The sequence below is a fragment of the Prevotella pectinovora genome, assembly GCF_000834015.1.
GTDB lineage: Bacteria > Bacteroidota > Bacteroidia > Bacteroidales > Bacteroidaceae > Prevotella > Prevotella pectinovora.
Genome location: NZ_JXQI01000048.1, coordinates 1 through 57,671, shown reverse-complemented (window position 1 = coordinate 57,671; position 57,671 = coordinate 1). Strand labels below are relative to the sequence as shown.

Here is a 57,671-nt window from a genome sequence, read left to right as displayed (position 1 = left end):
TGCTTGTTTTTTAATTCGCAATAGCTCGCTATTACTCATTAAAAGCCAAACAAAATCCACTCTTCTAAAATAACAAAATCCAAGCAAGCCCTAATAACCGATTTGGGTTAAAGAGGATTCCAATTCTTAATCCTTGATTGCCTTGCAGATGAGATTCTGCTGACTTCATCCTGTCCTATATAGCCCATCAAGATTTTCCCTTTCTATTTTAAAACACCAATAAAAGAGAATAATAACAAGAAATGAATCCAAAGATCAGAGGTACGATTTGCGGCATCCTCGCCGCTGTCAGCTATGGCACTAACCCGCTTGGTGCCCTGAACCTTTATGCCGACGGTTTGAACACCAACTCGGTGATTTTCTATCGTTACGCCTTCGCCACACTGATTCTCGCAGTGATGATGGTGGCACAGCGCAAGTCGTTTGCCGTGACGCTACGTGAGATAAAGACGTTGGCAACGCTCGGCACACTGATGGTGGCATCGTCGCTGACATTGTTTTTCAGCTTCAATTTCATGGATGCCGGCATTGCCTCCACCATCCTGTTTGTATATCCCGTGATGGTGGCTGTGATAATGGCGGTGTTCTTCAAGGAGCGCGTCACGGCAGTCACCGTAGTCTCCATCGTCCTCGCCCTCAGCGGCATCAGTCTGCTATACAAGGGTGGCGACGGAGCCACACTGTCCACCATCGGCGTGTTCTTCGTCATCATATCGTCGCTCACCTATGCCGTGTATATCGTGGTGGTCAACAAGTCGTCGCTGCGCCTGTCGTCGGTCAAGCTCACGTTCTATGTGCTCTTCATCGGCACGTTCATCCTCATCGGCTATTCCTTCGTAAGTCCCGACGCCCGGCTGCAGCCGCTCACCTCCATGCACGAACTGGTGTATGCCTTGGTGCTCGCCGTATTCCCTACGGTGATATCACTGGTGCTCATGGTAGTAGCCGTACACGACATCGGCTCTACTCCTACTGCGGTGATGGGAGCCTTGGAACCTATCACGGCGGTATGCATCGGCATATTCGTCTTCGGCGAGTCTTTCAGCATGCGTCTCGGCATCGGCATCCTGCTTATTCTGACTGCCGTGATTCTCATCGTTACGGGCAAATCCCTGCCTACACAGCATATCACATACGTATTCTCGCGCATCGGCAATAAAGTGAAGAAGAAATGGAGATGGAAGAGCTGAACAGGAACCATCATGACCATAGAACCCATCCTGACCTTCCCAAAGGACAACCCATCCTGACCTTCCCAAAGGGAAGGAACCTATAGGCAAATGACGAGCTAAGAATAAAACAAGGAATAAAACCAAAAGCCGTGTTGACAATGCTACAGAGAGTGTAGTTGTCAACACGGCTTATTGTTTGTTCCCGAATGGTCTGATAACCGATTTCGGATTATCCCAAATCACGATGATTGGGTTATCCCCCACTGGCATCATGGAGTGTCCCGATGTGCCAGTTGAGGGATGATGGATTCAATATTACTTCTCAGGAATTTCCTCGAGAGTCTTCACGAGCAGATCCCAGAACATAGGAACTGTAGGAATCAGGCAACGCTCGTTCTGAGTATGTGGTGAACGGAGTGTCGGACCGAATGAGCAGATGTCAAGACCTGGATATTTGTTCAGGATCATGCTGCACTCCAGACCTGCATGTACCACCTGTACTGTAGGCTCCTTGTTGAAGAGTTTGCGGTAGATGCCACACATCTCCTTGATCAGCTCGCTGTCTGGGTTTGGATCCCAGCCGCCATACTCGCCGCTGAACACCACCTTCATGCCTGCCATGTTCAGGCAGCTCTCGATAGAAGCGCCGATCTCTGCCTTCACGCTATCGCTTGAGCTGCGTGCCAGGAACTTGAATGCCACGCTGCCACCCTCGATGTTGATGATAGCGAAGTTTGATGATGTCTCCACGATTCCAGGGATAGACGGGATGTAGCGCCATACGCCGTTGTGAACGGCATAGATAGCGTCAACGATGTTGTCCTGTATCTCCTGTGGCATCTGTGTTGCAGGCAGCTCCACATCCTCTACCACTACGTCGATACCGTCCTCTATACCCTTATATTCAGCGATGAAATCCTCCTTGAAGTCAGCGCAGAGAGCCATGAAGTCTTCCTTGTTCTCCTTAGGCATTGTGAGCACTGCCGTAGCCTCAAAAGGAATGGCGTTACGCATGTTTCCTCCGTGCCATGTAGCCAGACGGGCCTCGTCGTCGGTGATTGCCTCGCGAACGATACGCACGAGCATCTTGTTGGCGTTTCCTCTGCCCAGACCGATTTCCAGACCAGAGTGTCCACCCTTCAAGCCCTTCACGGTCACTGCAACGGCGATGTCGGTCTTGTCGGTCTCCACCTCTTTGTAGTCGAGAGTTGCTGTGATGTCCACACCACCGGCACTACCGATGATGAGCTCGCCCTCGTCCTCTGTGTCGAGGTTCAGGAGGATTGTTCCCTCGAGTTCGCCCTCTGGCAGGCCGGTAACACCAAACATGCCTGTCTCTTCATCAGCGGTGATGAGAGCCTCCAGCGGACCGTGCTTCAGCGTGTTGTCCTCCATGATTGCCATGATGGCAGCCACTCCCATACCGTTGTCGGCGCCGAGCGTAGTGCCCTTTGCTCTTACCCACTCACCGTCGATCCATGTCTCGATAGGATCGGTCTCGAAGTTGTGAGTGCTCTTGAGATCTTTCTGTGGCACCATGTCCATGTGGGCCTGCAGAATGGCTGTCTTGCGGTTTTCCATACCAGCGGATGCCGGTTTGCGCATCACGATGTTTCCGGCTGCATCCTGGAATGCCTCCACACCAACACGTTTTGCAAACTCAAGCAAGAACTTTTGCACTTTCTCCAAATGTCCTGATGGGCGTGGCACTTTTGTCAGCTCATCGAAGTTTCTCCAGATGCACTCTGGCTTCAGGTTTCTGATTTCACTCATAGTATTTAAAGTTTAGGCTCCTCCGGCATCGCATTCTTCGTGCGGAGAAGCGTGGTTGTAAAAAAAAAGTCGGTTTCGTTATCTCTGCGCCATACTGTCCGTTTCCTCCCTTTCCACTATTTCCGAGATGGCTTGCGGACGGGCTTTCAGCATTATCATAGCCCACACTCCGAGCAGCACCACGAGCATCGTCTGTATGGTGTGCACGATGAGCACAAACGAGAGTGCCTCGTCTGCCGTGATGGCATTGGGACCGAGGGCTGCCGAGCCATACAGCAGCAGCATCGTTTTCACGGCGAAATGCCATGGTCCGGCTCCGTTTGGCGTGGGCACTATCACCGCTATGCTTCCCACCACGAAGGTGGCGAGGGCACACGTCACTCCCATGCCCGAGGTGAAGCCGAAGCAGAAGAACGTGAGATAGTAGTGCAGGAAGTAGCTCACCCATATTCCGAGCGTGAGCAATATGAACAACGGTATGTTCTTCACGCTCTTCAGCGAGAGCATTCCCTGCCAGATGCCGCTGAGCGTTGCCTTCACCTTATTGTATATCGACAGGCGTTTGAGCAGGAAATGGAGCAACACCAGCACTGCCACGGCGCAAATCGCCGTCACCACATATCCTGTGGCAGAGAATTTTGCCAGTATGCCGTCGATGCTCGTTCCGGTGCTCAGAAAGAAGCTCTCGAAGATTGTCATCTGTGCCAGCAGCGTCACTCCCGTCACTATCATCACGAGCAGCGTGTCGATGGCTCGCTCCGTGACCACCGTCCCCAAGGCTTTCGGAAACGACACTCCGTCACATTTCTTCAACACTCCGCAGCGTGTAAACTCGCCCACCCGGGGTATCACGAGACTTGCGGCGTATGACAGGAAGATGGCGTTGACGCATGTGGAGAGGCGTGGCTTCTCGCCCACCGGCTCCAGGGTCTGCTTCCATCTTATGCCTCTGAAGAGCTGTGCCGTGATACCGAACGGCAGCGACAGCAGCATCCATGTCCAGTCCATGTCGTGTAGCATCACTTTCTCTATGCGTTTGAAGTCGAAGTCGCGATACATCCAATAAAGTATCACTCCTCCTAGCAACACGGGCAGCACGAATTTCAGAGCTACATTGCTTATCTTTGTTCTTTTCACTTATATTCTCTTTCCTTTGACATTGCAAAGATAAACTAAATCGTGAGCAATACAAAATAATTTATTTATTTTAAGTCCAAACCTGTCATAACACCGTCTATTACCGTTTTGGGTTGAATTACGAAGTTTCGCTCATCTTGTTCTTAAGAAACCGGTCAAACGTGATAATCAACACAGGGAATCTGCGTTACAGCATCTGTATCTCATACACCTTATCTAATTAATAGAATATCACCAACAGACCCTAAAAACTTACTATTTATCGACAAAACGGATAATATATATAACATTTTAGCATTTTTCTTGCAGTATATCCGAAATAATCATTACTTTTGCAATACGAAAACGCACACAATATGCGAAACTAATCACAATAAAAACGAAAAGATATGAGAAAGACTTTACTAACAATGGTTGCGATGATGGCAACAAGCAGTGCGATGATGGCACAGAATGGGATAACTGAAATTCCTGATCCAGAAGGTGTAGAGCTCATGGGCACAACATTGTCTCCAAACGGCAAATTCTTTGGCGGTGTGGGATATGGCGTCAACGAGGCATGGATATACGATATGGAAAGCAAGAAGTTTGTGGCTTTCCCTGCCGCTGACCCAGGAGCAGACGTACAGATCAAGTCTATGGCCGACAATGGCGTGGCTGTGGGATGGAACGGTCCTGCAGCAACATTCGATTTCGCCACAGAGCAGTGCACTCAGTTCGGCGAGAACGGACAGTATACTTTCTTGGGTATCAGTCCGAACGGAAAACTGATTGTTGGTGCTCACTACGACGGTGATGACTCCCAGGGAACACCTTGTATCTTCAACGAGGGCACTCCGGTAGACCTGCCGCAGCCTTCTGACAAGTTCCTCGGCGCTACCAGTTCCGGTGCTACTGCCCTTTCGGTTTCCAACGACTCCATAATATCCGGATATTGGGTTGATGATATGGCTACGCGTCCTGCCCTGCTGTGGGCTCCAAACCGCGACGGAAAGACATTTATGCCTTATCCTTTCTCCCGTCCGTATTTTGCAGCTACAATGGGATCTACATTGCCATTCACAATATTCAGCTGCGACCAGACTGTGATGAGTGCCAACGGAAAATACCTGGTGATAAACTACGAGCAGCTTACCGGTGAGTGGGAAGCCATCCAGAGCGTGGCACGCTACAACACGGAGAACGACTCTCTGGAATTATTCACTCCTAATGCCGAAGACGAGATGTTCGTAAATTCAGGAAGTCAGGTGTTTGGCAGCGCCGTTTCTGACGAAGGCACAATCATCGGATTCTATGGCGGACTCTTCGGACCGCGTCTGGGATTCATCTGGAAGAAGGGCGACGAAAGCATCAAGGCGCTCGCCTCTGAATTCCCTAAGGCTACTCTCCTTGCCGACTACGACAACGCTGCATTCAATGTTCCTGCTGCCATCTCTGCCGACGGTCGCTACATCGCCGGATTCGCATACAAAGAAGACCCTACTTCTGATGAGCTCGGCGGCGGATATGTGTCTTGGGTTCTCGACACTCAGTATGACGACACCGACGCCGTGGAGTCTGCACCATCTGCCGACGCTGCAAACAAGGTTGTGGCTCGTTTCACTGCCGACGGCAAGCAGGTTCAGAAGGACGCCAAAGTGCGTGGCTTCAATATGATGCTCATGAGAAACGGAAAGGCTATCAAGTCTTTCAACAGATAACGACAGCCGCCATATCGCGGAATGACTGATTTTCCCGGATATGGCAGCAGCCGAAAAACAATACGAGGGGCGGACTCACAGACGGGGTCCGCTCTTTTTTTTAATTGATTGTCTTGTGATTTCACACAAATTACGCTACCTTTGCCTTGAAGAAGAAAACAAACGAAAATACAAGACAATGAGAACATCGAGATTCCTACCCCTATTCATAATAGCAGCAGCGATATTCACCATCACGGCAGCATGCTCATCCGACAAGAAAAGCGACGACAAACCTGCTGTGGTGAAAGACGAGCGCATACCCGGCGACTCCACATTCTACGGACTTGCCTGCGAGGGATGCACCGACTCCGTAGTGGTAGTGCTGCCTACCGACGACAGCGACCCCATAACGTTCAGCATCATCGACGCCATGCAGTCCCGACAGGTGTTCGGCAGACCGAAGATCGGCGACCAGCTCGCCATCGTAATAAACAAGGAGGACAAGAGGAAGGCGGACATCGTGATAGACCTCGATGAGCTGAAGGGCACATGGGTGTATCAGGTAATGCCGAAACTGCGCAAGATGCCCCACATCGCCGGTATGCCGCAGCCAAAAGCCGGTCCGGAACGCGACTCCATGATACAGAAGCTGATGGTGCCGATAGAACAGGGATTCAAAATCAAGAAGCAGTTCACGATGGATCCCGTGGGACTGCGTTTCAAGCAGACGAGTCTGACGGGCGAGAGCCCCGTGGAATATCCACAGGCGGAATACTACAAGGAGTGGCACGTGCTCAACGGCAAGCTGGTGTTCACCGAGGGAACGATAGACACCGGCAACAAGAAGCGTCGCAAACTGAAACCTCAGAAAGACACCGTGGAGATTGTACTCATGATGAAAGACAGTCTGCAGCTGAAATTCAAAGACGGCATAAGGGCATACTACCGCAAGAAGTAACGGCAGACTGCCGCAAGCACACCGACAGGAGCACCATTAAGCCAGTTTCTTTCGCAGCCACATGCCGAAGAAGCGGTCATAAACAATGTATGCCTCCCCGTAGCGATATACAAACTCACGGCTGACCAATGTCTTGAGAGCAAGACTCACACTGCTTGCCGCCGGAAGACGGTATTTTGCCAAGAACTCCTGCGACATCACCGATGCCACCTTCCCCTCACAGGCTATGGCTGTCAGGAGAGCAGACTGGTTGTCGGTGAGCGACTCATAATAGTTTATGAAAGCCACTTCCTGCTCATCCACCAGTTCGTCTATTACCACCTTCACCTCTTCTCTCGTTATCGGTCTGCCGTTCTGATACAGACGGTTCAATATGTCCTGCACATACCATGTCTGACCGTCAACACAATCATACAGATACCCGAACACCTCATCATCGACAGACAACCCCTTCTTCGCCATCCACCGATTTGCAAAAGCCTGATATTCCTGCCTGTCGATAAGCGGCAGCGACACCATCTGCGAACTCTGATAAAACGGGCGCTTGGCTGACAGGAACATATCCGTCATCATATGCTGCTTGCTGCCGGCAAAGATGAAATACACATTCGGCAGAAACTGTATGTATGATCTCAATAGCGCCTCTGCCCTACCCTCCGGATATTCTGCTATCTGCTGAAACTCGTCTATGGCGATATAGATACGCTTTTCCGATAGTCGCAGATAATCAAAAATCTGTTTCAGCGACTCTTCCCTCTGGTTGGGCTGCACGGTAATGGAAAACGTAGGAATACCCGTCAGCTCATCAAACGACATTGTCGGCTTATAGCTGGCGAAAAATGCGTTTATCTTTCGCATTGCCGACTGTGAGAACGTGTCTACCTTTCCAATCACCGTCTTTCCCAAGAGCTGCACGAACTGCTCCATGCTCCGTGTGGCATTGATGTCCATATAAAAACATTTCACAGCGGAATCCGCATCCTGTATGTTCTCAAACACATGATGTATAAGTCCCGTCTTGCCGATACGCCGTGGCGACATCAACACTACGTTGCGCTCATTTTCCAGAGCTTCCACGATGGTCTTCGCTTCTTTCTTGCGGTCGCAGAAGTATTCCGCTCCCTTATATCCATATATCACGAAGGGGTTATTCAGTTGTTCCATAGCGCTTTACTGTCATTACATGTTTTATGTTACATATTTTATGTAATGCAAAGATACATCTTTCGTCAGACTGTTGCAAGTAAAAGCCAAACGATTTTTCTTCGAGATTAACCCCCAAACGGTCATTAGGCCGTTTAACCCAAAACGGTCATTAGGGCTTGCTTGTATTTTGATTTTTTAGAAGAGTGGTTTTTAACGGCCTGATGACCGTTTGGGGTTTAACCAAAAGACCACCGTCTCTTGTCACATCGCAAAGATATGCATACTCTCCGAATAATCACAATTTTGTCAAGATTATGGCTTCCAAATTCTTGAATTTGTACGCAATACTGCATAAACAGTGCGTTTTACGAGGGCATCGCATGTTCCCTGATTTTGCAATCATAATTTGCCTATTACAGTAACTTAACAACAAGACGGAGTAACCTGCATCTCCCCTACGGGGGAGAACGAGAGAGGGCTGAAGTGATTGGAAAAAGCGAGCACCATAGTGCTCAAAATCCTGCTAAATCCAAAACCATAATCCAAATATCACTGACGAAATATTTCAAAAAAAATGGATCCGTGAAGACCAATCCGTGTTCCTCGGTGATATCAGTGTTTCATTTTTTTGATTTGTGTCCACGCCGAAGGCTGGGGACACAACATCAACACGGAATGAGAATATCGGTGAGAATATAGTGTCCATCGCCACAGACTGATGGACACAGGGGCTAAAACGGATAATATAAAAACGCAATAAAATATAAAAGGATAAGAAGCTTATGGTTACATTCAAAATATTTGCGTAACTTTGCTAACAAAGAACAACTAAATGATAACGATATGGCATCAGCAACATTAAACTCCAAACCAGTACAGATGATTGTCACACTGGAAGACAATGCGCTCATAGCCGACATCAAGAAGGCTTTGAAACTATTACGAGGTGTAGCCTCCGTACGAATGGCCAACCTCAAAGATGACGAGACCATCACACCCGCCATGCACCGCTCTATAAACAAGGCGCGTCGCGAGTATGCCAATGGCGAGACCATTTCATGTAGTACACCAGAAGAAATGCAACGATATTTCGACAACCTATGATCTACACTATTGAGTATTCCAAAGAGGCTGACAAGACACTACGTAAGTGGAAAAAATGACCGCATTATATACGACATCTACGACGACCGCGTATCAGTACTGATAATCCAAGCAGAAGAACACTACAACGACAAATAATCATCACACTCCCTCATTACATCAACGAGTAATATTGTTTTCTCAAAATAAAGTATCATAGTATCATTCTGTCCTCCAATTACACCCCTAAGACCTTATATACTAACGATTTGACCAAATGATACTTTTCTGAATGTTTTACAGAAAAGTATCATCGAAGTATCACAGAAGTATCATAGAACATGGAAACAAGAGCATAAAAATGACGGCCACACAGCATCCTCACTGAAGCCTAAATCACGGGTAAGCCCTTTGCTTTTTAACCCAAAGCACAATCATCGGCAAAGACAACAAAAACGTCACGAAATGGGCAAGCAGCGTGCCCATGTGGGGCAAGCACGTTGCCCAACAGGGGCAAGCACCTTGCCCCATGTGGGCACGGGTGATGCACAAAAGATGCCCAAAAACACTTTAATACTCATCCTGACCTACCCAAAGGATAACCCATCCTAAACTCAAACCCATCCTAACCTTCCCAAAGGGAAGGAACATATTACTCCGGATATTGACACCTGCACCACATAACCTAAAACCCAGCACCACCTAATAACTTAAGCCCCCACCTAGCCTCCCCCGAAGGGGAGGGACAGTCACTATTGCTGCTGACAAACCGTTGATAATCAGATGACTACTGACGAAAATCATGTAGCCAAAGGTATCCGTCCCTCCCCTTCGGGGGAGGCTAGGTGGGGGCTGAGGTTAATATTCTGAGTAACTTGTTCCTTCCCTTGGGGAAGGTTAGGATGGGTTATTCTTTAAACCATCCAGACAATAACCAGATGGTTTTTGCGCGTACTAAAATGCGGAAGTATCTGTAATTCAGACACTTCCGCACTTACGACCAGATGGTTGACGATTTTATTCAAAAATTGTCTTTATCTTTGATTTAACCAAAATCGGTCATCAGACCGTTTGAGGTTTATAGCTGAGCCAGCTCTACTACCTTGTCTACAGCGGCAGAAAGACCATCGACGTTCTTTCCTCCGGCAGTGGCGAAGTGAGGCTGACCGCCACCGCCACCCTGAATCAGTTTGGCAGCCTCGCGGATAACCTTACCGGCATTGAAACCGCGGTCGCTGACGAGATCGTCGGTAGCCATAACGGTGAGCAACGGCTTGTTGTCATGCTTGCTACCGATAACACAGAGCATATTCTCCGGCTGTGCGGCACGGAGCTTGAAGGCGAGGTCTTTGGCAGCCTCTGGAGTCATCGGCAACACGCAGGTAACGACCTTCACGCCGCCAACCTCACGAGCCTGCTGCAAAAGACGCTCCTTGGCACGCTCCACTGCCTCAGCCTGGAACTTCTCTATGCTCTTCTTCATCGCCTCGTGCTCCTCGATGTATTTGCCTATTACGGTCTGCAAGTCCTTGGCATTATGGAAGAGAGCCTTGATAGCCTTCATGCTGTCCTCCAGGTCATACATCATCTGCTCGCAGGCAGCGCCTGTCTTAGCCTCGATACGACGGATGCCGGCGGCAACGCTGCTCTCGGAAACGATCTTCAGCATACCGATGCGACCGGTGCTGTGGGCGTGGATACCACCACAGAACTCAACACTCGGACCGAACTGCACCACGCGGACCCTGTCGCCGTATTTCTCACCGAACAATGCTATAGCTCCGAGCTGCTTAGCCTCCTCTATCGGCACGTTGCGATGATCCTGCAACGGGATGTCCTGACGGATCATATCGTTGACGATACGCTCAACCTGACGGATTTCCTCGTCGGTTACCTTCTGGAAATGAGCGAAGTCGAAACGCAATGTGTCTGGCGACACGAATGATCCCTTCTGCTCCACGTGGTCGCCGAGCACCTGCTTGAGGGCATAGTCGAGAAGGTGGGTAGCAGTATGGTTGGCTGCACTCGCCTCACGCTTGTCGGTATCCACACAAGCCATGAATTCTGCCTCTACGCTCTTTGGCAGAGCCTTCACGATATGCACAGACTGGTTGTTCTCACGTTTGGTGTCGGTGATGGTGATGGTCTCCTCCTCGTTTACGAGGACACCGGTGTCGCCCACCTGACCTCCCATCTCGCCATAGAAAGGAGTGTTGTCGAGAACGAGCTCAAAGTATGTGTTCTTCTTCTGCGTCACCTTGCGGTAGCGCAGTATGTGACATTCATATTCAGTATAGTCATAGCCCACGAACTGCTGCTCGCCCGGACGAACCTCAATCCAGTCGCCGTTTTCCACAGCTGCCGCATTGCGGGCACGCTCCTTCTGCTTCTGCATCTCTACGTCAAACTGCTTCTCGTCTACGGTGACGCCGCTCTCACGACAGATAAGCTCGGTGAGGTCGAGTGGGAATCCGTAGGTGTCGAATAGGCGGAACGCCTGTGTGCCGTCGAGCTCTGTCTTGCCGGCAGCCTTCACAGCCTCGATGGCGCTGCTGAGCATGCTGATACCGTTGGAGAGTGTGCGCAGGAACGACTCCTCCTCCTCTTTTATCACCTTGGTGATGAGTTCGCGCTGGGCAGAAAGCTCCGGGAATGCTCCGCCCATCTCCTGTACCAATACCGGCACGAGACGGAAGAGGAACGACTCCTTCTGACCCAGGAAGGTGTAGGCATAACGCACAGCACGACGAAGGATGCGGCGAATGACGTATCCAGCCTTGGCGTTGCTTGGCAGCTGACCGTCGGCAATGGAGAATGCCACGGCACGGAGGTGGTCGGCAACGACACGCATAGCCACGTCAACTTCCTCTGTCTCGCCGTATTTCAGACCAGAGAGAGTGCTGATTTCCTTTATGATAGGCTGGAAGATGTCGGTGTCGTAGTTAGAATGCTTGCCCTGCAGGGCGCGCACGAGTCGCTCGAAGCCCATACCGGTATCGATGACGTGCATTGGCAGTGGTTCGAGAGAACCGTCGGCCTTGCGGTTGAACTGCATGAACACGATGTTCCAGATCTCAATCACCTGTGGGTCGTCCTTGTTTACGAGTTCGCGTCCCGGTGTCTTTGCCTTCTCCTCCGGAGTGCGGGAGTCGAGATGAATCTCAGAGCATGGACCGCAAGGGCCTGTGTCGCCCATCTCCCAGAAGTTGTCGTGCTTGTTGCCATTGATGATATGGTCGGCAGGCACATGCTTGAGCCAGAAGCCGGCTGCCTCATCGTCGCGAGCGAGTCCCTCCTCGGGAGAGCCCTCGAATACTGTGACGTAGAGGTCGTTTGGATCGAGATGAATCACGTCGACGAGGTATTCCCATGCGTAGTCAATGGCGCCCTCCTTGAAGTAGTCGCCGAAGCTCCAGTTGCCGAGCATCTCAAACATGGTGTGGTGGTAGGTATCGTGGCCCACTTCCTCGAGGTCGTTGTGCTTACCGCTAACGCGCAGACACTTCTGTGTGTCGGCACGACGGCGTGGCTCCGGCTCGCGGGTGCCGAGGATAATGTCTTTCCACTGGTTCATACCTGCATTGGTGAACATCAGCGTAGGGTCGTCTTTGATTACCATTGGCGCTGACGGTACAATAACGTGTCCTTTCGACTCGAAGAATTTCTTGAATGAGTCGCGGATTTCATTTGCTGTCATCATCGTATTCTTGTTTCTTTAATAATATTTCTTTTTGACTCTGTTGCTAAGGGCACAGGAAAAGGGCAATGATATTGCCGGGTGTGCTTGCCCATGCCTCTTACCTATTGATATAATCGGCAAAATTAAAAAAAATATGATAAACAGCCAAATTATTTGTTATCCTTGTGTTTTTTAGCGTGTTATAAGCCACGGATGTTGACGAAACAGAAGAAAATTATTATCTTTGCCGAAGAAAGTATATAATATGGCACTTAACACGGAAAAGAAACTGAAACTGTATTACTCCATCAAGGAGGTGGCAGAGATGCTGGGCGTCTCTGAAAGCATGTTGCGCTTCTGGGAGAAGGAAATTCCGATGATAAAACCCAAGACCACGGGCAACAATATCCGACAGTATACGGAGCAGGACATCGAGAACATCAAGGTGGTGTACAACCTGGTGAAGGTGCGTGGCTTCAAGCTTGCCGCCGCCCGCAAGATGCTGAAGGAACAGAAGAATGCCGTAAGCTCCGACACCAAGGTGCTGGAGACGCTCATAAAGCTGCGCGACCAGCTGCAGGAGATGAAAAAGCAGTTCGACTACCTTACGTAATGACGGATTTAACCCAAAACGGGCATTAGGAATCAGCAGAATAAGTTACGGAATACTATTAAGGAAAAAAAGAAATAGAAAACAAGTAGGGACGATCGGGCTCGAACCGATGACCTCTGCAATGTGACTGCAGCGCTCTAAACCAACTGGGCTACGCCCCTGTGTTTCTATTACCGGCACAAAAGTACACTATTTATTCGAACCGACAAAATAATTTGCACTTTTTATACTTTCACGATATAATACTAAGATATACTTTTACGATGGAATATCAAAAATGCCAAGCCCACTGAAGGACTTGGCATATATTCTATCTGTCGGAAACGACAGATTTGGGTTCAATTGATTCGCTGATTACTTAACGAACTTCTTGCCGTTCTGGATAGCGATGCCCTTGAAGTTAGAGCTTACGCGCTGACCAGCGAGGTTGTAGATAGGAGCGTTAGCGTCTGCCTCTGGAGCAACAACGTTGCTGATGCCATTAACATCACCGTTAGTGTCGAAAGCAAGACCGCAAAGCATGATCTTAGAACCAGATACCCAGAAGAAGTATGTGTTGCCTGGCTCAACGTCGTAAGCGAGAGCTGCGTAAACGTCAGCGTCTGTAGCCTGCTCTGCGGCCAGACCACCGTCAGCAGTGATGTACTGTCCCCATACGTCTGTAGCGTAATCGCCCATAGCAGCGAAGTCGAGCTCCTCAGCCTCGATAACTGAGTTAGGAACCTTGGCTGTCCAGATCTTCTTTTTACAACCATACTTAGCTGCAACATAAACCTTACCAGCAACAGCTGGAGTGAACTCTATGTGAGCAGATGTAGAACCAGCCTTGTCCAAAGAAGCGTCAACACCATTAGTACCACCCTGGATGTAAGCATTAGAGAAAGTCTTGCCCTGTGACACGAAAGTCTCAGCTGTAGTAGGATCGCTCTTTACTGTCCAGTTTTGACCACCGTCGAGAAGAACAACCTTGGCGTTCTGAATCTCTGTAGCAACAACTGTAGGCTCACCTGCGTTAGCAACTACTTGATCAACAGTAGCTGTAGAAGGAACTGCATTCCACTGACCCTGTGCGTTAGCACATACTGCCATAAACATAGCAGCTACGAAAAGTAAACTCTTTTTCATAATTTGTTTTGTTTTTAAGTTATTAATAAAATTGATCGTTTGGTTCAAGTCCATCGCTGGATTTATGATATCCAGCAATGAACTCGGATTATTATCACATTGTCGTTATATATTCAGATCACCAGCCTTCACAGCCTTGATGGTGTAGCGCTTGGCAGAGCTTGTGGCATTGAACTTGAACTTTGAGCTGAGAGTGGTGTAGACTGTAAGGTCGTTACCATCTATCACTCCACCTGTATTTCTTGCTGCTGCAGCAGAACCGTTTCCGAATGTGTAACGGTTTTCACCAGCCTTGGCAACGTTGAACACAGCCTCCTGGTCCATTTTCAAAGTAGCGGAAGCTATCTTCACTGTGATTGCCTGAGTATTCTCAGCCTCAAACTTGCTGATTGTAACAACTACATCTGAAGCTTTCTCGTTTCCGTCTTCGTCAAACATAGAACCATTGAAAGTTCCACCTACGAGAACAGATGCATCGGTGTGTGTCACTGGGTCGTCATCATCGTCGCATGCAGCGAATGTGAGCGAGAAGAGAACACCAAGCATCAAAAACAATATACTTTTCAGTTTCATTTTCTTTTCTGTTTTAATTCGGTTAATAATGAAGCAGGATTATTCTGCATCGCTTTCCTCTGCTGTGCTATATGTACGGAAGCCAGGGTTCTGGTCGGCAGCAGTGATACCTGAGTTGATCTGTATCTCGTTCTCTGGAATTGGACGCAGCCATTTGATCTGACCGTCGTTACCTGTCATGTTGGCAACAGAAAGACCACAATAGGTAGTGTTGTAACGAACGAGCTGATGGGTGCGGCGCAGGTCCATCCAACGGTAATATTCACCGAGAGTCTCACGCATACGCTCGTCGAGGATGACATCCAGCTTGTTGATGGTCAATCCGTAGCTGTCGGTCTGTCCGAATGACACGTATCCACCGGCATCATTGTAGCCCCAGTCGTAGCGCTTGTAGTCGCTGAATGAGCCAAGATAAGAAGCGTGTGAACGAGTACGAACGGCGTTGAGATACTTCAGCGAATTAGCATCGTCACCCATCATAAGGTAAGCCTCTGCAGCAACGAGATAAATCTCGCTTGCATTCAGAACCACAACATCACGGTAGTCACCGCCCGACTGTTTGCAGTCGCTGGTAGTATTCTTGTCGTCGAACTTGCGTACTGGAGGCAGACATCCGATCTTCTGGATTGCAGAAGAGAATGGCTGTGTATAAGTGGCAGAGTTCTTTGCATCGTAAGAACCGTTTGCGGCATAAGCCTTGCAAGTGGAATTCTCAGCAACCTTGAACACCTTGGTAGTGCTCTTCATACCAGTGGTAACGAACTGAGAAGCGTGGGCTGTGCAATAAGCCTCAATCTCAGAATCCTCTGTATACCATGGGAAATACTTGAATGCGATAGAGAGCTTTGCCTTCTCGTCATCATTTGCATTGTAGAATGCCCAATAGCCCTGCTTGCTCCAGTTGCTTTCATTTCCGTCGTAACCATATACTGTAGTCATGAAAGTTCCTTCGAAGCGGTCGTCGCCCTTGTCGAAAGCGTAGTAAACACGCTCTGTAGGACAGAGGTCGCTCTTCACACCCTTCACACCAAGAGTGTTTGAACCCATATAGAGAGCAAAGTTGTGCTGCTGATCGTGACCACCCGTCACCTTGTCGGATGAAGTGGCACGGTCGTACTGGATTGCGAACAGAGTCTCGGCGTTGGTGCCCTTCTCATTGTTGTCGAAGTCCCATTTCTTGTCGAAAGACTGTGTCAAAGGAACTGCATCTGCAACCTCAGAAGCATATTTTGCAGCCTCAGCGAAATACTCGGTGCTGTTCACTGTGTATGTACCGTTCTTTGCATCATTGACAGTTGTCTGCAAGTCCCATCCTGCTGCGAGGTAAACCTTGGCAAGAAGAGCCTTGGCACCGATAACGCTGGCACGTCCTCTGGCATCCTTCTCAGAACTTACGCTCTCGAGATTGCCGTTTGCGATGATTTCCTTCAGGTCAGCAATGACGTTGGCATAAACCGTAGCGAGGTCTGTGCGAGGATAGTTTGTGCTTGCCGACTCAATATAGTCGGTGATGTATGGCACTGCACCGAACTGCTGTGTAAGGATGTAATAGCAATAGTCGCGCACGAAACGAGCCTGGTCGTTCAGCTTGTCGTCCTTGCAATACTTCAACACACAGTTGGCATAGTTGATGGCAGCGTATGTGTTTTTATAAAGATTTGTAACATCCTCGTTGTCTGAAGAATACTGATACGACTGCAATACAGGAGCCGATGCATTCTGTCCAACGGTGTAGAGGTCTGTACCCTGACAGAACACCTTAGGATCGCTGTATACATCACGCAGAGCATAATATGCATTGTTAAGCTGCTGGTTCCAACCTGAGATGTCAGAGAACTGGCTTTCAGGTGTTACAGTACTTTTATTGTCTGTATCCAAGAAATCAGAACAGCTGGACAAACCAGCCACCGTGGCCAATCCGAGGGCAGACATTATGATAAACTTTTTCATTTTGCTTCTTTGTTTAAAATGTTATTAGAACTTAATGCTTGCACCGATCTGATATGTCACTGTGCTTGGACCATCATTCTTCTTGGCTGCATCAGCCCACTCAGGATCGAATCCCTTGTACTTCGTGAATACGAATGGGTTTGTAATGTTAACATAAAGACGGAGATACTGGCAGCCCCATGAAGAGAGCAACTTCTTTGGGAATGTGTAGCCAAGAGTGATGTTCTTGACCTTCCAGTAAGAAATCTTGTCTACTGCGAGAGCATTGTAAACGTTCTTCTCATAAGATGCAGAACCGGCACCGTTGTTGGTGATAGAGCTGTTTGTGAATGGGAATGAACCATAGTGAGTGGTCTCCTGGTATACAGGGTTGATGTATGTACCATCAGCATTCACACCGTCGCAGTCGATAAGTGTTCCAGCAGGGATGTAGTAATCCATTGCAATCTTGTTCCATCCACGGTAAGCATAATCGTATGTGTCAGCCAATGTGTTTGAGTATACCGTGAAGTTCTGCTTTGTATAGATAGAGAATGAGAAATCCCAATCCTTATACTGCAAAGTAGAAGAGATGTTACCTGTCCAAGAAGGATCCTGGCAACCGAGAATCATCTTGTCGTCAGCGTTGATCACGCCATTGCCGTCGTTATCCTTGATGATAGGCATACCCTCTGACCAACCGTATACCTTGTGGTAGTAGTCGCAAGAGCGAACCTGGTCGCCAGGTGTGAAACCTGCATTAACAGCAGCATCGTTGTTAGGAACAGTGATGTTCTTGTCTGAAACGACGCCATCCCACTTGTACAGGTAGAGAGAGTTCATTGGAGAACCTACGAACAAAGAAGATGTGATTGGATTGTCAGAATCTATGATCTTGTTCTCGCCGTTGATCTTCTTCACCTTGTTGATGTTGCGAGCGAAGTTGAAGCTTGTGGTCCAGTACCAGTCTTTGGTCTGGATGTTCACTGTGTTCAGGGCGAACTCGATACCACGGTTCTGAACCTCACCAACGTTGTCCCAAAGTTTGCCACCACCAGAAACCAATGGAAGGTATCTCTCATAGAGCAGGTCTTTAGATGTCTTAGAATAGAGGTCGATAGATCCGTTGATTCTGTTGTTGAGGAATCCGTAGTCGATACCGAAGTTGGTTTCATAAGATTTCTCCCACTTCAAGTCAGCGTTGATGACACCGCTTGGGTAATAGCCGTTGGCAACGACTGAACCGAAAGCATAAATGTTTGGACCAGAAACGCCAACTGAGTTATAATGTCCGCACACGGTGTTGTTACCAGTCACACCATAGCTCAAACGAAGCTTCAAGTTGTCGATCCATGAGATGTTCTTCATGAAGTCTTCCTCAGAGATACGCCATGCAAGAGCTGCTGATGGGAACCATCCCCAGCGAGAGTCTTTCAGGAACTTTGAAGAACCGTCGGTACGTACTGTACCTGTGAACATATACTTGCCTTTGTAAGAATAGTTCAGACGCAAAGCGTAAGACATCATTGTCTCTTCCCAGTATGCTGTACCGGTGCCGATACCACTATCCTTCGGGTCCTTCTCAAAGATAGTACCTGTATACATATTGTACCACTTTGTACCTGTCATGATAGAAGTGGCATCAGCAGATGTTCTGCCGACCTGGCTGTACATTCTGTCGGAAGAAGTCATAGAGAACAATCCCATAGCACTCAGAGAGTGGTCGCCGAAGGTCTTGTTGAAGTCAATCTGGTTGTCCCAAGTCCAGTCCTTGCGGGTGTACTCCTCGTGAGAAGCAGTCTCAGTACGAGAACCGCTCGAAGCTGTATACTCACCAGTGCGTGAGTTCACGTAGTTTGGAGAGAATGTGGTCTTGAATGACAACCACTCAACCGGTTTCAACTGCACGTAAATGTTACCAAGCACACGGAAGGTGTTTGACTCCTTTGAGTCGTCACGCAGATAGATAAGAGGGTTAACGGTATCAGTGAACTGATTTGCCTTTGTTCCCATTGACTCAAAGTTACCCGGCTTCACGTTGAAGCTGCCGTCAGAAGCGTAAGGACGGGCGAACGGCACCTGACGGAACGCATCCTTTACGGCATCATCTGAAGCCAACTGGTTTTCTGTGTAAGCGAGGTTCAGGGTGAAACCTGCAGAGAGATATTTGTTGATCTTGCTGTCAACACTTCCCTTCATGTTGTAGCGGTTCTGGAGGTCGTTCTTGTATACTCCCTCCTCACGGTTGTAACCTACTCCAAAATGATAGTGTGTATTCTTTGAAGAACCGTTTACGGCGAGGAAATGGTTCTGCTTCTGACCGTCCTGTGTAACGAGGTCTGGCCAGTTGTAGCCTTCGCCGTTGTTCAGCATGTTTTTCAGTACAGAAGTTCCGTCCTCTGTATCGGCAAGCATACCCTGCAGGAAGTCCTGCTGGGTCATCTTCCATGTTGGCTGGGCAACGGTAGCGATACCGTTTGCCACCTGTCCTGAAGAGAGGAACTGAGAGAAACGCCACTTGTAGAACTGGTCGGCGTTCATATAGTCAGGCATACGGGCAATCTTTGAAACGCCATAGTATCCGTCGTATGAGATAGAAACTTTCTCCTCGCTCTTTCCGGCGAGAGAAGAACCGCTCTTTGTAGTTACGATAACGACACCGGCTGTGGCACGTGAACCGAAGATAGCTGTAGATGAAGCATCCTTCAAGATGTCCATACGCTCGATGTCCTGAGTGTTCAAGAAGCCGATGTCCTCGCAGATAACACCGTCGACAACATAGATAGGCTTTGAAGTACCCTGGATAGAAGACTTACCACGGATCTGAATGTTGAAGTCAGAACCTGCACGTCCGGTAGCCTGTGTAATCTGTGCGCCAGGAACAGAACCCTGCAATGCCTCCATTGCACTTGTAGTACCCTTGGCAGCAAGTTTTGCACCATCAGCAGAAGATACAGAACCAGTGAGGTCGCTCTTCTTCATCGTACCGTAACCTACAACGACAACCTCATCGAGCTGAGCATTGTCTTCCTGCAATACGATATTGATCGTTGAAGAGTTTCCGAGAGTAATGGTCTGCTCTTTGTAACCAATGTAGGAAATCTTTACTTTAGAAGAAGGAGATGCATTGGGGATAGAGAAATTACCATCGATGTCGGTGATGGAACCTGGTTTGCCATCGACAAACACAGTAACACCAATCAATGGCTCTCCACTTGCATCCTTCACTGTACCCGTGACCGTCTTCTGGGCAAATGCCGTAAGACAAACCATAGGCAATACTGAAGCCGTCAAGGCTCTTCTGAATTGTAAATGCATAAATGTTATTTTTTGATTTATTAGTTAGTAGCAATCTCCTTGTAGTGTACCAGTCTGTGTGCTTCCCGAGCACATTTCCTACACATATTATAATATGTGGGGCAGTAGTTGTTTCATCTTCTTTTCTGGCACCCCTGTGCCGTTTCCGTTATGGAACGGTATAGTTTGTTTCGGTGCAAATATATATAGTTTTCTTTAAAACGCAAAACTTTAGCAAAAGTTTTTTATTTTTAAGACTAAGATTTAACTTTAATCGGCCATCTGAAACTGGCTGGCAATAAAGAAAATTCTATTGCTGTCAGACTCAGATGGCCGATATCATCAGTTTAATGTATGACCGATACCATCAGTTAAATGGTATATGTGCAAAATTTCTTTTAATCAGACATTCGGTATCCAACCGCCATTCTGTCTGAAAACATTCTCAAGCGTCACCTTTGCCGCCTCTTTCCTGGTGAGCTGGCGTGTCCATGCCGCACGTTCTTTCGTGGCAGCTCCCTCGCCATGGTTGTCATACTCGCAGTAGCGTGCAGTCGTCTCGTTATGCGTATTGCTCCAGTTGTGCCATCCTACGGGCAGGATATGCTTGCCGAGCTGACAGTTCATGAACAGGGTGTGGGCGTAGGGACGCCACGGACGACCGAGATATACCTTGCTGACTCCCTCTGCTGCGACAATCTTGCAGCGGTTGAACACATAACCGTATTCCACGTTCTGCGGAGTGGAAGCGGCGGTGATGTAGGAGTCGGTACGGCTCAGGATGGTGCAGTTTTCAAACCATGCCGTTGACGGACCGAAGATGAAGTCTGTGGTTCCCTCGATGTGGCAGTCTTTGAAATAGAGGCGTGTGTTAATGCCTCCTGTATATACCGTGTCTTGGTTGCCGAGGATGCGGCAGTTCACAAACGTGAGGCGGTCGCCCTGAGTGTGGAGCGCCACTGCCTGGCCGAGTCGTGCTGCGTTGTTTTCTATCGTGATGTTGCGGAATGTTATGTCATTGCCGTCCACCCGCACGGTATAGGTGCGGAAGGTGCCCATCTTGCGGTCGGTGCCGGGAATGAACACATTGGCATGGTCGTCGTAGGTTATTATGGTATTGTCTCTGTCCTCGCCGCATATCTCTATATTGGTGAGCCATGACGGCACGATGAGTTTTTCCTTGTAGGTGCCTTTCTTCACGAATATCACCTTGTGGTATTCCATGAATGCCCTGCACACCTCAATGGCATCGTCGATATTGCGAAACTCTGCCGTTCCGTCGCGAGCCACGAAGAGTGTGTCGGGATTGTCGTATTTGTTTGCCGCATTGACAGCCAGCGTTCCCGCAAGAACGAGAACAAGGGATAGAAGTAATTTTCTCATTTTGATTGATTAGTTTTAAATTAGTAGTTTATCCAGAAAGTTATCCTGGAAACCATAAACGTCCATTATGCCGACGTTGGAATTATGGTTACCAGGATACTGATATAGTTCTATTATCCGAAAACCCGGGAGTTGGGTATATTGCATCAAACCGTCTGGTTCACTTCCTGCACACCATTGATGGTCTTCAGTCCGTTCATCACAGTCTCCACATCGCTGCGGTCGTGGATAAGCAGTTCGAAGACTCCGGCAAAGATGCCTTCATCGCACGAAATGGTGAGCTTGTGGATATTCACGTCGAACTGGTCTGAGATGACCTTCGTCACCTCGTTGAGCATACCGATACGGTCGATACCCTTCACCGATATGGTGGCATCGAAGAGCAACTGACGCTTCATGTCCCATTTGGCGTCGAGAATTCTGTTGCCATAGCTTGACTTGAGCTTAGAAGCCACCTTGCAGGAGCGTTTGTGTATCTCGATGTGGTTTTTGCCGTCGATGAATCCAAGCACGTCATCGCCCGGAATAGGATGACAGCATGGTTTGAAGATGTATGTATTGATATTGTTGTCGGTGATGTAAATCGGTTTCTTGCGGTTGAAATTCTCCGGCACGACTGCATAGCCCTTGGAAGTAGCACTCTGCTGTTTCTCTACATCGTCTTTTTTCTTGCCAAGGAACGGCACATACTTGCGCCATCCACGGGAAGTCTCACTCTTCTTGTTGTTCTTGCCCTGCAGTTCGTCGAGGTCCTGGTCGCCCAGAATGATGGTCTTGTCGCCCAATGCCTGGAGCAGCTGCTCGTGTTTCTCCACTTCATGCAGAGCGCAGAGTTTGTCCATCACGGCGAAGGTGAGTTCCATAGAATTGCGTTTGAGGAACTCGTCGAGTATCTCCTCGCCGCGCTTCTGCACTTCCCTACCCTCTCGGCGCAGGATTCCCTGAATCTTGGTCTTCGCCTTTGCCGTAGACACGAAGTTTATCCACGACGGCTGCACATGCTGAGAGTTTGAGGTGAGAATCTCCACCTGGTCGCCACTTTTGAGCTTATGGCTGAGAGGTACGAGCTTGTGGTTCACCTTGGCTCCGATACAATGGCTTCCGAGGAAGGTATGGATCTGGAAGGCGAAATCGAGGGCCGTACATCCAGCCGGCATGGTCTTGATTTCTCCCTTCGGAGTGAACACGAAGATTTCTGATGCGAAGAGGTTCAGTTTAATGGTGTCGAGGAAGTCCATGGCGTCCGGCTGTGGGTCGTCGAGGATTTCCTTGATGGTACGCAGCCAGTTGTTCAGCTCGCCCTCGTCTTCTGAGATTTCCTTGGCTCCATTGCCGTCAACTCCGTCTTTGTATTTCCAATGTGCGGCGAAGCCCTGCTCCGCCATCTCGTCCATGCGCTCCGAACGGATCTGCACTTCTATCCATTTTCCCATGTTGCTCATCAGAGTGACATGGATTGCCTGATAGCCGTTTGCCTTGGGGTGGTTAACCCAGTCGCGCAGACGGTCGGGATGTGATTTGTATATCTTGTTGAGTGCAACATAGATGCGGAAGCATTCGTCCACCTCCTCGTCCTTGTCTTTCGGCTTGAAAATAATTCTTACGGCAAGGATGTCGTAAATCTGGTCGAACGACACGTTTTTCTGCATCATCTTGTTCCAGATGGAGAACGGACTCTTCACTCGAGCCTTGATGGTATATTCGATGCCCATCTTGTCGAGTGTCTCACGGATAGGTTTCGTGAAATTGTCGAAGAGGGTGTCGCGTGATGCCTGAGTGCTGGCGAGCTTCTCTTCTATCTGCGCATATTTCTCCGGGTGTTCGAACTTGAAACTGAGGTTCTCCAGCTCTGTCTTGATATTGTTCAGTCCGAGACGGTTGGCGAGCGGCGCATATATATATAAGGTCTCGCCGGCAATCTTGTAGCGTTTGTTTGGCGGTTGTCCGTCGAGCGTACGCATGTTGTGCAGACGGTCGCAAATCTTGATGAGGATGACACGGATGTCATCGCTCATCATCAGAAGCAGTTTCTTGAAGTTCTCTGCCTGTGCCGATGCCTGAGAACCGAAGATTCCTCCTGAAATCTTGGTCAGTCCGTCTACTATCTGGGCGATTTTCGGACCGAACATGTTCTGGATGTCCTCCACCGTATAGTCGGTGTCTTCCACCACGTCGTGGAGCAGTGCCGCACTGATACTCGTTGACCCGAGTCCCATCTCCGAGCATGCTATCTGTGCCACCGCTATGGGGTGCATGATGTATGGCTCGCCGGAGAGTCGGCGCACTCCCTTGTGGGCCTGACGTGCGAAGTTGAAAGCCTTCGCTATGATATCCACTTTCTTTCTGTGGCGCGATGCGAGATAACTGTCGAGCAGATGCTTGAAGGCATCATCTACCATTTTAGCATCAGCAGCCTCTCGCTCCTGGTCTGTAAATTTCTGTTCACCCATGATAATACGATTTTAAGAGTTAACGGTTGTATGCTGTTATCACTTCACCTTTATCTTCTTGCCGGCACGTATGTTGCTGCCCTTTATACCGTTGAGCTTGCGCAGCTTGCCCACGGTGGTGTGGTTTCTCTCGGCTATCTCGGAGAGAGTGTCACCGTTTCTCACTGTCACGCTCTTGCCTCCACGGCCCTTCTTGCCTTTCTTGCCTTTAGACTTCTTAGATGAGCGACCGTATCCTTTCTTCGAAGAGGTACGCTTCGAAGATGTGTAGCGGGGCTGTGTCTGCTCGTCCACCTCAACGAGAGAACGGCGTGTGAAGAGCTGGTCAGCCTGGTAGTTGCTGATGGAGTCTTCATTGCTGATGAACGAATTGACCACCGAAATAGGCAGGCGCAGCACTGATGGCTTGGAGTTGCCGTTCACGATGTCGCGGCGATACTGCGGATTGAGCGCACGAAGTTCTTCGAGGTTCACTCCACACATGTCGGCAATCTGCTTCAGGTGTATGTCGCGAGTCACCACCACTGTATCGGTCTTTGCCGGCAATGTGGTGCGCATCGGACAAATGTTGTGTTCACAATAATAGTTCATCACATAGTTTGCTGCGATGAATGCAGGCACGTATCCCTTTGTCTCACGCGGCAGATATGGATAGATCTTCCAATAGTCGGCCTCTCCGCCTGCTCTTTGCATCGCCTTGCGCACATTCTGCGGTCCGCAGTTGTATGCAGCGATTACGAGACTCCAGTCGCCATAGATTTTATATAGGTCGCGCAGATAGCGTGCTGCAGCATAGGATGCCTTCACAGGGTCGCGACGCTCGTCAACGAGAGAGTTTATCTCCAGTCCATACTGCTTGCCGGTGGATGGCATGAACTGCCACAGTCCGGCAGCTCCCACTCTGGATGTAGCCTTAGGGTTGAGTGCCGATTCTATAACCGGCAGGTATTTCAATTCCAGTGGAATGTCGTATGCCGAGAGGGCATCCTCGAATATCGGCATATAGAAATTCGATGCTCCGAGCATATAGCTCACCGAACGGCGCAGACGACCGGTGTAGCGGTCGATGAATTTCTGCACGATGTCGTTGTATGGCATCTCCATGATATTCGGCAGACGCTTCAGACGGTCTACGTAGACCTCCGGCTCATAGGTACGGTTTTCGTCTCGGTAGTTGCAGTCGTCGTCCACCTTCAGGTATTTCTGTGAGTAATACTCCTGCAGGAGGTCGTCAAACTCAGTGCCCATAGACTCAGGCACGTCGATCACTTCTTCACGGCCATCCTTGTCTTTCACTGTTATCTCATTGTCATTTACATCTTGTGCGAACATCTGTAACCCACTGCCCAACAGCAGAGATGCCGCCAATACTATAACTTTGTTTTTAAATATCATTACTTAATCAAATTGTTTCTTTTTTAATTCAAATACTGCAAAGTCCTTGCTCATGCTGACTTGTCAGAAATTGAGCGAGCACTGCAGTCCGAGCGCCGATGACTTCAGTGGATTTGCCGAACGGCGGTCGTTCATCACCGAAGGCTCTATCTTCAGGCTCAGGTCCTTGGATATGTCAAACTGCGACAGCGACGCATCCACGTATGCGTCGATTACAGAGAGAGCGTAGACACCTATCATGCAGAAAATGCTCAGGTCGCGGTATTTGCGGTAGTAGTCCTTCCTGCGCTTGAAGAGATTCTGATATCGCTCTTTGTTTTCATCCGTTATCTGCATTCCGAGATGCAGGAACTGGTTGTAGCTCTGCGTATTGGGGTCGTCGTCCATGATGTCCATATATGCCTGCGAATAATCGCGGAACATCTGGTTGTTCCACCTCCATGCATAGATACAGCCAAGGAATCCACCGTATACGATAGGCAGTTTCCAGTATTTACGGTTATACACCTGTCCGGCTCCCGGCAGCACTATGGCGAGCCACATGGCACGCTTGGGATCCGGGCTCCATGTCGCCCAGTCGCGCTTTGCCTTTTTCTGCTTCACGCCTACAGAGTCCACCTTATTTAATATATATATGGAATCTGCATTCAACATAGATACTGTATCCACAGCCACGGCACCCCTCGCCGCACTCAGCAACGAGTCCGGCACAACCGTCGGCTGCGTTGCCGATGGTGTTTGCTGTTTCTCCGTCTCTGCGGCATTCACGGCAAGCATCGTCCATGCTGCCACGAGGCACATCATCATTCTATGAATGTTGCTCAACACTTCACGTTCCGCTTTTAGTCGTTCATTTTGTCGAGCGCCGCCATGATGCGCTCCAGTTCATCGGCATTGGCAAACGGGATGCTTATCTTTCCTTTTCCCTTTGGCGAACAGGTCATCTGCACCTTTGTGGAGAAGAACGAAGAGAGTCGTTCCTTCAGGGCGTTGAACTCCTCCGGGAGCTGTGTCTTCGAGGCTATCACCTTTTTGCCCACCGTCACGTCTTCGCCGCTGTTGAGCTGCTTGGCTATCTCCTCCACCTTTCTTACGGAGTATCCGTTTTTCTGTATTTCCTTGAACACCTTGATCTGAAGCGACGGTGAGTCGATAGAGAGAAGCGCACGCGCATGTCCCATGTCGATTTCCTTTTTCTGCAATGCCATCTGCACCTGTGCGGGCAACTTCAGCAGTCTGAGGTAGTTGGTTATCGCCGTGCGGCTCTTGCCCACTCGCTCCGACACCTTTTCCTGTGTCATTCCTGAGTTTGAGAGCAGGTGTTCGTATGCCAGAGCAATCTCAATGGCGTTGAGGTCCTCTCGCTGTATGTTCTCCACGAGCGCCATCTCCATGACGTTCTCGTCTTTTATCGTGCGTATATATGCCGGTATGGCTGTAAGCCCAGCTATCTGCGAGGCTCTCCAGCGGCGCTCTCCGGCAATGATCTGGTATCTGTCCTCAGCCACCTGTCTGAGTGTGATTGGCTGTATGATACCGATTTCGCGGATACTGTTGGCAAGTTCCTGAAGCGCTTCCTCGTCGAATTCCCGACGTGGCTGGTTAGGGTTTGCCTCAATCTGGTCTATTTCAATTTCGTTTATCGTAGAACTGCCCTGCGGACGCACGTCGTCGGTTGAAATCAGTGCGTCGAGTCCGCGTCCGAGTGCGCTGTATCTCTTGTGTACTCCCATTATCTCGTTGCTTATGTTTGCTTATTGTTTGCTTGTTTTCTCGTTCTTGTTGATGATTTCCTTTGCCAGCGCCAGGTGGTTCTTGCTTCCTGTGGAGTCGGCATCATACAGGATGACGGGCAGTCCGTGGCTTGGCGACTCGCTGAGCTTCACGTTTCTCTGGATTACGGTCTTGAACACCAGTTCCTGGAAATGGCGCTTCACCTCGTAGTATATCTGGTTGGCGAGGCGCAGTCTGCCGTCATACATCGTGAGCAGGAATCCTTCTATCTCAAGACGTGTGTTGAGTTTGCTCTTGATAATCTTGATGGTATTGAGCAGTTTGCTGATTCCCTCAAGGGCGAAATACTCACACTGCACGGGGATTATGACGGAGTCGGCTGCCGTGAGGGCATTGACGGTAATCAGTCCGAGCGAAGGTGAGCAGTCGATAAGGATATAGTCGTAATCATCACGTATAGGCTGCAGCATTCTCTTGATCACCTGTTCGCGGTGTTCGAGATTCAGCATCTCTATCTCTGCTCCCACAAGGTCGATATGGCTCGGAATGATGTCAAGTCCGTCGATGTCAGTGGTATAGACAGCTTCCTTCACGTCGGCATGGTCGATGATGCACTCATAGAGTGTGCAGTCCACGTCCTTGGAGTTGACCCCGAGTCCGCTGGAGGCATTAGCCTGCGGGTCGGCGTCGATGACGAGCACTTTCTTTTCAAGCGTGGCGAGCGAGGCGGCGAGGTTGATGGTAGTTGTAGTCTTTCCCACACCGCCTTTCTGGTTAGCCAAAGCAATAATCTTTCCCATTTTATCCTTTTCTAATTTGTTCGAGGCCATAGCAATTCAGCCAAACCTACTGATTTGGTATAGCCCAATTATTTTGCAAAGATACATAATTTGCGCCACAATCAGAGGTTTTAAACCTTTTTTCGTACTTTTTAATATGGGAAAGTGGTATTGCCGATATGGGAAAGTGGCCTTGGATGTAGTTTCCTGATTTTGGTTGAGTCTGCATTTGCACGGCATGCCTATATTATTTCATGCAAACAGAGTTTTCCCGACAAAAAATATCATAGTATCATTCTGAGGATACCCAAAAGATCTTTAGCATTGTTTTCTTGCATTTTTAGTCTAATAGCCACTTTTCGCTATCAATGCCCTCGGTCTCTGCCGAAGGGATAAGGCCTATACTTCCAAGTACTAAAACCTATGAACAGAGCCGCGGTGTGGAACATTCCCCGATTCATTGGTGAGTTTTTCAGATAATTGCTTGCATATCTCAAGTATTTTGACGAATTTTGTATAAAGGTTGTACATACGATGGTTTGAACTTAATGTTTTGGACACCACTAAGTTACTAAAAATCAGCGATATATACAGCCTTTTACTCATATTTATCAATTTAAATTAATTCCGCCAACGGGTAATAAACAGAAAATAATAACCGGATGTTGCACTTTTGACATTATAAATCACAAATAAGCGGCTCTTTTTACCACCTAAATTGACGAAGAACCTTTATGTGAACATGTTTAATTCAAAATCATACAGGATAAAATGAGATATTTACTAACATTGTGTTTTTTGCTGTGTTTTACGTTTTCACATAGTCAGGAATATACGAAGTCTTTTTCTGTTGAATTAGATTCCATTGATAATATTTTGGCAAGTTTACCGCCTTGTAAAGACACAACTATAATAGAATCGGCAATTCATCGATGCGACGAGTTGGACAGTCTGAATTTATCTCCAGACGATGAGTATACTGTGTTGCAAAAGAAAAGCCAATTGCTGGCAATGTTGGGTAAATATGTGGAAGGCTTTCTTACTCAAGAAAAAGGCATTCTTAGATTAGACACAACTGATATCAGATATCTGGAGTATTTTGCCGTAAAAAACAAATATTTAGGAAATAAGAAATTGTCAGATTCATATTATGATAAAGCCATTGATATGTGTGGCAAAATGACTGGAAAAAAATACAAGCTAAAAAAAGTTGAATGTTTAGTTGGTAAAAGAGACTTGACAGAAGCAAAAAACACGTTAAGGCGTTTAATAAAGATATATAATGACAGTGATTACAAAATGCTTTTAAAAGAGTTTGACAGTATATTGGAACAGGCTATTCCCATTGATTCATTTATGGAAAATGAATTTAAGAAATATTTTCACTTGGAACTTGGAGAGTAACTACTCATGCCCATAGGGGATGCTGAGTAGTTACTTCAATAGGGGTGCTGAGTATTATTTTCAAACTTGAGGCACAATGGTTTTATGTCCTTAAATGGGCACGCTGCTTGCCCAACTGGGGAACGCTGCTTTCTCATCATGGGCAAGCAGCTTGCCCCGGATGGGCAGAATTGGTTTCTGATACCTGCCCGATACATTCATATTTTCAGAGTTCAGCCAACGCATGCGATTCCTGCCATCTGACAATTCCTCTCATCTGCAAACCATCCAGATGGAATTCCTCTCATCAGCAAACCATCCAGACAATTGGCTGACAATCGCGAAATAGTCAACTGTCTGTTTGTCAGAATATTACGACAAAAAACCAGATGGTCTGACAGTTTTTTTGCAATTCTTGGTTTTACTGAGAATCAAGCGACATATACAACTTTTACTCATATCTATCAACATAGATCAATTCCGCCAACGGGTAACCTGAATATTTCATTATCAATGAAATCGTATTCTCCACTCGGTTTTGATAAAATCCTCACGCTCTGAAATGTGAATATATTCCCATTTCTCTCGCTCAATCGGATTTTTGCATTATCTTTGGATAAGATAAGCGGCACCTCGACAATAAAAATGAAAGTCTTTAGCCTTTCATTTTGTATTGCGCTCGGTTTGCATTATCTTTGCAGCAAATAAGTTGCAACTTAGTGTTTTTATGAAGAAAAAAAGACCATTAATCCTAATCTCCAACGACGACGGATTTGCCGCCAAAGGCATAAACAGCCTGCTGGAATACGTCAGGGGATTCGGCGACATCATAGCGTGCGCTCCGGAATCGGCACGATCGGGATTCTCATGCGCCTTCTCATCCGAAAAACCTCTCCGACTCAGACTCGTAAGGGAAGAACCGGGACTGCAGGTGTGGGCATGCAACGGAACACCGGTGGACTGCCTGAAAATCGCCATCGACCAGATATGCGACCGCATGCCGGACATCGTGATAAGTGGCATAAACCACGGCGACAACGCCTCGGTGAACAACCATTACAGCGGTACGATGGGTGTGGCAAGGGAAGGATGCATGAAGGGAATACCATCCGTGGCATTCTCTCTGTGCAACTATTCACCCGACGCTGACTTCAGCAATACCGCACGACTGATAAAGATCATCACAGGACGAGTGCTGGAGGACGGGCTGCCAAAGAACGTGTGTCTGAACGTGAACTTCCCCGACACTCCCGAGATAAAGGGAACGAAGGTGTGCCGCATGTGCAACGGCATCTGGGAGAAGGAACTGGTGAAGGAAAGACATCCCAGAGGATACGACTACTACTGGATGGTGGGACAGTTCCGCGACACGGAACCGGAAGCGACAGACACCGACGAATGGGCTCTCGCCCACGGATACGCTGCCATAACGCCAACAACGATAGACACTACGGCTTATTCTGCGATGCAGAAAATCAGCGACTGGGACCTGTAACGACAAGGAGGAACGAATGAAATACTATCTTATAGCTGGAGAGGCGAGCGGCGACCTGCATGCCTCAAGACTGATGAGGGCGATAAAGGAGAAAGACCCGCTGGCGGTGTTCAGATTCTTCGGAGGCGACCTCATGGCGGATGTAGGCGGAGCAAGGGTGAAACACTACAAGGAACTGGCATACATGGGATTCATACCCGTATTGCTACACCTGAAGACGATATTCAGGAACATGGCGCTCTGCAAGAGAGACATCGTGGAGTTCGACCCCGACGTGCTCATCCTCATCGACTATCCCGGCTTCAACCTGGGCATCGCCAAATATATTCATGCCAAGACGAGCATACCGGTATACTACTATATCTCACCCAAGATATGGGCATGGAAGGAATACAGAATAAAGAACATACGGCGCGATGTGGACGAGATGTTCTCTATCCTGCCATTCGAAGTGGATTTCTATGAGAGGAAACACAACTACCCTATCCACTACGTGGGCAACCCTACTGCCGATGAGGTGGCGGAATTCAAGGAGGAATACAAGGAGCCGTTTGCTGATTTCGCTATCAGAAACGAGCTGGACGGCAACAAACCGGTGATAGCCCTGCTCGCCGGAAGCAGAAAACAGGAAATCAAAGACAATCTGCCATACATGATAAGGGCGGCGAAGAAGGTGGCTGGAGACATATACCAGATAGTGATAGCCGGAGCACCAAGCATCTCGCCGGAATACTACGACACCTTCACGAAAGGCGACGACAGCGTGAAAATAGTGTTCGGACAGACTTACCAACTGCTGTCACACTCCCGTGTGGCAGCGGTGACAAGCGGTACGGCAACTCTCGAAACGGCACTTTTCGACGTGCCGCAGGTGGTATGCTACAAGACTCCCATCCCGAAAGTCATCGCCTTCCTCAAGAAGCATCTGCTCAAAGTGAAATATATTTCACTGGTAAACCTCATCGCCAACAAACCGGTGGTGAAGGAACTCGTGGCAGACTCCTTCAGCGAAGAAAACATCGCCAGCGAACTGCAGCAGCTCATCGCCGACGGCGAGCCAAGACAGGCAATGCTCAAGGGATATGCCGGCATCAGAGAATCGCTCGGAGAGAAAAAGGCGGCAGAGAACGCGGCAAACATAATATGGGACCTCGGCATGAGGGACTAGGCAATCAAAAGAAACATAAAGCATATATAATGGCTGACATTAAAATTTCAACAACTTTAGGCGACATCTTCGTGCGCCTCTACGACGAGACCCCAAAACATCGCGACAACTTCATAAAGCTCGCCAAGGAAGGATATTTCGACGGAACTCTGTTTCATCGAGTGATAAAGGATTTCATGATCCAAGGCGGCGACCCCGACAGCAAAGGTGCACCGGCAGGAAAGAATCTGGGAACCGGCGGACCGGACTATACCATACCGGCAGAGTTCGTGTATCCGCAGCTCTTCCATAAGCGTGGTGCGCTGAGCGCCGCCCGTCTCGGCGACGAGGTGAACCCGGAGCGCGAGAGCAGCGGAAGCCAGTTTTATATCGTCTGGGGAAAGACCTACAAGAAATCGGAACTGCAGCAGATGGAAAGACAGATGGAGATGCAGCAGGAACAGACGATATTCAACCAGCTCGCACGCGAGAACCGCGACAAGATAATGGAACTGCGACGCAACCGCGACCGCGCCGGACTGCAGGAACTGCAAGACGAGCTCGTGGCAGAGACCAAGGCGATAAGCCTGGAGAAGGGAAAGCCCACATTCACCGACGAGCAGCGTGAGGCATACACCACCATCGGCGGCACACCGTTCCTCGACAACCAATACACCGTTTTCGGCGAAGTGACCGAGGGACTCGACGTAGTGGAGAAGATACAGGCTTGTGAGACATCGCGTGCCGACCGCCCCGTGGAGGACATCAGCATGACGGTGGAAATCGTGGAGGAATAAAAGGAGATATCGTGAGATGACGGCAGAAGAGATAATAACGAAACTTGGACATAAGGGCGTAAAGGCTACTGCAAACAGAATACTGGTATATCGCATGCTGGAAGAGTCTGACCACCCCGTCAGCCTTGCCGACATGGAGCGGCTCAACCTGTCGATGGACAAGTCGAGCATCTTCCGTGTGCTCACACTGTTTCTGGAGCACGACGTCGTACACTCGTTCGAAGACGGACGCGGCATCCTCAACTACGAGTTATGCAGAAGTGACGGCAAATGCAGCCAAAGCGACAACCACGTGCATTTCTACTGCGAGTCGTGCCAGCGCTCGTTCTGTCTCGACGACATACACATCCACGACATCCCGCTGCCCGACGGATTCTACGCCCACTCCCTGTCATTCGTGGTCAAGGGAGAATGTGCCGAATGCAGACGCAAGAATCATAACCAATAGCCTACTGCCACACACTGACAGCAGAAGGGCATGAAGAATTGCCCACAGACTGCAGGAATATCATAAAGGAATATCATACAGCATTTTCAGCATGCGCCGGGATTCACAAAGTCTCGGCGCATGTCTTTTTTATACTCCATGTCGTCTTTGCAACCCGATTGCAACACAATTGCCATACCTTTGCAAACGAACAAAAGCGATACGGCTATCAGTCAAATACATTCTTTATCCGCATTGCTTAACCTTTGATTCCAAACGACGATTCCCGCATAATGGAAAGCTACAGACTAAGAAAATATTAAAACATATAGATATGGACAAGAAAAAACTCACAAGAATCATACTTACCGCGGTGTTGCTCGTCATTGCCGTGGCAATAGAAAAGACAATGGGGCTCGAGGTGTGGCAACTGCTGCTGGTTTATCTCGTGCCATTCCTTCTCATCGGCTACGACGTAATCGGTGAGGCTATAGAGGGAATCAGAGAGGGCGAGGTGTTCGACGAGGATTTTCTGATGTGTATAGCCACCATCGGAGCTATGCTCATAGGCTTTCTGCCGGGAGCAGAGACTGAATTCCCCGAAGCGGTGTTTGTGATGCTCTTCTTCCAGTTGGGCGAACTATTCGAGCACTACGCCGAGGACAACAGCCGCAAGTCTATCTCACACCTTATGGAGATACGCCCCGACACGGCAAACGTGGTGAGAAACGGCAAAACGCAGGTTGTAGATCCTGGAAAAGTGGCAGTGGGCGAGACAATCATAGTGCGCCCTGGCGAGAAGATCCCTCTCGACGGCAAGATAACCGAGGGCGAGACAAGCCTCAACACCATGGCTCTCACCGGCGAGAGCATGCCGAGGAGCGCTGGAGTGGGCGAAAGGATATGCTCAGGCTGCGTCAACCTGTCGGGCGTGATAAAGATGATAGTTGAGAAATCTTTCGGTGAATCCACGGTGAGCAAGATTCTCGATCTCGTGGAGAATGCCGGAGAGAACAAGTCGAAGAGCGAGACCTTCATCACCAAATTCGCCCACATATACACTCCGATAGTGGTATACGTGGCATTGGCACTGGCTTTCCTGCCACCGTTCTTATCCGACGACTATCTCTGCGCCCTGCCCGTATGGGTAAACCGTGCGCTGACTTTCCTCGTGGTTTCGTGTCCTTGTGCATTGGTAATCAGCGTTCCGCTCACGTTCTTCGCCGGCATCGGCGGAGCATCCCGACGGGGTATTCTCATCAAGGGCTCCAACTATATGGACACGCTGGCAAAGACCGGTGTGGTGGTGTTCGACAAGACCGGCACGCTGACGAAAGGCAAGTTCGAGGTGGAAGCCATACATCCAAATGATTTCGACGAACGGGAGCTACTGCATCTCGCTGCCCATGTGGAACGCTATTCCACACATCCGATAGCCGTTTCTCTGAAGACGGCGTTCGGCAACGAGGATGACGGTTGCCGCGTGGAGAATGTGGAGGAGATTGCCGGCAAGGGAGTGAAGGCCACAGTGAACGGCAGGACCGTGTATGTGGGCAACTCCAAGCTGATGGAAAGCATCGGTGCCAGGTGGCACCAGTGTCATAAGGTGGGCACCATCGTCCATGTTGCCGTAGACGGCACGTATGCCGGACATATCGTGGTGACCGACGTGATAAAGGATGATGCCAAGGAGGCGATAAGCCGCTTGAAGGAAACTGGTGTGGAAAAGACCGTGATGCTCACCGGCGACAGGCACGAGGTGGGCGAATATGTTGGCAAGGAACTTGGCATCGACGAATGCCACACCGAACTGATGCCTGCCGACAAGGTGGAGATGATGGAGAGCGTGATGAAAGGTAAGTCGGCTGACAAGAAGATAGTCTTCGTTGGCGACGGTATCAACGATGCTCCCGTATTGGCACGCGCCGATGTGGGCGTGGCGATGGGAGCTCTCGGCAGCGACGCGGCAATAGAGGCTGCCGACATAGTGATTATGGACGACAAGCCGTCGAAGATAGCCACGGCGATAAGAATAGCACGCCGTACGATAGCCATCGCCATGCAGAACGTGGTGTTTGCGATATTCATCAAACTGCTCGTACTCGTGCTTGCCGCTTTCGGACTGGCTACGATGTGGATGGCGGTGTTTGCTGATGTCGGCGTGACGGTAATTGCCGTGATAAATGCCATGAGGGCATTGAAGGTGAAGCAGATGTAAGATACAACTCCCCCAAACGTTCTAATGACAGTTGGGGGAGTTTTTGTTGTATGCCGATTCTTATTTCTTCACCGCCTTGGCATCCAAAGGATTGTCGGGCCAACAGTGTTTGGGATAGCGGCGCTTCAGTTCTTTTCTCACGTCAAAGTATGTCTCACGCCAGAAGTTGGCAATGTCTTGAGTGAGCTGCACCGGTTTGAATCCCGGCGAAAGCAGTTCCATGAGCAGCGGTTGTCTGCCGTCGTCCACTGTTGGTGTCTCCGTCATACCGAAACATTCCTGCAGTCTTACGCTCACCACCGGTGCTGCCGATCCCTGACGATAGTCGATGCGTATCCTGCTGCCCGTAGGCACGACGACGTATTCTGGAGCGAGCCGGTCTATCTCCTGCTGCTTGTCGTATGGTATCGTTGCCCAGATGATGTCTCTCAAGTCCAGCTTTTTCATCTCTGTCACAGATGTCATGACTCTGCTGCCTTCAACGAGATACATAGGCAGCCAACTGCCCGCCGTCTGCATCAGGTGTGGAGTTGAGATATCAGGCAGTTCCATGTCTGGATGCCAGGCGGCAACGGCAGCCACACGGTTCTGGAGTCTCGCCACATCATCGCTCCAGTCCAGCATGCTCAGTCCGTCTTTCCTCACGGCATCACACACAATCTCCACCACCCTGTCCTTGTCGGCATCGTGTATCGGTTTGCTGCCAACGATGAGTTTACCGATTCTCTGCTCCCTTCTCATCACCACCATGCCCTCTTTTGAGTTCCATGAAACATTGTCCAATGAAATTGTCTGCATCTGTTCCACATCAACCGGTGCGGCAAGATATATACGTCCGCCGTTGCTCTGTGAATAGAGAGACGCCACGGCAATCCATTTGCTTGCCGAGAGGGCATCGGTGACAGACAGCGAAGCATTGTCGCCACTGGCAAGCTTGTAGCCTCCCACATCGTCGGTTGCCATCGCCACACGTTCCGGATAGGCATAGGCAATCAGCAGCCCGGCATCGTCGGCATCGATGGCTGCATTGTCTTCGGTAGCTCCTGTCATGCGCTGGTATTCCCGTGATATCATCGCTATGCGCTGCCAGCGGCCTACGTTCCTCTTGCTTCTGCACGAGCGCAGCACTCCTATACGTATCGTAATGTCGGCAGACTCTTCGGCAGTCAGCGGGTCTTTCTCTTCGAGGATAGCGGCGATGTCGCATGCCAGACTTCTCATCTCCTTTGTACGGCATCCCAATATCATCCTTGCCACACGTGGATGACAGGGCATTGCAGCCATCTGTTTTCCAATGGCGGTTATCTTTCCGTCGGCATCCACGGCTCCGAGGGGTTTCAGAAGATGCTGCGCCTTGCCTACGCTGCCTGCTGACGGTGGAGTGATCCATGGCAGCGAAAGGATGTCTCTCTCGCCGAATGCCGCCACCTGCAGCAGCATCGGGGCGAGGTCGGCTTCTTCTATCTCCGGCCGGCGCTGGTCGGCAAGCTGGTTCTCCGTGGCTACGGTCCAGAGACGGTAGCAGGTTCCCGCCGCCACTCGTCCGGCACGTCCCGTTCGCTGCGTCATCATATCCTTGCTTATTGCAACGGTATCAAGATGACTGAGTCCGCTGCGGGCATTGAACACCGGACGGCGACACAGTCCGGCATCCACCACCACTCTCACTCCTTCTATAGTGATTGAGGTCTCTGCCACCGGCGTGGCAAGGACCACCTTTCGCTTTCCCCCGGCAGAGGGGGCTATCGCCCTGTGTTGCGCCTCTGGCGAGAGGTTGCCGTAGAGGGGCATCACGACAGTGGGCAGCAAAGAGTCGCCCAACAGGTCTGTCACTTTCTGTATCTCTGCCTGTCCTGGCAGAAACACCAGTATGTCGCCATCGCTCTCCCTATGCGCCCTGCTCACCATGCGTGCCACGGCAAGCGGAATGTCGGCGTTGCGACGGGAGGATGCCATAGCGATGGTGTCGTCGTCAGCATGGACCACCTCAACCGGGAACATCCTTCCCCGGCTCTCCACCAACGGGGCATGCAATGTATTGCAGAGCGACGTGGCATCAATCGTTGCCGACATCAAGACGAGGCGCAGGTCATCACGAAGGAGAGTCTGCGACTGTCTGACGAGGGCAAGGGCGAGGTCGGAATTGATGCTGCGCTCATGAAACTCGTCGAAGATTACTACAGACACCCCGTCGAGCGTAGGGTCATCCACGAGCATACGGAGGAACACCCCCTCAGTTACCACTTCTATGCGCGTTGCCTCAGAGACGCGGCTCTCGAAACGCACTCTATAGCCTACGGTCTTCCCCACGGGTTCTCCCAATATCTCCGCCATGCGTTCGGCAATCTGTCGCGCTGCCAGGCGTCTTGGCTCAAGCATCATTATCTTTCCGGCGGCAGTCCCAGCCATGATGGTAAGTGGCAGGAGTGTGGACTTTCCTGCTCCCGGCGGTGCCGTGACGACGAGAGAATTGTTCTCGTCGAGCGTTCTGTTCACACCTTTGGCAATGTCGGCAGCCGGCAACGTGGCACACCTGGATATTATGTCGTCTATAGTCATCAAGATCATCTTTTATTTTCTTCTGCATGCAAAAGTAATAGTAATGATTATTGTTTTCAAACTTTTATTGATAATTTTGCACCATCTATATTTATAATCTTTCATCCCCCAAAAACAATAGTCAATTCATGCCAAATAAACAAAAATCAAGAACAACGACAATGTTAGAAAAACTCTTCGGCTTCGATCCAGCGAAGCACAACATCAAGACGGAAGTAATGGCTGGTATCACCACCTTCCTCACGATGGCATACATCCTTGCCGTTAATCCAAGCATTTTTTCGGTCCTCGCCTCCAAGGGCATGGTCACCAATGCCGTGTTCACCTCAACGGCTCTTGCTGCCATAATCGGAACACTGATGATGGCGATATACGCCAAGAAGCCGTTCGGACTCGCTCCCGGCATGGGGCTCAACGCCTTCTTCGTGTTTACCGTGTGTCTCACCATGGGATACTCATGGCAGTTTGCGCTCACGGCGATACTCATCGAGGGACTGATATTCGTGATTCTCACAATGACACGCATACGAACCCTTATCGTTGACTCCATACCGGCTTCAATCAAGCGGGCGATAGGAGCCGGAATCGGCATCTATATAGCATTTATCGGACTGAAGAATGCGGGCATCATAGTGGAGAGCTCCGCCACTTTCGTCACCATCGGCGACCTGCCTCACGGTTCGGCATTGCTCGGGTCGATAGGCATAGTGCTCACGTCGGTGCTCATTGCCAGACGCGTGCCGGGAGCATTGCTCATCGGAATACTCGCCACATCGCTGATAGGAATCCCGATGGGAATAACGAAATTCCAGGGAATAATGGACACTCCGCCGTCTATAGCACCTATTTTCTGCCAGTTTGATTTCCACAACATTTTCACCGTCGACATGGCCATCGTGGTGTTCACGTTCCTGTTCATCGACATGTTCGACACCATGGGCACGCTTGTCGGCGTATGCACCAAGGCAGGCATGATGAGAAAAGACGGACGCATTCATGGTCTGAACAAAGCGTTCATGGCTGATGCCGTGGCGACGATGGCTGGAGCGTGTCTGGGAGCAAGCACCACAACGACTTATGTGGAGAGTGCCGCCGGTGTGGCACAGGGCGGAAGGACCGGACTAACGGCTTTTGCCACGGCTCTCTGCTTCGTCGTGGCTCTCTTCTTCGCTCCCATCTTCCTCGCCATTCCTGCTGCCGCCACCACTCCGGTTCTCGTCATCGTGGGACTCTTCATGCTGTCGCCGATAAAAGACATCGACCTGAACAACTACACCGAAGCCATCCCCGCATTCATCACCATCGTGATGATGCCGCTGTCATACAGCATCTCCGACGGCATTCTCTGCGGCATCATAGCATACGTTGCCATAAACATCCTGTGCTGCAACTGGAAGAAGCTCAACCCTACGCTCTATATCCTCGCTGCCTTGTTCGTGATGAAATACATTTTCATTTAACCCCAAACGGGTCAGACGGGCAATTAGGCTTTATATTATAAAGAATTGTGATTGTCTCTATAAATAAAGAACCAAGGAATGACAAAAGTAATTTGCACATTCGGAGTAATTTGCTTAACTTTGTATTGTCACTGATAAAATAATCCGCATTATGGTAGAAAGATACATCAATCCACATACAGACTTTGGATTCAAGAGATTGTTTGGATCAGAATTCAACAAAGAGTTGCTGATAAGTTTTCTCAACGCTTTGTTCCGTGGAGAACAGAACGTGAAGGATGTTACCTACTTGAACTCAGAACAGCTCGGCGACCGCATAGACGCCAGGCGTGCAGTATTCGATGTGTTTTGTGAGAATGACAAAGGCGAAAAATTCATCGTAGAGATGCAAAATGTATATCAGGAGTTCTTCAAAGACCGAACAATATATTATTCAACATTTCCAATACGAGAGCAAGCGCAACGTGGCGGAGATTGGGACTTTCATCTCAATTCCGTATATACGATAGGATTGCTGAACTTCAACTTTGCAGAGGGTTTGCAGAACGCAAAGAGGTGGCATCATGAAGTGAAATTAATGGAAACAGACACCAAAGAGGTCTTCTATGACAAACTAACGTATGTATATGTAGAGATTCCCAAATTCGACAAAACAGAAAATGAACTTGAAACGATGTATGACAAATGGATGTTTGTACTGAAAAACCTCTCATCTCTAATGAAACGTCCCGCCTCGTTACAAGAGCGTGTGTTCACACGTCTGTTTGAACAAGCTGAAATTTCCAAGTTCAACCCACAGGAACTGAAATCATACGAAGATAGTGTAAATGCTTATCGCGACATCGTAAACGCAATCAAAACTGCAGAAAAGAAAAAGTTTGCAGAAGGAAAAGCAGAAGGAAAAGCAGAAATTGCCCGTGCCATGCTTGCAAAAGGAATGGATATGGAAGTGATTTCTGAATTGACAGGAATTTCAATTGGCGAACTTAAGGACTTATAAATCCTCCTTCAAACAACCACAACCGCATGACACCAACCATTCCATTCATCAAGGAGAAATTCGACGAATACAACAGGATGATGTTCGACGGCAAACTGCCCGACATACCCATAAGGCTTAGCAACGCCAAAGGGTTTCTCGGCATGTGCTGCTTCAAGAAGAAACGCAACGGATTGATGGGCAAGGTGGTGAACTACGATTTCGTGCTGCGCATCAACACACGGTTTGACCTGCCGCAGGAAATAGTGGAGGATACTATCATACACGAGATGATACACTACTACATCGCCAGCAACCAACTGAAGGACACGAGTGCCCACGGACGACTGTTCCGCACGATGATGAACAGCATAAACGCCAGATTCGGCAGACATATAGCCATATCACACAAACCTACGGAAACGCAGAAACAGCAGGCAAGGGAAGGCAGACGGTCATGGCATGTGGTGGCTGTGGTGACCTTCACCGACGGACGCACAGGAGTGAAGGTGTTGCCAAGAATCGTGGAACGGATAACCTACTACTACAACAATGTGCTCTCGGCAAAGGATGTATCAGCAATACAGCTCTATATGAGCAATGACACATTCTTCAACCAGTTTCCCAACTCCTCTGCACTCAAGGTCTCGATATGCGAAGAAGAAACTCTTAAGAGTCATCTCGCCGATGCGGAACGCATGGAATGCGACGGCAAAAGAATAATCCGCAACAGATAAGAGCCTCAACGAAACGGCAATAATGACAACTTAGACAACGATAATGACTTGACAAGGCGGCAATGACGACATGACAAGGCAACAACCACAAAAAACTTCCATCATAATCAGGGCTGAACTCCATACCAGTGAAGTTCAGCCCTAATTATTCATACTAGAAGTTCAGCCCTGATTATTATCGATAAACCTTTGGATTATCTTTGTTTTGCAGATAATAAAATTCTACCATAGCATTCATGGAATGAAAATCTCGCATAGGAGATGCCAGGCCTGCATCATCTCACGACCTTCCTCATGGTCTTGCCGTCTCTCACAATATATATACCCTTCGGCAGGACGGAGGAGTCTATGCGCATGCCATTGAGGTCGTAAACCTCCTTGCCCTGTAGAGCAGCACCGGCAGAGACGTCGTTGATGGCAGACACCACCTTGTTCTCCTGAACCAAGACAATCTTCATCTCTCCCACTCCATCGGTGATGGTGATGGTGGCATCCCGTTTGTCAATGCCGACAGGCAATGCGGAATACTCTATCTGCAGGTCGTCGGCGGTATATTCTCCTGGCTCGCTGACCACCTTACACCACTGTTCGTCCGACGTTGCCGTCTTCCATCCGAGCTTCGAGAAGATGGTCTTTGTGGCTACTCCGGCTTCTTTGTCCACAAACACTGTGTCGTTGTCTACCGTCACTTCTCCCTTGTCGCTGACTTTCGCCGACACCATCACGGAGTGTTTCACCACCGGGAATACGGCGAGTGATGTCTGTCCGCCAGGGGCAGCCTGGAAATAGCCCGTCAGCGGGCGCCACTCTCCATTCTTCAGCATATAGGCGGTGTTGCCGTGGTCGCGCATCGGAGCCATTGCGAAGGCGCATTCCATAGCGTCGTTTTTCTCCGGAATGCCGTCGATGACAACGAAGAACTCATCGTTGATGACATAATCCTTGCTGAGCTGCACTTCCACCACTCCGTCTTTGGTAGTCAGCGCATAGTTCAGTTCTGTCATCGTCCACGTGTCGAGCAGGTCTATCTTCTGGTCGGGGAGTCCGTCTTTTGATGTATAGAGCGAGAACGACACATTTGCAATCTGGTCTGTCAGTTCCTCTGCCGAGGCTTTGGTGAAGTTGACATACATACCGGTGAGGAGCATCGGCGTGGACGGCTTCGAGAATTTCTCTGCCCATGCCGTGATGCCGAGTTTGTTGGCTCCCGGCAGGGTAAGGTTGCCATCGGTGAAATTGGTCTGATATCCGTCCTTGGGTTCGAAATTCGTGATGTAGCCGTCGAACTGCACCTGTACGCTGTCGTCCTGGAACGTGTAGCCGGTCTCGTTCTGGGCGATGTGTGTTACATACCATTTGTTCATCTTCTCATGACTGAAATCCACGTCCTTTGTAGTGAATATACCCTTTGGCGTAAATATAGGGTCGGTGTTGTTTTTCAGTTCATACTCTGAATATATCGCCCATGAATACTGGTCGGGAAATCCTGTAGAGCGGTCGGTGTAATGCACGGTGGCGAGCGGTGCCATCATACGCATCCTCGTGGTGAGATCGCGGAATTCTGCCGGCCATCCCACCTGTGCCGTCGGCTCCTGTCCTTCAACGCTTACGAAGGCTGTCTTGGTCACCTCGTCTTCTTCATCGCCGGCTTTCACTTTCAGCGTTACGTCGTAGTTGCCGGGCTTGGTGTAATATACGGTAGGGTTCTGGTCGGTCGAGGTCTCCGGCGTGCCGCCGGGGAATGTCCATTCCCACGACTCCGGGGTGCCGGCGGTGAGGTCGGCAAACTGTATCTCCTCGCCTGTCTTCACGGCAATCTGGTCGATGGTGGTCATACTGCTCACCGTGAGTCCGTCCACATAGAAGTCGCCGAGGTATCCGCCAACGTTGAAGCCATCGTCGGTTCCCGGACCGTAGGTGAGGCGCAGCTTCACCGTCTTGCCGGCAAATTCGGTGAGGTCAGCATCCACCTTTCGCCATGCGCTTCCCTTGTCGGCAACGCTCGTGCTCTTCCAGAGGTCTGTCTGAGTGGCGAAGCCGTCGGCTGAAGCACTGATTGTCAGAGTGGCGTATTCGTTCCACATAGTGTCGAAGTATACGTATCCATGAAATTGTGCATTGGCGGGCACGTCGATGTCTTTGCTCGTTATCGTGCCGATGGTGCGGCGCACGATATTATATGGTCCGTCGATATGCAGCGATGCTTTATCGTCGGGGTCGATGCCCGTGAATGCCTTGTCGCCGGAGGGCTGCTTCAGGGTAAAGGTCACGTTGTTGCCTTCGCCATTGTCCTGGGTCCAGTCGGCAAGCGTACCGTTGTCGAAGTTCTCTGCCCATACCGTTTCCTGCCCTGTCGCGGCGTTCTTCACACTGAAGTCTGCCTTCACTCCCTTGGCATCGGCACGACGGATGGTGCGGGGCATGCTCGACGGAAATGGCGCAGGACGGTATTCCAGGCGTAATGCCTTACTGTCTTTGGCCGGATTGGCGGTTTGTATTTTGCCTACTAAGACCTTGTTGTCGTCGGTGGCGTATGCTGTATAGAACATGCCTGCCGCGACGGCTAAAACGAACGATGTGGTAAGTAATCTGTTCATAACGTTTTCCCTTTTGTTTATACTTTTGTTTCGCATGTATCCCACATGCTGCCATATTAACGAATTGTCTGCAAATTTATGTGTTTTAATTAAAAACCGCAAGAATATAACGTATAAACAGCTATTTTTGACTACAAATAAGACAATCGAACCCCAATCGGTCATTAGACCGTTTTAATGCTGTGTTTTATAACTGCTTGCAGTCTTTTGTTTTTTATAAGGTGTCTTTTGCCTGTTTTTAATTCGCAATAGCCCACTATTACTCATTAAAATCCAAACGAAATCCACTCTTCTAAAAAACAAAATCCAAGCAAGCCCTAATGCCCGATTTGGGTTAACAGAGTTACCAGTTATTCTTCCGCTCTTTCTTTTTATTTGAATACTCCGTTTTATAGGTTCTAATTCCAATTAATATTAAAAATGTGCAAGTTTGCCACTTTTTGATATTAAAAATGTGTATTTTTGCCGAAAAATCATATTAATGAAGGAATTATGGCAGAAATACAAAGAGGTATATTAGATAAATTGAAGGCGTGGAAGGAGAATCCGCGTCGCAAACCCTTGGTGTTGCAGGGCGCACGCCAAGTAGGTAAGTCGTGGGCATTGAAGAAGTTTGGCAGGGAATCTTTTGAGGATATGGTATACATCAACTTCGATACGATGCCAGCCATGAAGGAGGATTTTAAACGTACCAAGGAACCCTTGAAACTCATTAAGTCGATGGAGCTGATGACGGGGAAGAAAATTTCTCCAACTTCCACTCTGATTGTTCTTGATGAGATTCAGGAATGCAATGAAGCTTTGAATAGCTTGAAATATTTCTGTGAGGATGCTCCTGAGTACGCTGTTGCGTGCGCAGGTTCACTCCTGGGTGTGGCTCTTAATCGTACAGGAGCGTCTTTCCCTGTGGGCAAGGTGGACTTCATGACGCTTTATCCCGTATCGTTTGCTGAATATCTGAGGGCAGCAGATGCTCAGCTCTATCATTCTTATCAGATGATAGATGAGGTGATGGCTGTGCCCGAGGTGTTGCACCAGCAGCTGATAGATGCTTACAAGTTGTATCTTGTGTTAGGAGGAATGCCCGAGGCGGTAAGTGTCTACATCGATACTCGTTCGTGGGCGGAAGTAAAGGTGGTTCAGGATGCTATCCTCCAGTCTTATTCCCTGGATTTTGCCAAGCACATCAGCAACAAGGATATCCCACGTGTGTTTCAGGTTTGGGGCAATTTGCAGAATCAGCTGGCTCGTGAGGACAAGAAGTTCCGTTATGCTGATATTCAGAAAGGGGCTAGGGCACGTGAGTATGAGGGAGCCATCGAATGGTTGTGCCTGGCTGGATTGGTGCATCGGGTTTCGGCGATAGGAACTCCTCGCCTGCCGCTCTCTGCCTATAAAAAAGACAATGCCTTTAAGCTTTATCTCAATGATGTGGGGTTATTGGGGCGCAAGTTTGATTTGGATGCTACTACGATATTGATGGGCGACAATCTCTTTACGGAGTTCAAGGGAGTGATGGCAGAAAACTATGTCCTTCAGGCTTTGGTTCGCCAGTATGGCAGTCAGCATTATTATTGGACTTCTGGCAATACGGCAGAAGTGGAGTTTCTTTTGCAGGATACAGGTAAAATCATTCCTATCGAGGTTAAGGCTGATAAGAATGTCACGGCGAAGAGCCTGGCGTATTATCGTAAGCAATATCTCCCTAAACTATCAATTCGCCTTTCTGCTCTTAACATGAGGAAGGACGATGATTTGCTTAATCTTCCATTATATCTGGTTGATAAATTGAAAATGTTTGTGGGGAATATTGAGCTTAATGAATAAATGGCAAGCCAAAAAGAGCTTTGGATTATAACGCTATTGCAAAAGCTTACTACGCTAACCCTTTAAAAAAAATGCCGTTAGCGTAGTAAACCTTTCATTTTTTCGCTTCTTCCTTGTGTCCTTCACATTTATCTTTTTCGCCTTTGTATTTAGAGCCTTATAACTAACCATAAAGCCTTGATTTTCAAAACTCTTTGATTTTTAACACTTTCCGAGTGCTTTTTGGCAGTTCCCTATTTTCCACATATTATTGCAGCGTATTTCTACCGTGGAGAAATTGCGGAGCTTTTATTTTGTCATATTGTGAACGTAGTTGACAAGGGTTTACGAGTGGTTACGATGAAGGACAAATTTGAAGCTGATTGGCAGTATTATATCGTGGACAGGGTTGACAAAGGTTATCAATGGTTCACTTCTCTAAGCATTTGGATTGCTGGTAAATAATTCTGTGCAACAGCCTTCTTTAACCAGAAAAATCCTTTTTTTTTCTGTGGGGTCTCAAAAGCAGATATATACAAATCTGCTAATAACATTTGAGCTTCTGCATTACCTTGCTTGGCTACGTAAAGTAGTAAGGATTCTGCCTCACATAGTAATCTGTGTATCCTAATCGAACAAAAAGGAGGATATTCATCCTCTAGCCCAGGCATTTCAGGAGGATAGTTATTAATCGCTTCTCGTATAATATCCTTAGCCCTCATCAATTGCTTTTGTTCTTCTGATAATTGTTGCGTAAAAGCATCATCTACACAAACGAGAATCGTCTTAAAACAATCAAGTGCTTTATATAAGAATGCATTATCTGTGATAACAATTGTATCGATACCGACAGCCTTTAAACCATGGGTAACTCCAGCATAATTGAATAGCGTACATCTATCCTTTTCTTTCGATAGGGAACCATGCATATAGAGATTACGTAGTAACCTATAAATAGAGTTGGCATACTCTACATTTTCTTCTATACAAGTTATCTCTTCTCCGTACTTTGTCTTATATGCTTTAAGAATTGAATCAAGTATTTGTGATGGCTGGGTGGCATTGTTTGCAATTTTATAATACAGGACTATTTCGTTGAGCATTGTCTCATAGTATGAAGAAATCGCACAAAACAGAATCTTTCTGCTTTCCGTCATCAAACAATACGACCTTTCCTCAACATCATTAAAACTATTCAAGATTGTATGATAGACCTCATAATCTCCATCGGAATTATCTCGCGCCAATCGGTCAGCTTCTTCCTCTGTCTGTTTTAATAGCGTTTGGTATCTGTAAGCTATATCCGTTATCATATGTGATAAAATCCCATATTGGGTTTCTATCATCGCCCTAATATTTGTATATCCTTTTGCGAACATTTGTTTCCGTTATTAAAATCCTAATAAATCGTAGTCAACACCAGAACCAGGGTAATCGCCTTCCATTCCATCTGTTAGTGCATCCCAACGTTCTGCTTCATAGTTATGATAGGTATTATTATCTTGTTTATATTCTTCATAATCAATCCATTTTCCATTTTTATCAATATGTCCATTACCACCATAATCATTAACACTTGCAATTCCATCATTAAATGGATATGCCCACTTATATCGGAAAGGTATGACTGTTTCATTCATTTCATTTATGTATCCCCACTTATTTTTAAAAGCCACCGGTGCCAATCCCTCTGCAAAAGATTTTGCTTCAGAAAAACGGGAAGGGATAATCTGAATTCCGTACTTGTTAATATATCCCCATTTATCGAATTCTTTTACACCAGCCATTCCTTCCTTAAAATCCAATACTTCTTCATATTTCCCTCCTACAAATTCACCATCTGAGTTTATAAATCTCCAATAAAAATGTTGATAAACAGCCGCCATACCATCAGAAAAAGGTCTTGCTTTCTCATAAATACAGTCAATAACTAAGTTGTTGCTTTTGTTAATATAACCCCACAAGCCATCATTTAAAACCAATATCAATTCCTCATTGGGTTTTATCATGAAATCTGGACAAAAGTGAACAGAATACCCACTCTGTTTCTCTCCGTGAAAATATTGGCATGGAATAATCTCTTTATTTTCTGACAAATCAAAAATACCCCAGTTCTCACCCTGGCGTACTTGTATATATTTCCCATCTAAAGTTGCTAGTCCGTCATATTCTTTTTCATTCATTGTAATACCATTTTCTATTGAAAGAATTTTATATTTCAAAGTGTCATCTGTTTTAGAGTACTTTGAAATAGCAATAATATGATTATTGAAAATAACTTCAATGTTATATACCAGCTCATTGATGGTAAAAAACTGACGTGATAGAACATCAAACACAGTACATGATTTTGCAGAATAACCAACAATATACCTATTATCGGCTGCATACAAGAAATCCTGCCAGATATATTGTTTGTTTGAATGAAATACAATCCTATCGTAAACACAATTAAGTAGATATTGATTTGAATTGGCTATTTCAATCAAACCATACTTATTACCGTCTGTAATACATAAAAATCCCCTGTCTAATAAATTATTATTATCGGCATTACTAAAAGATGCAAAGCCTGGATATTTGCACGGAACAACAATTTTCCCAATTTCATTTACCAGACCATAACACCCATTTTTCTGTACAACTAAATAATGGTATGCAAAGTCAGGCCCACATCTGTTATATTTAAAAATGTACGAGCAATCAAGGATCACTTTCAATTGTTTGTCTATCAATCCATAACCCTTATCTCCTTTTATTACTGCAAATCCATGAGTATCGAATGATGACATAATCTCTCCGATCTCATTATTTGATGAATCCATCAAAAAAGAATCGGTAAGTCCTATGCCATTTTTGCGTTTTTCTATCCAATTTGAATTGGAGTGCTTTGTATAATCCAATTTGTTTAATTGTGAATTCATTTTTTTTAATTTAGTTATTGCTGATTTGCCAATGACCACCTTTGTCGGAACCTATGCGTTGAATAATACCTTTATCAACCATCATCTTCAGACGACGCTTCACACTACTTTCATGAAGTCCCATTTTGTGTGAAATTTCGCTTCTACTTATTTGTGGCTTTTCCTTGATTAGTTCTAAAATCATTTTTATCTGGTCGCTTATCTGGTCGCTTTCTGGTCGCTTCTGGTCGGATATAGTCTTTTCTTGCCCTTCCTCCAATACGTTAGCCCACACAGAGGCTTTCATGATGAAAGCGACAAGATGATATTGAGGTTCCTTCGTGCCGATGGCAGAAAGCTCACGACACATACGGTCAACTCCTTCACCGAACTCCTTTACATAGTCGTAGGCTTTCAGATATTCGGCAATCTTTGGGTTGCGAGAGAAGTGGGTGTGGCGGATATTGTCGGTGCGGACGATACCTGGCAGCTTACCGGGGGTCTCGAACACAAGTCGGTCGTCAAACATCTTTATCTGTATCTCCGTTCCTTTGATGCTATAATCGCGGTGGCAAACCGAGTTTACCGTCATCTCTTGTATCACGAACTTAGGATATTCCCTGTCGGTCTTGAAGAGTCCGTCCTCACCGAGATAGGAATGTTCCTTCACTTGCGTTTCGAGGTAGTCGATGGTTTTCTGTATCTGGTCGAGGATGCGCCCCTCGAAGGTGACATCCTTGATGACGTTCATTTCCCTGCCGACTTTCTCTTCCGTACCATAGTACTTGATAAAACGGACACGGGCACGAGGGAAGAAGTTCTGGGGACGCTTACCGAAGAGCAAGATGCAGGCAGTGCTGACTTGTGGTACATCGCCCTTGTAAGTCAGAAATCCTTTGTTCTCTTGCAGGTATTCCATTGGAGACTTGCCATAACCAATGCGCTTCATATATGCTTTTACGGTATCCATGTCGATATCCTCGATAGTGGCATCGTAGGCAGGGCTGTCCTCATAGTATCGTTCACCCTTGTCATACATCAGTTGCAGACGTTCCTCAAAGGGTAGCTTACGCGACTTGTCGCCCACCCGCCAAAACACCTCATCGGCTTGGTTGGCATGGAGGCGAGGACTGGCCGGGACATGGATTATCAGTATGTGGTTGTCATTGCCCTCGCTGTCTTGGCAAGGCATGAACTCTGTCGTAACAGAAATGGTGGGTACACAGAAATCAAACGGAGTGCGAAGTATCTCGTTCAAATGAGCCTTGTCTTGGTTGACACCCTCGATACGACGAGTCTTGTCGGATATACCTACGGCTATCATGCCGCCATCGGCATTTGCCATAGCGACAATAGTGTTGGCGAGAGCCTTCGGTTCTATATGAATGCTCTTGCAGTCGAAAGTCTGCCCTTCGGGCATCTGACGTATCTCTTCGATAGTATATCTCATATTCTGTTCATTCCACTTTTGTATGGCAAATCAACTCGTGTATATCCACATTGAGAACATCGGCTATTTGTGCCAATGTCTTCAAGTCGGGTTGTGCGTGGTTGTTGCATCACTTCGATACTGTGGCAGGGTCTTTATGTAATGTCTTTGCCAACCATTTACTCATAATACCTCTTTCTGCCAATACGGTCTTGACACGATTTAAATCCGCCATGCTTCAATTATTTGTTCCATTTCATGGCACCTTTTCTCGCCATGGCAAAGCTCAAGCAAGCTTGGCTCTGCTCATCTGACTTAACGAAAACGTTGTGTTTGCCGCAAAGTTACTGCTTTTAACCGGGAATAAAGATTATATCCACATAAAGTTGCCCAAAAGAGTGTTATTTTCTCAAATACAAGGCGTTTGACTTTATACCTCTTTTTATATACAGACAATAAGGTAAATAGGTCCAACCAAGGGATTGAATATCGTGAAGTATAGCGATGGTAGCGTGAAAAAAGTGGCTGTAGAATAAGATGAAAGCATCCTTATAATATTTGGGGCACGACCAATCGTGCCCCTTTTTGTTTCTAATCTGTCTTATTTCTTAACTTTTTTGTCTTTTATTGCCCCAAAAGTATGTTTTTCTCGAGATTTATGAATCTTGATGACAAAATATTGTATCTTTGCGATGCTTATTTAACGCGCATTAATTTAACGGCTGTTACATTATGAAGTTTTATGATCGGAAAAAGGAGATAGAGATACTGCGCAGGAACTGGGAAAAATCGGCTAAGCATTCCCTTTTTACTGTGATGATAGGCAGAAGACGTATCGGAAAGACGCTTCTTTTGCTCAAGACGGAGCAAGAGCAGAAGATGCTGTATCTATATGTGTCGAAGGACAACGAACGTGTATTGGCGGAGAAATTCCAAAAGGCAGCTGAGGAAGTGCTGGGACTTCAAGTATATGGTAGAATGGAGACTTTTGCACAGTTCTTCGAGCAAATCATGAAGTATGGAAAGGAACATCATTTTACCATCGTCTTCGATGAGTTCCAAAACTTCTTGAATGTGAATCCAGCCATCCCAAGCCATATTCAGAACATTTGGGATAGATACCACGAATCAACCATGGTCAATCTCGTGGCTTGTGGCAGCATCTATAGCATGATGCACAAAATCTTCGATAACGATGACGAGCCTCTATATGGCAGGAAGGATTGCGAGATAAGGCTCAAGCCATTTAGGATAAGCGTTATCAAGGAAATCTTGCATGACTACAACCCCAACTATACTTCTGAAGACTTGCTTTGCCTGTATATGTTGACTGGTGGTGTAGCTAAATACATCGCCTTGCTGATGGATGCAGGAGCGACCGACAAAGAGAGTATGCTCCGTTGGGCAACAAGCTCGGAAAGTCCTTTAATCACAGAGGGTAAGGAAATTGTGTTGTCGGAGTTTGGCAAGGATTATGCCAACTATCTCAGCATCATGCAGCTGGTAGCTGGGGGAATGACGGTTCAGAACCAGATAGATAATATCATCGGCAAGAATACGGGTACCTATCTGAAGCGACTGGAGGAAGACTATAACTATGTGAGCAAGTTGACACCGATGTTTAGCAAGCCTGGCAGTAGAAACCTCAGGTGGAGTGTGGAAGATTGCTTCCTGCGCTTCTGGTTCCGTTTCGTCTTGCCTAATCAAGCTTTGATAGAAACGGAGCGCAACGACTTGCTCTTGGAAATCGTGGAGCGAGATTACAATGACTATACGGAACTAGTACTGGAACAATATTTTCGCCAAAAGATTGCTGAGGAGGAGCGTGTTACCTTGGTTGGAAATTATTGGGACAGGAAAGGAATGAACGAGATAGACCTTATCGCACTCAACGATATTGACAAGACGGCATTGGTGGCAGAAGTGAAGCGTAATGCCGACCGATATAATCCTAAACTCTTACAGGAGAAATTTGAATCGATTCGTAGTAATTTCGGAAAGTATAACGAAGTGCAGCTGATAGGCTTGTCTATGCAGGATATGTAAGGCTGATACATAGAAAGATAAAGAGCGGAAGAACAACCATGGGTTAACAGAGTTAACAGTTAACAGGTGTTTTTTCGCTCTTTCTTCTCTAAACTTTTCATTTTTTCGCTCCTTCCTTGTGTGCCTTCACATTTATCTTTTTGTCTTTGTATCAAAAAGGATTCTGAAAAAGGTGTTACATTTATAATATTTTAAATAGCAGACTATGTCTGTACACATGTTTAAAAAGAATATAAACTAAAATAATAGAACTATGAGAAAAAGAAAACCGTGTCAGAAACTAATCCGACACGGTTCCTTTTTGCAAACTGCATTTTCATATATTGCGGCATTACAGGAATGCCTTTCCTACAGATCTCATTTTCACTTTCTGGTCACTCTGAACCAGTCGGCATCAATCCAGCCACGGTTGGTCTTCTGTCCTGGCTCGTATGCCACGAAGCCTATCTTGGCTCCTATCCACTTGCCTTCGCGCATGGTGAACTCGGTGCCACACTTGGTGTACTTCTTGCCGTCGAGACTGTAAGAGAAGTGCATCTTGCCATCGTTCACGCTCATACGCATATAGATATCGATGTGAGTGCCTGGCTGATAGTCTATCTGGTCTACTGCCGTTGGCTTGAGTGTGGCGATAAGCTGCTCTGTCTGCGGTTTGCCCTTGTCGGCGCTCTTGCATGAAATCTGAAGGAGCTGGAAATCATTGCCCACTCGCTTCACCACAAGGCCAGAATAGTCAAGACCCATCATCAGCAGTCCGCCGGTCTGGTTCTGGTCTTTTGATGTGAAACGGATTTTGGTGGTGGCTGTGAACTTGTCGGCTGGTGTCTTCTGCAGCAGCAGGTTGGGCACTTCCCAGAGGTTCTGGAATTTCTCCGACACCTTGTGGGTGTATACTCTATACGAACCGAAGGCTGTCGGCATACCGAAGGTCTCATTGTAGTTGGCATGCCATTGCCATTGCAGTCCGAGTCTGGTGTCGCTGAACTCATCGCTCTCTGCAGGATTCACCACCTGCACCTTGCCTGAGGTCTTCGGCTTGCGGTATGTCGTGACGGGTTCGCCACAGTAGTCGCCGTCTTTATCGATGCCCATCACAGGCCAGTTGTCCTTCCATGTCACAGGCTGCAGATGCACCACGCGGCCGTAGGCTTCCTTGTCCTGAAAATGCAGAAACCAGTCTTCGCCGAATTTGGTGTGTACCCATGCGCCCTGATGAGGACCGTTTATCTTTGTCTTGCCCTGGGCGAGAACCACCTTGCTCTCGTATGGACCGAACGGATTCTTGGAGCGCATCGCCACCTGGAAGCCAGTCGGCACTCCGCCGGCAGGAAACATCACCCAATACCATCCGTCGCGCTTGTATATCTTCGGTCCTTCGCAAGTGCGGCTCTCGGTGCCGTTGCCGTCGTAGATAATCACGGGGTTGCCGATGGGTTTAGTACCGTCGGCAGACAACTCACGGATAGCGATTACGGAGGCGAAACGCGAACGGCTGTTGGCGTATGCGTTGACGAGATAGCAGCGGCCGTCGTCATCCCAGAGTGGTGTGGTGTCTATCAGTCCCTTGCCCGGAATCACACACAGCGGCTTCGACCATTCGCCGGCGGGGTCTTTTGCCTTCACCATAAACACGCCATGGTCGGGATCGCCCCAATAGATATAGAACTCGCCGTTGTGATAGCGTATTGACGGTGCCCAGATGCCGTTGCCATGGGATGGCCGGTCGAATTCCTGCTTCGGCTCCAGTTCCTTAACGGCATGGCCTACTATCTCCCAGTTTACCAGATCCTTGGAATGGAGGATGGGCAGACCGGGGATGCAGTTGAACGAACTTGCCGTGAGGTAATAGTCTTCGCCGGCGACACACACGTCGGGGTCGCTATAGTCGGCATTGATAACGGGGTTGGTGTAGGTGCCGTTGCCATTGTCTGGGCTCCACACCTGCGACTTGTACTGTGCCAGCGCTGCCATAGGCAATGCGAGCATCATCAGCAGAAGGTGCTTTCTTTTCATAATCGGTTATGCTATTTTGATTTGTTAGTGATTGTCTGTTTCGCCTTACAACACGTTGACGTATTCGCCTTCGATGCGTTGCAGCTTCAGCTGGTAGTTCACGTCGTGTACGATGCTCATCAACCGTGCGTGCTCGTCATCACCGCCATAGAGCGAGAGGGCAAGATGCCCCATCGTGCGGCGCAGGTTTATCTCCACACACGGATGGAGCAGGAACCTGTTGCCTTCGGCTCCAGCCACAACCATCATGTCGACGCCGAATTCTCCCGCATAGCGTCCGGAGAGCATGGCGGTGAGATTCTGCTCCAGACGACTGGCTATGTCGTCGAGAAGCGTCTCGCTGACATAGCGGCTGAGAATGTCGCGCTTGAACCGCTCGCTGCCCACCACATTGCCCGTATACTGGGCGTTGAGGGTCTTGAACACCGACAGTCCGCAATATCTCACGCCTCCATCGGGAGTGGAGACGAACTCCATGGCGAAGTCGCACATCTTGTTATAGCGGGGTTCTATCATCACCTTGCCCTGGTGTTGCAGCGTGTGTCTTATCCATGACAGTTTGGGCTGGTCGGCAGCGTCGCTGACATAGCGCACTCCCCTGCCCGACGAGCTCCACGGGGCTTTCACCACGGCATTGCCCAGCTGGCGGATGATGCTGCAGGCCTCATCCATGGCAGTAGCCACGAAGCTCTCGCCACAGGTATCGCCTTCAATTCCTTTTCTCACCGCGTGCAGCATTTCCTTCGTCTGCTCGCGGTCTGAGAAGCGGCGCACGTCGGCAAGCTGTCCCTCGGTGGGCAGGATGTCGGCGGCGACTCCGTTTTCGGCGAGTTCCGCACATACCCTGCGGTCCCATCCCCAGGGCTTCACGCCATCAAGGGGCAGCGAGGCGAGGTCGGTCTTCTCCACGAACAGCACGTCGGCAATCATCCCCTTATACTGTTTGGATGCTTTCAGGGCATATTTGATGTCGTCAACGAGGACGGCATCTCCATCTTTCGCCCAGAAAGCGGGCAGAAAACCAAGATTCATACGCATCTCCTGAGCCACATGGGGTATCGTGAGGTGTGGCACGTCATAAGCGAGTGCTATATCGTGTTCGGGGTTGAATATATGTAAATCCACGTGCTGTATCGTTACCGTTGTTTGTTTTCTTTATCCTATTGAAATGACCATCCCAAAAACATTTCTTCTCTTATTATGGAAGTCATATTCTTTATCGAGTGCAAAATTAAATAAAAAAGCGTACATTTGCACTTATTAAAAGACAAAAAATGAATAACGACCCAACGATATGCGCAATAGCCACCGCACAGGGCGGTGCGATAGGAATAATAAGAGTCTCTGGCAATGAGGCGATTGAGATAACAGAAAAGATATTCTCGCCGGCGGGAAAAACCGACAGGCAGCTGCACGACAGAGCGCCATACTCCATCGCCTTCGGCAGGATAACCGACGGGAAGGGAGAGACCGTGGACGAAGTGCTGGTGAGCGTGTTCCGTGCTCCTCATTCTTACACGGGCGAAGACTCCACGGAGATTTCCTGTCATGGCTCGGCGTATATACTGCAGAGGGTGATGACGCTGCTGATAGAGAACGGCTGCGCGGCTGCCGGACCGGGTGAGTTCACTCAGCGTGCCTTCCTCAACGGCAAGATGGACCTCTCGCAGGCTGAAGCCGTGGCTGACCTCATCAGCTCTACCAACAAGGCCACTCACGACATGGCACTCAGCCAACTGAAGGGACACTTCAGCAACGAGCTGTCTGACCTGCGCGAGCATCTGCTGAAGCTCACCTCGCTACTGGAACTGGAACTTGACTTCTCTGACCACGAGGAACTGGAGTTTGCCGACCGCACGGAGCTATACGCCCTTGCCAACGACATCCATCAGCGACTCGTATCTCTCATCCATTCGTTTGAAATCGGAAACGCACTGAAAAACGGCATACCGGTGGCTATCGTCGGCAACACCAACGTGGGAAAGAGCACGCTGCTCAACCTCCTGCTACATGAGGAGAAGGCTATCGTGAGCGACGTACACGGCACGACACGCGATTTCATTGAAGACTCCACCATCATCAACGGCATACAGTTCCGCTTCGTCGACACCGCCGGCATCCGTGACACCGACGACGTAGTGGAAAGCATCGGCATAGAGCGCACTTACCAGAAGATGCAGGAGGCGAAGATAGTGCTCTGGCTTATCGACCGGCAGCCGACAACGGCTGAAATCGACGACATAAAGGAGCATGTGGACGGAAAGAGACTCATCGTGGTGAGAAACAAGATTGACAAGTCTGGCGAAACGACTTCGGCTGACGAGTCTGTCAAGACCCCTTCTGCCGCTACCGGTCTGGCATCAGACTGGTTGTCTGACTCCTTGGCCGGTACCGGCTACAAGACAGTGGACATCAGCGCAAAATACGGCACCAACATTCCACAGCTTGAGCAGCTCATCGTAGAGGCTGCCGACATACCCCAGATTTCAGAGAGCGACATCGTGATAACTTCTGCCCGCCACTACTCTGCCCTTCTCCGTGCCGACGAATGTCTGCAGCGTGTCATCGACTCCATGAACATCGGTCTCAGCGGCGACCTCCTTGCAGAAGACCTCCGCATGGTCATCGACCACCTCGCCGACATCACCGGCGAAGAGCGGATAACAACAGAAGAAACGCTCCAGAAAATATTCCGGGAGTTCTGCATCGGCAAGTGAATGGTATAAAAAAACTTGGATGTCAATTAAATGTCACATAAATATTATAATTTGGGAGCCTCTATTTTTCCTTACTGACATGCAAGAATAGTTATAACTTGTTGGCGGAATTAAGTTATGTTGATAGATATAAGTAAAAGTTGCCAATATCGATGATTCTCAGTAAAAACAAGAATTTCCGAAAAAACTGTCAGACCATCTGGTTTTTGGTTGTAACATTCTGACAGACAGACAGTTGACCAATTGGCGATTGTCAGCCAATTGTCTGGATGGTTTGCTGATGGAAGGGGCGATATTTTTTGAGACTCTATACAATAGCATCGCGGATACGTTTACGGACCGTATATACTGGCATCGCGGATACGCTTACAATTGTCAGATGTAAGGAATTGTATGCGTTGGCAGAATTCCGGGAACAGGAATATGGGTATTACGACATTAACTTATTGGGCATCTGCCTGACTACAATTATGCCCATCCGGGGTAAGCAGCGTGCCCATGATGGGCAAGCACCTTGCCCCAGTTGGGCAAGCAGCGTGCCCCAGTTGGGCAGAATTGATGTCAGACAGATGCCCCAAAACTTCATTTCCTCTCATCAGCAAACCATCCAGACAATTCAAAACAACCATCTGGTCGCGAACAGTCTGTACGTCAATGCGTTACGGCGAAAACCTGATAATCTGACAGTTTTGACTGTTTTTTTGGAAATATCACATTTAACCCCAATTCGGGATAAAATAGTACCCCAATTCGGGATAAAATAGTGATTAGTTGCATGTGAAGACAGATACACGAGTTCTCTTCTCATGCTCATCAGACATGAGCTATATATAAAGAATCGAAAGAGATTATTCTGTCCTTAGAACAATGTAAGTTGCTTCGTGTCTTCGATTCAGTATCCATACAATGGCTTTGGCTTGTTATCAAAGAAACAATATGCTCCCAAGGCTGAAATAAGGTTCATGATAAAGTTGCTTACAGATCTATGGCGTGAATGTACAATCTGTGCCGTATTCTTCAGCATGTCGTTAATGGTTTCGATAATGTATC

At 48.3% G+C, this 57,671-nt stretch carries 40 protein-coding genes, 1 tRNA gene and 1 pseudogene; 18 read left to right on the top strand and 24 right to left on the bottom strand.

Features of this window, described 5'->3' with window-relative positions:
• The first annotated feature begins 242 nt into the window (after positions 1-242).
• Positions 243-1,190, top strand: a complete 948-nt coding sequence (locus ST42_RS05900) for a DMT family transporter (protein WP_044072816.1) — start codon at positions 243-245, stop codon at positions 1,188-1,190.
• 297 nt (positions 1,191-1,487) lie between these two features.
• Here ST42_RS05900 and ST42_RS05895 read toward each other — a convergent pair whose 3' ends face one another.
• Both ST42_RS05895 and ST42_RS05890 read right to left on the bottom strand, forming a co-directional pair.
• Positions 1,488-2,945, bottom strand: coding sequence for an aminoacyl-histidine dipeptidase (locus ST42_RS05895; RefSeq protein WP_022317225.1), 1,458 nt, complete (start codon positions 2,943-2,945; stop codon positions 1,488-1,490).
• A 78-nt stretch (positions 2,946-3,023) separates the two neighbouring features.
• A complete protein-coding gene (locus tag ST42_RS05890) occupies positions 3,024-4,082 on the bottom strand; it encodes a lysylphosphatidylglycerol synthase transmembrane domain-containing protein (RefSeq protein WP_044072814.1) in 1,059 nt (352 codons plus the stop codon).
• 389 nt (positions 4,083-4,471) lie between these two features.
• Here ST42_RS05890 and ST42_RS05885 point away from each other — a divergent pair, with 389 nt between their 5' ends.
• The gene (locus tag ST42_RS05885) at positions 4,472-5,782 is read left to right on the top strand and encodes a hypothetical protein (RefSeq protein ID WP_156132518.1); all 1,311 of its coding nucleotides are present in this window, start codon (positions 4,472-4,474) and stop codon (positions 5,780-5,782) included.
• Between the two features lie 178 nt (positions 5,783-5,960).
• A complete protein-coding gene (locus ST42_RS05880) occupies positions 5,961-6,722 on the top strand; it encodes a lipocalin-like domain-containing protein (RefSeq protein WP_044075183.1) in 762 nt (253 codons plus the stop codon).
• 36 nt (positions 6,723-6,758) lie between these two features.
• On the opposite strand, the gene ST42_RS05875 is transcribed toward ST42_RS05880, so the two are convergent.
• Entirely contained in the window at positions 6,759-7,886 is a 1,128-nt protein-coding gene (locus tag ST42_RS05875) for an AAA family ATPase (RefSeq protein ID WP_044072811.1), read from the bottom strand.
• 825 nt (positions 7,887-8,711) lie between these two features.
• Between ST42_RS05875 and ST42_RS05870 the strand changes: the two genes are divergently transcribed.
• Positions 8,712-8,972 (top strand): hypothetical protein, encoded by a 261-nt coding sequence (locus ST42_RS05870; RefSeq protein WP_156139307.1) that lies wholly within the window; start codon positions 8,712-8,714, stop codon positions 8,970-8,972.
• A gap of 9 nt (positions 8,973-8,981) precedes the next feature.
• A complete protein-coding gene (locus tag ST42_RS14435; RefSeq protein ID WP_262503197.1) occupies positions 8,982-9,110 on the top strand; it encodes a hypothetical protein in 129 nt (42 codons plus the stop codon).
• Between the two features lie 919 nt (positions 9,111-10,029).
• Here ST42_RS14435 and alaS read toward each other — a convergent pair.
• The gene (alaS, locus tag ST42_RS05865) at positions 10,030-12,651 is read right to left on the bottom strand and encodes an alanine--tRNA ligase (RefSeq protein WP_044072809.1); all 2,622 of its coding nucleotides are present in this window, start codon (positions 12,649-12,651) and stop codon (positions 10,030-10,032) included.
• A gap of 244 nt (positions 12,652-12,895) precedes the next feature.
• On the opposite strand from alaS, the gene ST42_RS05860 reads away from it, so the two are divergent.
• The gene (locus ST42_RS05860) at positions 12,896-13,243 is read left to right on the top strand and encodes a MerR family transcriptional regulator (protein WP_042519326.1); all 348 of its coding nucleotides are present in this window, start codon (positions 12,896-12,898) and stop codon (positions 13,241-13,243) included.
• A gap of 86 nt (positions 13,244-13,329) precedes the next feature.
• Here the strand turns inward: ST42_RS05860 and ST42_RS05855 are convergent.
• The 12 genes and pseudogenes from ST42_RS05855 to ST42_RS13510 all read right to left on the bottom strand — a co-directional run.
• Positions 13,330-13,404 (bottom strand) — tRNA-Val (locus tag ST42_RS05855).
• A 193-nt stretch (positions 13,405-13,597) separates the two neighbouring features.
• Positions 13,598-14,368, bottom strand: a complete 771-nt coding sequence (locus ST42_RS05850; protein WP_156136915.1) for a hypothetical protein — start codon at positions 14,366-14,368, stop codon at positions 13,598-13,600.
• 105 nt (positions 14,369-14,473) lie between these two features.
• A complete protein-coding gene (locus tag ST42_RS05845; protein WP_156139306.1) occupies positions 14,474-14,941 on the bottom strand; it encodes a hypothetical protein in 468 nt (155 codons plus the stop codon).
• A gap of 39 nt (positions 14,942-14,980) precedes the next feature.
• The gene (locus ST42_RS05840; RefSeq protein ID WP_044072804.1) at positions 14,981-16,891 is read right to left on the bottom strand and encodes a RagB/SusD family nutrient uptake outer membrane protein; all 1,911 of its coding nucleotides are present in this window, start codon (positions 16,889-16,891) and stop codon (positions 14,981-14,983) included.
• A gap of 24 nt (positions 16,892-16,915) precedes the next feature.
• The gene (locus ST42_RS05835) at positions 16,916-20,188 is read right to left on the bottom strand and encodes a SusC/RagA family TonB-linked outer membrane protein (protein WP_044072801.1); all 3,273 of its coding nucleotides are present in this window, start codon (positions 20,186-20,188) and stop codon (positions 16,916-16,918) included.
• Positions 20,189-20,569: 381 nt separating this feature from the next.
• The gene (locus ST42_RS05830) at positions 20,570-21,550 is read right to left on the bottom strand and encodes a pectinesterase family protein (RefSeq protein ID WP_044072800.1); all 981 of its coding nucleotides are present in this window, start codon (positions 21,548-21,550) and stop codon (positions 20,570-20,572) included.
• 146 nt (positions 21,551-21,696) lie between these two features.
• Positions 21,697-24,000: a RelA/SpoT family protein gene (locus tag ST42_RS05825; protein WP_044072799.1), complete on the bottom strand. Its 2,304-nt coding sequence runs from the start codon at positions 23,998-24,000 to the stop codon at positions 21,697-21,699.
• Between the two features lie 39 nt (positions 24,001-24,039).
• Positions 24,040-25,395 (bottom strand): lytic transglycosylase domain-containing protein, encoded by a 1,356-nt coding sequence (locus ST42_RS05820; RefSeq protein ID WP_022317210.1) that lies wholly within the window; start codon positions 25,393-25,395, stop codon positions 24,040-24,042.
• Between the two features lie 63 nt (positions 25,396-25,458).
• A complete protein-coding gene (locus tag ST42_RS05815) occupies positions 25,459-26,223 on the bottom strand; it encodes a DUF5683 domain-containing protein (protein ID WP_022317209.1) in 765 nt (254 codons plus the stop codon).
• Between the two features lie 14 nt (positions 26,224-26,237).
• On the bottom strand, positions 26,238-27,128 hold the full coding sequence (locus ST42_RS05810) for a ParB/RepB/Spo0J family partition protein (RefSeq protein WP_022317208.1): 891 nt from the start codon (positions 27,126-27,128) through the stop codon (positions 26,238-26,240).
• A gap of 21 nt (positions 27,129-27,149) precedes the next feature.
• Positions 27,150-27,929 (bottom strand): ParA family protein, encoded by a 780-nt coding sequence (locus ST42_RS05805; RefSeq protein ID WP_022317207.1) that lies wholly within the window; start codon positions 27,927-27,929, stop codon positions 27,150-27,152.
• A 322-nt stretch (positions 27,930-28,251) separates the two neighbouring features.
• Positions 28,252-28,514: pseudogene (locus tag ST42_RS13510) on the bottom strand (IS982 family transposase); the annotation flags it as partial.
• Between the two features lie 165 nt (positions 28,515-28,679).
• On the opposite strand from ST42_RS13510, the gene ST42_RS05795 reads away from it, so the two are divergent.
• From ST42_RS05795 to ST42_RS05770, 6 genes are all read left to right on the top strand, one after another.
• Positions 28,680-29,312 (top strand): hypothetical protein, encoded by a 633-nt coding sequence (locus ST42_RS05795; protein ID WP_156139305.1) that lies wholly within the window; start codon positions 28,680-28,682, stop codon positions 29,310-29,312.
• A gap of 706 nt (positions 29,313-30,018) precedes the next feature.
• Positions 30,019-30,786: a 5'/3'-nucleotidase SurE gene (gene surE, locus ST42_RS05790; RefSeq protein ID WP_044072791.1), complete on the top strand. Its 768-nt coding sequence runs from the start codon at positions 30,019-30,021 to the stop codon at positions 30,784-30,786.
• Positions 30,787-30,802: 16 nt separating this feature from the next.
• Positions 30,803-31,954 (top strand): lipid-A-disaccharide synthase, encoded by a 1,152-nt coding sequence (lpxB, locus tag ST42_RS05785; RefSeq protein ID WP_044072789.1) that lies wholly within the window; start codon positions 30,803-30,805, stop codon positions 31,952-31,954.
• 29 nt (positions 31,955-31,983) lie between these two features.
• Positions 31,984-32,730, top strand: a complete 747-nt coding sequence (locus ST42_RS05780; RefSeq protein WP_044072787.1) for a peptidylprolyl isomerase — start codon at positions 31,984-31,986, stop codon at positions 32,728-32,730.
• Between the two features lie 16 nt (positions 32,731-32,746).
• Positions 32,747-33,178: a Fur family transcriptional regulator gene (locus tag ST42_RS05775; protein WP_044065488.1), complete on the top strand. Its 432-nt coding sequence runs from the start codon at positions 32,747-32,749 to the stop codon at positions 33,176-33,178.
• Between the two features lie 313 nt (positions 33,179-33,491).
• Positions 33,492-35,375, top strand: coding sequence for a heavy metal translocating P-type ATPase (locus ST42_RS05770; RefSeq protein WP_044072785.1), 1,884 nt, complete (start codon positions 33,492-33,494; stop codon positions 35,373-35,375).
• Positions 35,376-35,435: 60 nt separating this feature from the next.
• Here ST42_RS05770 and hrpB read toward each other — a convergent pair whose 3' ends face one another.
• Positions 35,436-37,934: an ATP-dependent helicase HrpB gene (gene hrpB, locus ST42_RS05765; protein WP_044072827.1), complete on the bottom strand. Its 2,499-nt coding sequence runs from the start codon at positions 37,932-37,934 to the stop codon at positions 35,436-35,438.
• 161 nt (positions 37,935-38,095) lie between these two features.
• Here hrpB and ST42_RS05760 point away from each other — a divergent pair, with 161 nt between their 5' ends.
• The 3 genes from ST42_RS05760 (at position 38,096) to ST42_RS13155 (ending at position 41,110) form a co-directional block, all read left to right on the top strand.
• Entirely contained in the window at positions 38,096-39,394 is a 1,299-nt protein-coding gene (locus ST42_RS05760) for an NCS2 family permease (protein ID WP_082028594.1), read from the top strand.
• 151 nt (positions 39,395-39,545) lie between these two features.
• A complete protein-coding gene (locus ST42_RS05755) occupies positions 39,546-40,394 on the top strand; it encodes an Rpn family recombination-promoting nuclease/putative transposase (protein WP_022317404.1) in 849 nt (282 codons plus the stop codon).
• A 26-nt stretch (positions 40,395-40,420) separates the two neighbouring features.
• A complete protein-coding gene (locus tag ST42_RS13155) occupies positions 40,421-41,110 on the top strand; it encodes a SprT-like domain-containing protein (protein ID WP_052488254.1) in 690 nt (229 codons plus the stop codon).
• Positions 41,111-41,385: 275 nt separating this feature from the next.
• Here ST42_RS13155 and ST42_RS05745 read toward each other — a convergent pair whose 3' ends face one another.
• On the bottom strand, positions 41,386-43,707 hold the full coding sequence (locus ST42_RS05745) for a PKD domain-containing protein (RefSeq protein WP_231556934.1): 2,322 nt from the start codon (positions 43,705-43,707) through the stop codon (positions 41,386-41,388).
• Positions 43,708-44,199: 492 nt separating this feature from the next.
• Between ST42_RS05745 and ST42_RS05740 the strand changes: the two genes are divergently transcribed.
• Positions 44,200-45,534 (top strand): ATP-binding protein, encoded by a 1,335-nt coding sequence (locus ST42_RS05740; RefSeq protein ID WP_044072779.1) that lies wholly within the window; start codon positions 44,200-44,202, stop codon positions 45,532-45,534.
• A 401-nt stretch (positions 45,535-45,935) separates the two neighbouring features.
• On the opposite strand, the gene ST42_RS05735 is transcribed toward ST42_RS05740, so the two are convergent.
• Genes ST42_RS05735 through ST42_RS05725 form a run of 3 tightly spaced genes read right to left on the bottom strand, consistent with a single transcriptional unit; the run spans position 45,936 to position 49,866 of the window.
• Positions 45,936-46,892, bottom strand: coding sequence for an SEL1-like repeat protein (locus ST42_RS05735; RefSeq protein WP_044072778.1), 957 nt, complete (start codon positions 46,890-46,892; stop codon positions 45,936-45,938).
• 12 nt (positions 46,893-46,904) lie between these two features.
• Positions 46,905-48,437: a WG repeat-containing protein gene (locus ST42_RS13150; RefSeq protein ID WP_052488253.1), complete on the bottom strand. Its 1,533-nt coding sequence runs from the start codon at positions 48,435-48,437 to the stop codon at positions 46,905-46,907.
• A 10-nt stretch (positions 48,438-48,447) separates the two neighbouring features.
• Entirely contained in the window at positions 48,448-49,866 is a 1,419-nt protein-coding gene (locus tag ST42_RS05725) for an RNA-binding domain-containing protein (RefSeq protein WP_044072776.1), read from the bottom strand.
• A gap of 711 nt (positions 49,867-50,577) precedes the next feature.
• On the opposite strand from ST42_RS05725, the gene ST42_RS05720 reads away from it, so the two are divergent.
• Positions 50,578-51,891: an ATP-binding protein gene (locus ST42_RS05720; RefSeq protein ID WP_044072774.1), complete on the top strand. Its 1,314-nt coding sequence runs from the start codon at positions 50,578-50,580 to the stop codon at positions 51,889-51,891.
• Between the two features lie 363 nt (positions 51,892-52,254).
• On the opposite strand, the gene ST42_RS05715 is transcribed toward ST42_RS05720, so the two are convergent.
• On the bottom strand, positions 52,255-53,904 hold the full coding sequence (locus tag ST42_RS05715; RefSeq protein WP_044072772.1) for a glycoside hydrolase family 43 protein: 1,650 nt from the start codon (positions 53,902-53,904) through the stop codon (positions 52,255-52,257).
• Positions 53,905-53,949: 45 nt separating this feature from the next.
• Positions 53,950-55,029: a hypothetical protein gene (locus ST42_RS05710; protein WP_044072770.1), complete on the bottom strand. Its 1,080-nt coding sequence runs from the start codon at positions 55,027-55,029 to the stop codon at positions 53,950-53,952.
• Positions 55,030-55,178: 149 nt separating this feature from the next.
• Here ST42_RS05710 and mnmE point away from each other — a divergent pair, with 149 nt between their 5' ends.
• On the top strand, positions 55,179-56,621 hold the full coding sequence (mnmE, locus tag ST42_RS05705) for a tRNA uridine-5-carboxymethylaminomethyl(34) synthesis GTPase MnmE (protein WP_044072768.1): 1,443 nt from the start codon (positions 55,179-55,181) through the stop codon (positions 56,619-56,621).
• An 892-nt stretch (positions 56,622-57,513) separates the two neighbouring features.
• Here the strand turns inward: mnmE and ST42_RS05695 are convergent.
• The coding region (locus ST42_RS05695; RefSeq protein WP_231556937.1) for a transposase at positions 57,514-57,671 on the bottom strand (158 nt) is incomplete at its 5' end.

Coding starts and splice junctions, on each gene's coding strand:
- ST42_RS05900 (WP_044072816.1), top strand. CDS start 243: ATGAATCCAAAGATCAGAGGTACGATTTGCGGCATCCTCGCCGCTGTC.
- ST42_RS05895 (WP_022317225.1), bottom strand. CDS start 2,945: ATGAGTGAAATCAGAAACCTGAAGCCAGAGTGCATCTGGAGAAACTTC.
- ST42_RS05885 (WP_156132518.1), top strand. CDS start 4,472: ATGAGAAAGACTTTACTAACAATGGTTGCGATGATGGCAACAAGCAGT.
- ST42_RS05880 (WP_044075183.1), top strand. CDS start 5,961: ATGAGAACATCGAGATTCCTACCCCTATTCATAATAGCAGCAGCGATA.
- ST42_RS05875 (WP_044072811.1), bottom strand. CDS start 7,886: ATGGAACAACTGAATAACCCCTTCGTGATATATGGATATAAGGGAGCG.
- ST42_RS05870 (WP_156139307.1), top strand. CDS start 8,712: ATGGCATCAGCAACATTAAACTCCAAACCAGTACAGATGATTGTCACA.
- alaS (WP_044072809.1), bottom strand. CDS start 12,651: ATGATGACAGCAAATGAAATCCGCGACTCATTCAAGAAATTCTTCGAG.
- ST42_RS05860 (WP_042519326.1), top strand. CDS start 12,896: ATGGCACTTAACACGGAAAAGAAACTGAAACTGTATTACTCCATCAAG.
- ST42_RS05850 (WP_156136915.1), bottom strand. CDS start 14,368: ATGAAAAAGAGTTTACTTTTCGTAGCTGCTATGTTTATGGCAGTATGT.
- ST42_RS05845 (WP_156139306.1), bottom strand. CDS start 14,941: ATGAAACTGAAAAGTATATTGTTTTTGATGCTTGGTGTTCTCTTCTCG.
- ST42_RS05840 (WP_044072804.1), bottom strand. CDS start 16,891: ATGAAAAAGTTTATCATAATGTCTGCCCTCGGATTGGCCACGGTGGCT.
- ST42_RS05835 (WP_044072801.1), bottom strand. CDS start 20,188: ATGCATTTACAATTCAGAAGAGCCTTGACGGCTTCAGTATTGCCTATG.
- ST42_RS05830 (WP_044072800.1), bottom strand. CDS start 21,550: ATGAGAAAATTACTTCTATCCCTTGTTCTCGTTCTTGCGGGAACGCTG.
- ST42_RS05825 (WP_044072799.1), bottom strand. CDS start 24,000: ATGGGTGAACAGAAATTTACAGACCAGGAGCGAGAGGCTGCTGATGCT.
- ST42_RS05820 (WP_022317210.1), bottom strand. CDS start 25,395: ATGATATTTAAAAACAAAGTTATAGTATTGGCGGCATCTCTGCTGTTG.
- ST42_RS05810 (WP_022317208.1), bottom strand. CDS start 27,128: ATGGGAGTACACAAGAGATACAGCGCACTCGGACGCGGACTCGACGCA.
- ST42_RS05805 (WP_022317207.1), bottom strand. CDS start 27,929: ATGGGAAAGATTATTGCTTTGGCTAACCAGAAAGGCGGTGTGGGAAAG.
- ST42_RS05795 (WP_156139305.1), top strand. CDS start 28,680: ATGAGATATTTACTAACATTGTGTTTTTTGCTGTGTTTTACGTTTTCA.
- surE (WP_044072791.1), top strand. CDS start 30,019: ATGAAGAAAAAAAGACCATTAATCCTAATCTCCAACGACGACGGATTT.
- lpxB (WP_044072789.1), top strand. CDS start 30,803: ATGAAATACTATCTTATAGCTGGAGAGGCGAGCGGCGACCTGCATGCC.
- ST42_RS05780 (WP_044072787.1), top strand. CDS start 31,984: ATGGCTGACATTAAAATTTCAACAACTTTAGGCGACATCTTCGTGCGC.
- ST42_RS05775 (WP_044065488.1), top strand. CDS start 32,747: ATGACGGCAGAAGAGATAATAACGAAACTTGGACATAAGGGCGTAAAG.
- ST42_RS05770 (WP_044072785.1), top strand. CDS start 33,492: ATGGACAAGAAAAAACTCACAAGAATCATACTTACCGCGGTGTTGCTC.
- hrpB (WP_044072827.1), bottom strand. CDS start 37,934: ATGACTATAGACGACATAATATCCAGGTGTGCCACGTTGCCGGCTGCC.
- ST42_RS05760 (WP_082028594.1), top strand. CDS start 38,096: ATGTTAGAAAAACTCTTCGGCTTCGATCCAGCGAAGCACAACATCAAG.
- ST42_RS05755 (WP_022317404.1), top strand. CDS start 39,546: ATGGTAGAAAGATACATCAATCCACATACAGACTTTGGATTCAAGAGA.
- ST42_RS13155 (WP_052488254.1), top strand. CDS start 40,421: ATGACACCAACCATTCCATTCATCAAGGAGAAATTCGACGAATACAAC.
- ST42_RS05745 (WP_231556934.1), bottom strand. CDS start 43,707: ATGAACAGATTACTTACCACATCGTTCGTTTTAGCCGTCGCGGCAGGC.
- ST42_RS05740 (WP_044072779.1), top strand. CDS start 44,200: ATGGCAGAAATACAAAGAGGTATATTAGATAAATTGAAGGCGTGGAAG.
- ST42_RS05735 (WP_044072778.1), bottom strand. CDS start 46,892: ATGTTCGCAAAAGGATATACAAATATTAGGGCGATGATAGAAACCCAA.
- ST42_RS13150 (WP_052488253.1), bottom strand. CDS start 48,437: ATGAATTCACAATTAAACAAATTGGATTATACAAAGCACTCCAATTCA.
- ST42_RS05725 (WP_044072776.1), bottom strand. CDS start 49,866: ATGAGATATACTATCGAAGAGATACGTCAGATGCCCGAAGGGCAGACT.
- ST42_RS05720 (WP_044072774.1), top strand. CDS start 50,578: ATGAAGTTTTATGATCGGAAAAAGGAGATAGAGATACTGCGCAGGAAC.
- ST42_RS05715 (WP_044072772.1), bottom strand. CDS start 53,904: ATGAAAAGAAAGCACCTTCTGCTGATGATGCTCGCATTGCCTATGGCA.
- mnmE (WP_044072768.1), top strand. CDS start 55,179: ATGAATAACGACCCAACGATATGCGCAATAGCCACCGCACAGGGCGGT.